Source organism: Neoroseomonas soli (assembly GCF_018129065.1).
GTDB lineage: Bacteria > Pseudomonadota > Alphaproteobacteria > Acetobacterales > Acetobacteraceae > Neoroseomonas > Neoroseomonas soli.
In genome coordinates this window covers 1-55,215 of record NZ_JAAEDM010000009.1, presented here as the reverse complement: position 1 = coordinate 55,215, position 55,215 = coordinate 1, and the positions used below count along the sequence as shown (strand labels likewise).

The following is a 55,215-nucleotide window of genomic DNA, read 5'->3' as shown; positions in this document are numbered from 1 at the left end:
ACCCCACCGCCGCGCTGGCCGAGTTCCGCCGCGTGCTGGTGCCCGGCGGGACGCTGCTGGTGAACCTGCCCGCCTATGAATGGATGCATTCCGCGCACGACGAACGTGTGCACAATGCGCGGCGCTTCACTGCCTCAAGTGCCCGCGCGATGCTCGAATCGGCCGGCTTCGGCACCGTCGAGGCACGCTACTGGAACGCCATGCTGCTTCCGCTGATGATCCTGGAGCGCAAGGTGCTGCGCTCCGACGCGGCGCATGACAGCAGCGACGTCCGCCCCTTCCCCCCCTGGCTCGACGCCACGCTGCACGGCGTGACGGCGGCGGAGCGGGCGCTGGCCCGTCTCGGCCTGCGCTATCCTGCCGGGGGATCGATCCTCCTGGTCGCGACGCGGCCCTGATGCTGGAGAAGCCTTCCATGACCACCGCCTCGACCGGCGACGCCCGTCCGGTCGGCCTGTCCATCGTCGTCCCGGTCTATCGCGGGGCGGCCACCGTCGGCACGCTCGTCGCCGAACTCTCGAAGCTGAAGCCCGAGGGCGGCATCGAGATCGTGCTGGTCAACGACGGCAGCCCCGACAATTCCGGCGATGTCTGCCGGGACCTCGCCCGCACCGCGACCGTGCCGCTGACCTATATCGAGCACGCGCGGAACTTCGGCGAGCACAACGCGGTCATGACCGGCCTGCGCCACGCCCGCGGCGCCTATGTCATCACCATGGACGACGACCTCCAGAACCCGCCGGAGGAGGTGCTGAAGCTCTACGACCATGCCAGGCTCGGCGGCTTCGACGTGGTCTACACCCGGTACGCGGTGAAGGAGCACGAGGGCTGGCGCAACATCGGCTCCCGCTTCGCCAACTGGGTCGCCGACCAGCTCATGGACAAGCCGAAGGGGCTGTATCTCTCATCCTTCCGCTGCATGTCGGCGCTGGCGGTGGCCGAGGTCGTCAAGTACCGCGGCCCCTACCCCTATGTGGACGGCCTGCTGATGCAGGTGACGCAGCGGCTCGACAGCATCGAGGTGAAGCACTTCGCCCGCCTCGAGGGACGGTCCAACTACACCATGCGCCGGCTGATCCGGCTGTGGCTGAACCTCGCGACCAATTTCTCGGTGCTGCCGCTGCGCATGGCGGTCTTCGCCGGGGTGGGGATGGGCTTCCTCGGCCTGATCGCGGCCGCCTACGTCATCCTCGAGGCGGTGTTCGGCGCGACGCCCTCCGGCTGGGCTTCGCTGATGACGGTCACGCTGCTGATCGCGGGCGTGCAGTTCCTCATCCTCGGCGTGCTGGGGGAGTATGTCGGGCGCGCCTTCATGTCGGCCAACGGCAAGCCGCAAGGCGTGGTGCGCCAGGTGATCGCGGCGAAGGATGCGCAGCCGTGACCGCCTACTGGATCGCGCTGGCGGCGGCGATCAGCACCTCGCTCATCGGCCAGGTGCTGCTGAAGTCGGGCGCCGCGGGCGCGGTGGCGGCGGAGGGCGGGTTCATCCACCAGCTCTTCCGCCTGCCGACCATGGTGGGGCTCGTCTGCTACGGCGGTGCCGCACTCTTATATATAGTGGCGCTGCGCAAGATCCCGATGAGCGTCGCCCTGCCCTGCACGGCCGCTTCCTATGTCGTCATCGCCATCATCGGCTGGGCGGTGTTCGGGGAATCCCTCGGCACGGCGAAGATCGCGGCCATTGCGCTGATCTCGGCCGGCGTCGCGCTGCTGGCGACCACCGCGTGAAGGCGGCGGCGATCGCGCCGCTGCTGCTGCTCGCCGCCTGCGCGGCGACGCCCGCGCCCTGCCCCGCCGGCACCGAACCCGCGACCGTCGCCGAGGCTTATTTCGGCCGCAACGCCACGGGGCGCGGGGAGGTCAGCGAGGCCGAATGGCGCGCCTTCCTGGCCGACACCGTCACCCCCGCCTTCCCCGACGGGCTGACCGCGACGGACGGCGCCGGCCAATGGCGTGGGCGCGAAGGGCGCATCATCCAGGAACGCAGCAAGGTGCTGGCGGTGGTGCTGCCCGGCCAGGACGCGGCCCAGGCGCGCTCGCGTCTGCGGCCGGTCGAGGAAGCCTGGAAGGCCCGCTTCCGCCAGCAATCCGTGTTGACGGTCTATCGCGCGGCCTGCGTCGGGTTCTGACGCCGCCTCAGCCGAAGGCGCCGACCTCGTGGCTGATCACCGCCGAGCATTCGCGCACCAGCGCGAAGAACTCCGCCATGGGCGTGAGGATCGCCTCGTGCTCCGCGGCGTAGGAGGCGCCCTCGCGCGGCGGCGCCGGCTCACCGAAATCGAGCCCTGTCGCCGGGTCTGGCGCGGCGGGGAAGATCTCCGCCAGCAGGTCGAGCACCGGCGGCACATCCAGTTGCAGCACCCGCGCGATCAGTGAATCGCGCGTCGCGCCGTGGCGCGGGCTGAACTCGGGCAGCGAGACCGCCAGCAGCCACAGCCGCTGCACCAGGCTCAGCCGCAGCGCATGGGCCAGCACGAGCCGGTCGGGCATCGCCGGCAGGTCCGGCCAGGCGGCGCGCAGCAGCAGGTGGTCCGCCTGCAGCCGGCGGAACATCCGCCGCGTCGCGGGCGAGAGATCGAGCCGTTCCAGCGCCTCGGCCACCGCCGTCAGCGCCTCCCGCCGTCCCGGCCGCTTCGTGAAGCCGGCGCGGTCGAGCCAGGGCGACGGATCGAGCATGTCCACCGCCGCGCGCAGCACGCCGAGGTCGCTGCACGCCTGCGCCCGCACGGCCATGGCGAGCGCGCGTGCGAAGCGCGGCGAACGCGCCGAGAGATCCGCGAAGGCATCCGGGTGCGCCGCCGCCGCCGCACCCAGCCCGTGCAGCGTGTTCGCGAGCCAGCCCATCTGGTGCAGGATCGCGTTGTTCGGAATGGCGCGCAGTTGCGACGGATGGCTGATCCGCAGCGGCCCGCCCAGCCCATCCGTCTGCCGCGCCGCGGGGCGCGAGCCGGTGCGGTCCAGCAGTCCCGGCCCGAAGGCGCCGAGCAGCGCAGCATAGCCCGGATCTTCCACCAGCGCGGCCATCTCCCGGCGGATGGTGGCGAAGAAGTCGGCACCGTAATCGGCGTCGGCATAGATCGGGTCGGAGGGTTCCACCCCCGGCGCCAGCGCATGCTCCGCAATGCGTGCGACCGTCGCCAGCGCCAGCCGCTCCGTGCCGAACAGCAGGTAGCCGTCGCCGCCCTGGAAGGCCGCCTCCTCCCGCAGCGTCAGCCCGGCGGCGGCGAGTGCCCCGCGCGCGGCCGGCGGCGAGAGATAGGCGAAGCGGTCGGCGAGGCTCGACGGGTGCCCGCCACGGCCGATGCTCTCGCCATGCGTGTCGAACAGCACCAGTTCGATGCCATGCAGTCCGTGCCGCCGCATCTGTTCGGCGAGGCGGATCTTCAGCCGCTCGGCCAGATACGACGCCGCCAACTGCCCGACATAGCGCCCGGAATCCGAATAGCCGAATTGCAGGCAGAGCCGCCCGTGCTGGCGCAGGTAGTCGCGGAAATGCGGGCTGCGCAGCGCTTCCTCCAGCACGCGCTCGCCGCGTTCCAGCGCATCGGCGGTCTCGAACAGCGGCGAGATCTCGATCCTGTCCGCGATCCCGAAGCGCCTCGCCAGCCACAGCGCGGCGAGCAGCGTGTAGCCGGTCTCGGTCTCCGCGATCAGGAAGCGCACCGGCTGGCTGCCGTCGATGTGCTTCAGCACCTGCGCCACCGTCATCGCCAGCCGCACGGCGGAAGCCTGCTCGGCGAGGATCGCGCCGGTATCGACCGGAACCGGCCTGACCGCCGCGAGCGCCGCATTGACCTGCGCGAGCAGACCGCGCCGCGCCGCCCGGTCATCCGGCGCCGCCGCGATGCCGAGGCGTTGGCGCAGCGCGTTGTGGATCTGCACCGAGTTGAGCCGGACATGCGTATGCGCCAGCGCCAGCCCATGCGCGGCAAGCCCCGCCCGCTGCACCGCCAGCGCCTGGCGCGCCGCGCCATCCGGCGCCGCCTCCATCGCCGCGGGGAACAGTGCGAGCAGCGGGTCGGGCGAGGTCAGCGCCGCCTCCCGCCCCTCGATCAGGCGCAGGGCGAAGGCGCGCGCGGTCTCGGCCGTCACCGTCGCCGGCGCGGCCGCTTCCTGCGCCGCGACCTCCTCCGCCGCCCGCCGCGCGCGGGCGACGATCGGCGCGGCGCAGGCGCCGAGCGGTTCCAGCCGCTCCGCGAGCCGTGCCAATTGCAGCCACTTCATCCGCAGCCGCAGGCGCAGCGTGTCCTGCCAGCCGATGTCGGTGCGCCCGTCCGTGTCGTAGCCCACCCAGGAGGAGAGGATCACCGGCCGCGGATCGATCGCCAGCGCGCGATCCCCCCAGACCTCCCGCCCCGCCTCGAACAGCGCCGCGGAGAGCACGTCCAGCGCATCCCGCCCGCGCGCGATGGCGGCCGCCGCCTGGGTGAACTCGTCCTCCAGCGTCACCGGCGCGGGGCGGTGCGCCAGGCCCTCGGGCAGCGGCTTGCCGCAAGCGGCCTCGGCCAGCGCGGTGCCGGTCGCAAGCGGCAGGGAGAAGGTGGGATGCGCGGTGAAGACCGCGGCGAAGCGCGTGCGCTCCACCGCCTCGCGATAGGCCGCGAAGGGAACCGGGCTGTCCTCCGGGTCGGGCCGCACCAGCCGCGCGGCGATGCGCGCCAGCGCACCCGCGTCGTCGTCGATGCCCGCATACACGGCCAGCCGCGCCGCGCGCTCCGTCGCCGCGTCGCGCGCCATGCGGGCGATCAGCACCGCCAGCGCCTGCCGGGTGATGCGCCCTTCGTCGATCGCGCGGCTGATGTCGAGCGCGACCAACAGCACCGGATCGCCGAAGGGGTCGGCGGCCGCCGCCTCCCGCGCCGAGCGCAGGCGCTCCAGCAGGTCGGCAAGCAGGTCCGCGGGAGGCATGACGTCCATGCCCGCATGCTGCACCCGCGAAGTCCCGGAAGGCGAGTCGGAAAGCGCGGCCCGCTTCAGCCGCGGACGTAGATCCCGCGCTCCGTCACCGCCCCGTCCACACGGTCGTCGAGAAGCGCCCGGGCGCATTCCTCCGGCGTGTTGATGATCGGCTCCTCATGCGCATTGAAGGAGGTGTTGATCAGCACCGGCACGCCGGTCAGCGCCGCGAACTCGCCGATGATGTCGTAGTAGAGCGGGTTCGCCGCGCGCGAGATCACCTGCGGCCGCGCCGTCCCGTCCACATGGACCGAGGCGGCGATCTTCTCCCGCCATTCCGGCCGCACGTCGCAGGTCACGGTCATGAAGCGCGCGGCATAGGTCTTGGCCTTGCCGAGGTCGAAGATCGTCTCGGCATCCTCCTCTCGCACCACCGGGGCGAAGGGCATGAACTCGGATCGGTCGAGCCGGTCGTTGAGCGACTGGTTGATGCCCACGTCGAAGGGCGCGGCCAGGATCGAGCGCGCGCCGAGCGCCCGCGGGCCGTATTCCATGCCCTTGTTGAAGATGGCGATGGCCTCGCCCGCAAGCAGGCGCTTCGCCGTTGCCGCCGCCGGGGACAGGCCCTCGAGATCCGCCGCGCGCAATCCCTTGGTGCCGCCCAGCACGCGGTCGGCCTCCTCCCGCCAGTCGCGGCCGAGATAGAGGTGATCCAGACGATGGCGCTGCTTCAGCCAGGCCTGCAGCCCGTCGCGCTCCAGCAGGTATTGCAGCACGCCGCCATGCGGCAGGCCCTGGTCGCTCATCGCCGGGTAGATGAACGCCTCGGCGAGGCCGAGACGCTCGATGATCTTCTGGTTCAGCCGGACATTGCCGAAGACGCCGCCCGACAGGCCGACGCGGCGCGTTCCACCGGCACGCCCGACCAGCCGCTCCACCGCCGCGAGCGTCGCATCCTCCAGCACCTTCTGGACCGAGGCGGCGACCACCTCGCGCGGCTTCCCCCTCGCCCAGTCGAAGACGAAGCGCCGCATGGCGGGGTAGTCGGCGAAGTCCGACAGCACCTCGCCCGTATCGGTCACCGAGAAATGCGCCGCCAGCTCATCCGCGATCTCCGGGGCGCCGAAGGCGGCGAGGCCGGTCAGCTTCCCCTCATGCCGGTTGATGCGGAAGCCAAGCGCCTCGGTCGCGTAGCCATAGGCGAGGCCGAGGCTGTCGATCCGCATCGGGCGGGCGAGTTCCTCGTCCTCCCCGTACCAGGTGGTCAGCCGGCCTTCGCGGAAGGCGCGGATCGAGTACTGCGCGTTGTCGCCGCCGCCGTCGGACGTATAGAGCAGCGCGTCGTCCCAGTCGGTGTGGAACAGCGTCGGCAGGGCATGGGCCAGGTGGTGGTTGAAGAAGACCACCGGGATGCCGGCCGGCAGGCCCATGTCGGCCAGGAAGAGGGCCGCGTCGAACATCGCCGCGCTGTCGGTGCGGCGGTAGCGGACGCATTCCCGCTCCATCGACTTGTGCTTCTCCTTGCCCGCCACGGCGCGCGCCACGCGCTCGATCCGCCGGTCGAGCGGCAGGTGCGTGTAGTAGCGCATCGGGAAAGGCCCGCGGCCGAGCACAACCGCGCCGACATCGGCCTTGGACGCGCCGGCGACGCGGAAGCATTCCTCCATCGCCTCGACGGGCAGGCGGCCGCCATCGGCCTTGCGGCGGGTCATCCTTTCCTGCGCCACCGCGGCCACCAGCCGGTAGTCATCGGTCAGGCAGGCCGAGGCGTCGTGGTAACCCGAAAAAAGGCCGAGGATGAGCATGGGGTGATGGCGGCTCCGCAGCGTGGCCCCCGCGCGGCCGGGAGCCGCCCGTGCCTAGCCGCGCGGCGCCGCCGGGGCAAGGCCGAGGCGGCATCTCGACAAGGGCCGGCGTTTGCGGCGAGCCTTCCGCCCGAAGCCTCGGAGGAATTTCCATGTCGCTGCTCGAAAGCCTGAAGGGCCGGCTTCGCCTGCCGCTGATCGGGTCGCCGCTGTTCATCATCTCGGTGCCGGACCTGGTCGTGGCCCAATGCACATCCGGCATGATCGGGTCGATGCCATCGCTGAATGCCCGGCCGGCGGAGCAGCTCGACGAATGGCTGGCGGAGATCAGGGAACGCCTCGCGGCGCATGACGCCGCGCACCCGGACCGGCCGAGCGCACCATTCGCCATCAACCTGATCGTGCATCGTTCCAACGATCGGCTGGAGCACGACCTGGCGCTCTGCGTGAAGCACAAGGTGCCGCTGATCATCACGAGCCTCGGCGCCCGGCCGGAGGTGAACGAGGCCATCCATTCCTATGGCGGCCACGTGATCCATGACGTGATCAACCAGACCTTCGCGCACAAGGCGATCGAGAAAGGCGCGGACGGGTTGGTGCTGGTCGCCGCCGGCGCCGGCGGACATGCGGGCGCGCAATCGCCCTTCGCTATCATGCAGGAGACGCGCGCCTGGTTCGACGGGCCGATCGCGCTGTCCGGCGCCATCGCGCATGGGCGCTCGATCCTTGCCGCCGAGGCGATGGGCGCGGATTTCGCCTACATGGGCACTGCCTTCATCGCGACGCCGGAAGCCCGCGCCGTCGAGGACTACAAGCACATGCTGGTCGAGAGCGGGGCGGAGGACATCGTCTACACGAACCTCATCACCGGCGTGCACGGCAACTACCTGAAGCCGTCGCTGCGCGCCGCAGGCCTCGACCCGGAGGACCTCCGCGGGCAGGAGGCGTCGCAGATGAACTTCGGCACCGAGCGCAAGCGGAAGTGGAAGGACATCTGGGGCGCGGGACAATCGGTCAGCGGCGTGAAGCAGGTGACGCCGACGGCGGTGCTGGTCGACCGGCTGCACGCGGAATACCTCGAGGCGCGGCGGGCGCTCGGCGCGGGGTCGCCGCTGGTGGACCCGGGGTGGGGGCGGCGGACGGCGGCGTAGTCTGCTTTCGGTTCCGGCCTGGGGCAGGATATGGAGTCTTCAATCCCGGCATGACTTGCGGCGGCGGCACCGAGAGGGCTTTGCCCCCTCGAACTCCCCCACCAGGGGACGACGGTCCCCTGGACCCGCGGACACCCGAAGGCATGGTTTCCAAAGGCCTGTCGGTCTTTGGCCGGAGGGGTTCGGGGAGGGCGAAGCCCTCCCTGACCACAGGCCCCCGGGGTTCGGGGAGGACGAAGCCCTCCCTGACCACAGGCCCCCAGGGTTCGGGGAGGACGAGGCCCTCCCCGTTTCGATTCAAAGGCCGCGCAGCGCCGCGCAGATCCGTTCCAACTGCGCGTCCGTCAGTTCGGGATACATCGGCAGGCTGAGCACTTCCTCGGAAGCCTTCGCGGTCTCGGTGCAGCCCGCCGGCCCGAGCGGCGTGCGGTCCCTGTAGGCCGGCTGCAAATGGACCGGCGCGGGGTAGTGGATCCCGGTGCCGATCCCCTGCGCCTTCAGCTTCGCCTGCACGGCCGCACGGTCCTCGGTGCGCAGGACGTACTGGTGGAAGACGTGCTCCGCTTCCGGCCGGCGATACGGCGCGACGACCGGGCCATTGGCCAGTGCCTCGTCATAGGCGGCGGCGATGGTGCGGCGGCGGGCATTGCCGGCATCGAGCGCCGTCAGCTTCACCCGCAGGATCGCCGCCTGCACTTCATCGAGGCGCGAGTTCACGCCGACCGTGGCGCTGATGTAGCGCTCCTTCCAACCATACTGGCGGATGGCGGCGATCCGCTGCGCGAGATCCGCGTCGGCGGTGGCCAGCACCCCGCCATCGCCGAGCGCGCCGAGATTCTTGGTCGGGTAGAGGCTGAACGCCGCCGCGGTGCCGAGCGTGCCGAGCTTCCGCCCGCCCAGCGTCGCGCCGTGGCACTGGGCGCAGTCCTCGATCAGCGGGATGCCGGCCGCCTGCGTGGCCTCCAGCATGGGCCCGAGGTCGCAGGCCTGGCCGTAGATGTGGACCGGGATCACCGCCTTGATCGGCGGCAGCCCCGGCGGCGGGTCCTCAAGCACCGAGACCAGCTCGTCCGCATCCATGGTGTAGGTGTCGGGGTCGATGTCGAGCAGCAGCGGCGTCGCGCCGACCATCTCGACCGCCGCCACGGTGGCGACCGCGGTGTGGGAAACGGTGGCGACCGTCATGCCAGGCCCGATGCCGAGGCCGCGCAGTACCAGCGCGATCGCGTCCGTCCCGTTGGCGCAGCCGACCGCGTGCTGCCCGGCGCCGAGCCAAGCGGCGAATTCGGCTTCGAAGGCCGCGCCTTCCTTGCCGAGGATGTACCAGCCGCTGTCCAGCGCGCGGGCGACGGCGGCGTCGATCTCGGCCTTTTGGGCGCGGTAACCGGCGCCGGGGTCGGCCTGGGGGATCATGGTCACGGTGGGCGCATTCATGGGCGTGGGCCTTCGGGCGGGCGTCAGAGGTAGTCGGACAGGCGCGGACGATACCATGCGAGGGAGCGGCGCAACCCCTCGTCCAGATCGACCTTCGGCGCCCAGCCGGCGGCGGTGCGGAAGGCACGGTCGTCCGCGGCGTAGGATCCGATGTCGATCGGGGCGCGGTCGGCGGGGAATTCCTTGGTCAAGAATTCGCCCTTGCCGTCATTGGCGGCGATCAGCCGCTGGGCGAGGTCGAGCAGCGAGGTCGGCGGGCTGCCACCGAGATTGAAGACTTGTCCCGCAAGTCCTGATTCTGCTGCTTTTTCTGCAGCAACCAGGAAGGCATCGGTAACGTCGTCCACGAAGGTCAGGTCGCGCAACTGGGCGCCGCCCCAGACTTCGAAGGCCTCGCCTTCCAGCACGCGGCGGATCCAGATGCCGAGGAAGGTCTGCCGCGCATCCCGGATGCGCAGCCGCGGCCCGTAGCAGTTGGTCAGGCGCAGGGAGACGACGGGCCGGTGATGCACGCGCTGCTCCAGCAGCCAGTACTGCTCGCCCGCCCATTTCGAGACGCCATTGGCATCGGGCGGGTTCACGGGGTGCAATTCGTCCACCGGCAGGCTGCGCGGGCGGCCGTAGAACTGGCGTGTGGAGGCGTGGACCACGGTGGCCTTGGGCGCCGCCTCCCGCATCACGCCGATCAGCCGCACCTGGGCGACCGCGTTGATGGCGATGTCCGCCACCGGATCCTTCTGCCCGCCCATGTGGCTGGTCTGCGCGGCCATGTTGAACAGCACGTCCACGCCCTCGCAGAGCGAGTGCAGTTCGGTGTCGCGGATGTCCCCGCGCACCAGCAGGACGCCCGCCCCTTCGAGGTTGCGCGCGGAGGCGCCGCCATCCGGCATCATGGCGTCGAGCGCGGTCACGCGCGCGCCAAGATGCGCCAGGGCATGGCACAGGTTGGAGCCGAGGAATCCCGCGCCCCCCGTCACCAGCACACGCCGGCCGCGCCAGAATTCAGGGGTCACCATGTGACACTCATCCTCTCGACCGGGTGTGATGCTGGTGCCGGATTGCGGCGGAAAGCGGCCTAGTCCCCGGCGGCACCGGGGCGGCGCGGCAGCGCCTCCCCGGCCAGCACGCGCCGCGTGCGCATGATCTCGGCGAAGCCGAAGAGCAGCAGCACCTGGCCCGCCACCACCTGAAAGGAGGCAAGCAGCCGGATGCCGTCGTCGTTCGGCGTCACGTCGCCGTAGCCCACGGTCGCCTGGGTGACCAGACTGAAATAGAGCGCATCCGGGAAGGGCATCGGCACCGGCCCCTGCGGCCCGTGGAAGAGCGCATGCATCGAAAGTCCCTGCGCGATCCGGTAGAGGCAGGCGAAGACGATCACCATCATCACGTACATCGCGAGGAAGGCGACCACCGGCACCAGCAGGCGGGCGACGCGGCCCGAAAGTTCCTCGGTGATCAGCGCCATGTCGGTCAGCAGCAGCACGACGCCCCGCACCGAGGCCGCGACGATGACCGAGATCACCGCCATCGCCCCGAGCAGCGCGGTGCCCTGGTCGAGGACCGGCAGGCGGTTGATCGGCAGCGCCAGCGAAAAGACGCCCACCGCCCAGACCGGGATCAGCCATCGCGCCATGCGCGGCAGGTGGCCGAGGTCGAAGGGGCGTTCGGCCTCCGCCACCAGGCGCAGCGTCCTGCGCCGCCACCAAATCGCCGCCAGGAAGGCGACCACGGGCATCAGGTAGGCCGGCGCGCGCGACCAGTCCGGCGCGTTCGGGAAGGCCGCACGCCCCATCACCGTGAAGAGGCAGGTATAGACCCCAAGCCCCGCGCTGGTGCCGAAGGCGAAGTGCGGGCCGTGCGGGAACAGGAGATAGAGCGTGCCCAGGCCCAGCGCGGCGACGCCGATCACCAGGTAGGGAAAGTAGGTCTCCTGGTCCGCGACCCCGCCCGCCACCAGCAGGCCGAGGCCGAGGGTCATCATCATCGACCTCAGCCAGCCTTCCGGCAGTTGGGCGAGGGCGCGCCGCATCGCCGCTGGCTCTCAGCCCCGCGCGGGGGCCAGCGCCACGCCGGTGATCTCCACCTTCCAGGCGGGATCGACCAGCGGCGCCTGGATGGTCATGCGCGCCGGCTTGTGCGCGGGGTCGAGCCAGGCGTCCCAGGCGCGGTTCATCGCCGCCGCGTCGCCGATATCGGTGAGCACGACCGTCACGCTCACCAGGGAACGCTTGTCGGTGCCGGCCTCGGCCAGCAGGGCGTCGATCTGGCGCAGGATGTCGGCGGTCTGTCCTTCGGTGCCGAGCGTGGCGTCGTCGGCCACCTGCCCCGCCAGCCAGACCATGCCGCCGGCCACCACCGCGCCGGACAGGCGCTGTTCCTCCGCAAGGCGCCGGATCGTCATCGCATCGTTCCTTCGTTTGACGGGCTTCGCAAACAAGCGCGGATGGAGGTTCATCCCATGCGCTCGATTCCCGCCAACCTCATTCTCGCCCGCCGGTGGATCGCGGCGGTCGTCCCGGCCGGGCTGACGGGGCGCAGACCGACCGGATCGCCGCCAAGGGACCCGCTATGAAGGAGCGACCCGGCTTGCACGAGGTCTTTATGCTGCGAACCCGATACGATGCCGTTGCCGGCATCGACGACAACACAATTCATGATTCGGGACTCACTTGAATCCGTTACCGCCCCGACCTCACACAACACTTTAAGAAAACGCCGGATCAAGTGCAGATGATTCGTGTTTCCTCCCCGTAATTTTTAACTTTTTCAACCAACTTGTCCCCCTTTGCGCTTGCCTTGGGCGATCTGCATGCTGTTAATTCGCGCATAAGTTGAACTTTGGGGTAATAAATTCCTGTGATGAGCGAGATTCGGCGTCTGGAGCGTCGCCCCGCGCGGCTCGACAACATCGTCCGTGCCCGGCTCAAGAACTGGCCCCAGCGCCCGCCGGGCGCGGCCACCCTCGGGAGCGCGGGCGCCTGGCTGCGCGGCCGGCCCTGCGACGGCGAGCCTGTCGCCCAGCCCTACCTCAAGATCCCGGGCTCGGACCGGATGAGGACCATCCCCGACGGGCTCTGGCTGAATTTCGGCGGCTCGGCGGAGGACCCCTTCGCGGACATCCTCTGCATCGAGGCCTGCTCGACCTTCCAGAACCTGCTCGACAAGCGGTCGCGCTTCGCGCCGTCCACCGTCGCGCTGCTGGCGCATTGCCCGCTGCCCTGGCTGCTGGCGCCGCTCCAGGCGAACGACCCGACGCCGCGCTGGCTCATCATCCCCTTCCTGGCGAAGGAACCGACCGCGCCGCTGACCGTGCCGGTCCGCGACCTGCGCGTGCTCTATGGCCTGCAACGGGATCACTATGCCGGCTTCGCCCGCCACCAGGTGCCGCATCCGCACGAATACTTCTGCCCCATGGAAGCGCTGACCGCGCATGAGGGGCACGAGAATCCGGCCATGCGGTCGCTGCTCGCCCGTGCCTCGGCCGCCTCGGCCTTCATGGACCCGCCCTGACGGCTCCGGCCGGTTTCGGGCGATGTTCCGCCCGCTGCGTCTTGCGCCATTGCCGCGTGATGACGCAGAGAGGGGGCCATCGCCGTCACCGGCCTTCAGGGAGACCTTCCATGCTGCATGGCTTCACGCGGCGCGCAGCGCTACTGGCCGCCGGGGGAACGCTGGCCGCCCCCGGCCTTGCGAATGCGCAGGCGCCGCGCGTCCGCATGATGCTCGACTGGGCCTTCCAGTCGCCCAACGCCTTCGCCCTGGTGGCGCGCGAGAAGGGCTATTTCCGCGAGGCCGGCGTGGACATCACCGTGGACCGCGGCAACGGCTCCGGCGCCGTGCCGGTGGCCCTCGCCAGCGGCTCCTACGACATCGGCTATGCCGACCTCAGCCCCGCCATCCGCTTCATGGCCGAGAACCCGGACCGCGGCGTCGTCTGCATCGCGGTGCTGCAGGACCGCAGCCCGCTCTGCGCCATCGTGCGCGCCGACGGGCCGATCCGCGTGCCGAAGGACCTGGAAGGCAAGCGCCTCGCCGCGCCGGACTTCGACGCCGGGCGCCAGCTCTTCCCCGCCTTCGCCAAGGCGGCGGGGATCGACGCCTCCAAGGTGACTTTCCTCTCGGTCACCCCGGCGCTTCGCGAGCCGATGGTGCTGCGGCGCGAAGCGGACGGGCTGACCGGCTTCGTCACCACCTCGGCGCTGGCGCTCAAGGGCATCGGCCTCGGGCACGACCAGCAGCGGGTGATGATGTACTACGACCACGGGCTGAACCTGTACGGCGCCGGCCTGCTGACCACCCGCGCCTTCATCGAGCGCAACCCGAATGCCGTCCGCGCCGCGACCGCCGCGCTGATGAAGGCCTTCCGGGAGGGCATCGCCAACCAGCGCGAGGCGCTCGACATCCTCAAGCGCGCCGAGCCGCTCACCGACGTCGCGCTGGAAGCCGAGCGCCAGCAGATGAACCTCGAGCGCGTCGTCGTCTCGGACCATGTGCGCGCGAACGGCATCTCCTCGGTGGACATGGGCCGGATGCAGACCGGCATCCGCGCGATCGAGGAGGCCTACGGCATGCAGCCGCGCCTGCAGGCGGCGCAGTTCTACACCCCGGACTTCCTGCCCCCCGTGGCGGACCGGCGGATCTGAGCCCCGTGGCGACGCCGTTCGTCCGGATTGACGGCGTCGCCATGCGCTATGGCGGCGTCGAGGGCACCCTCGCGCTGCGCGGCACCAGCCTCGACGTGGCCGAGGGCGAGTTCATCGCCGTCGTCGGCCCCTCGGGCTGCGGCAAGTCCACGCTGATGCGCCTGGTCACCGGCCTCTGGCCATCGACCGAGGGCACGGTGATCGTGGACGGGCGCGAGGTCTCGGGCCCGCTGTCCATCGCCGGCATGGCCTTCCAGAACCCGACCCTGCTGCCCTGGCGGACCATCCTCGCCAACGTGATGCTGCCGCTGGAGGTGGTGCAGCCCCACCGCGGCCGGCTCCGCGGCGAGCGCGCGGCCTATGAGGCCAAGGCGCGGGACCTGCTGAAACTCGTGGGCCTGGCCGGCTTCGAGGGGAAGTATCCCTGGCAGCTCTCGGGCGGGATGCAGCAGCGCGCCTCCCTCTGCCGTGCCCTGGTGCACGACCCGCGGCTGCTGATGCTCGACGAGCCCTTCGGCGCGCTCGACGTCTTCACGCGCGAGGATCTCTGGGACGTGCTCCAGGAAGTCTGGCTGGCCAGGAAGCCGACGGTCATCCTCGTTACTCACGACCTCAAGGAAGCGGTGTACCTGGCCGACCGGGTGCTGATCATGTCGGCGCGGCCCGGGCGGATCATCGCCGAGCGCGCCGTCCCCTACCCTCGCCCGCGCCGGCTCGACCTGACCTATGAGGCGGAGTTCCAGGCCATCGTCCACGAACTCCGCGACCGCATCAGCGACGCCCGCCGCGCGGAGGCCTCGGATGCCCGCTGACCGGCCCCGTTCCGCCGAGGCTCTCGCCGAGGCCGCCCGCCGGCGCCGCCGGCTGGAGCACGCCCTGCCCTGGCTCGTGATCGCCGGCATGTTCCTCGTCTGGGAAGTCGCCTGCCGCGCCTTCGCCATCCAGCCCTTCATCCTGCCGGCACCGAGCCTGATCGCCGAGAGCATGGTCAAGTGGTGGCAGCCCTTGCTCTCCAACGCCTGGGCGACGCTGCTGACGACGGGGATCGGCTTCCTGATGGCCATCGTCTTCGGCCTGGCGCTGGGCGTCGCCATCGGGTCGTCGGTGCTGGTGTACCGCGGCCTCTATCCGCTGCTGATCGCCTTCAACTCGGTGCCCAAGGTGGCCGTCGTTCCGATCCTGGTGATCTGGTTCGGCGCCGGCTTCTGGCCGGCGGTGCTGACCGCCTTCCTGATCTCCTTCTTCCCCATCGTGGTGAACGTCGCGACCGGCATCGCCACGGTGGAACCCGAGTTGCGCGACGTGTTGCGGGCCTTGGGCGCGAGGCCCTCGGACATCATCGCCAAGGTCGGGCTGCCGCGGGCGATGCCCTATTTCTTCGCCTCGCTGAAGGTTGCGATCACCGTCGCCTTCGTGGGCTCCATCATCAGCGAGACGGTGGCGGCCAACGAGGGCATCGGGCACCTGATGCTCGTCGCCTCCTCCCGCTTCGACGTGCCGCTGGTCTTCGCCGGGCTGATCGTGACCGGCGTGATGGGCGTGCTGATGTACTGGGTGGCCGTGACCATCGAGGAACGCACGACCGGCTGGGCCACGCGCGGGCAGAACGACCCGCGCCTCGCGACGGGGGGTTGATGCCGGCCGCCATCCGCCTGGGGATGCTCACGCCGTCTTCCAACACGGTGCTGGAACCCGCGACCTATGGGCTGCTCGCCGGCATCCCGCATGTCACCGCGCATTTCCAGCGGCTGCGGGTGCTCTCCATCACGCTGGAGGGCGGCTCCACGGGGCAGTTCGACACCGCACCGATGATCGCGGCGGCGGAAATGCTGGCCGACGCCAAGGTGCACGCCATCTGCTGGAACGGGACCTCCGGTTCCTGGCTCGGTGCCGAGGCGGACCGCGCCATCTGCGCCGCCATCACCGGACGCACCGGCCTGCCCTGCACCACCGCCACGCTGGCGCTGTACGACGCGCTGCGGGCGCTGGGCGCGCGGCGCGTCGGTCTGGTCACGCCCTATCTCGGCAGCGTGCAGGCGGAGATCCTGGCGAACCTCCGCACCGAGGGCTTCGAGCCCGCGGCGGAGCGCCATCTGGAAGACCCCGGCAACTATTCCTTCGCGGAGCACGCGCCGGACCTGGTCACCCGACTGGTGCGGGCGGTCGCGGCGGAAGCCTGCGACGCCATCGCCATCCACTGCACCAATTTCCGCGGCCTCGATGCCGCGGCGGCGGTGACGGAGGTGCCAGTGCTGGATTCGGTTGCCGTCGCGCTTTGGGGGGCGTTGCGGGCCGCGGGGGCGGATCCGGCGCAGGTGCCGGCGCTCGGGGCATTGGCGCGGCTGGCATGAGCCGGGGGGAAGGGAACTTCCCCCCGAGCCCCCCGACCTTCCTTGTCTCCTGGGCACTGACCTCCGAGGTCGGTTCCCAAGAGACAATGTGGGGGAGGTTCGCTCCCCCGGCCTTCCTCGTCACTGCCGATCCGCTGTCCGGATCGCCGCCGGCCCGCCGTTGACGGCGATGCGCTGCCCGGTATCGCGCAGCCGCCCATTGTCGAAGCGGAAGACGGCGAGGTTCCGGTCCGCCATGTTCTGCGCCACCACCGTCTTCCCGTCGCGTGAGAAGGCGATGCCCTGCGCCCAGTCACCCACCGGCGCACGCGCCACTTCCCGCAGCGGCCCGTCAGGCGTGAACTGCACATGCACGGGGGATGAGGTCGCGTTGCCGATCGTCACCGTGGACAGCGGCGTCAGGCTGCCGTTCGCAAAGCGGAAGACGCTGACCGTCGCGGCATTGCGGTTCGCCACCAGCACCAGGTTGCCCGCCCGGTTGATCGAGACGCCGGAGGGCCCGGCCCCGGCCTCAACCGTCCTATCGTCATTACCCGACGCGACGATGTTCCCGCCGCGACTCCCCGCATGCAACCATTGGTTATGCCCACTCGATCCGGTAACATCACAAAACCTTGAGAAGGGCGAGTGATGATCGGCATCGATTGGGGCACTTCCAGCCTTCGAGCCTACCGGCTCGCCTCCGACGGGACGGTATTGGCGCGGCGGGAAGTGCGACGCGGCATCCTGACCATCGAGCCGGGCGGCTTCCCCGACGCGCTGCAGGAGGTCGCCGGCACCTGGATCGCGGAGGGGGAGCGCCGCGTGCTGCTCTGCGGCATGGTCGGCAGCCGGCAGGGCTGGGTCGAGGCCCCCTACCTCCCCTGCCCCGCCGGCATCGACGAGATCGCCGCCGCCACCATCCCCGTGCCCTTCCAGGGTGCGGAGGTCCGTCTGGTGCCGGGCCTGACCTGCCGCGACCGCCACGCCGTCCCCGAGGTGATGCGCGGCGAGGAGACGCAGATGATCGGTGCCGCCGCCGGGCTGGACGGGACCGAGGTGACGATCTGCCTCCCCGGCAGCCATTCCAAATGGGCACGGATGGAGCGCGGCCGCGTCACGGGCTTCACCACCCACCTGACGGGGGAGGCCTTCGCCGCGCTCGCCGGCCACACCATCCTCGCGCGCATGCTGAACCCGTCCGCGCCGCACCATGCCCGCGGCTTCGCCCGCGGAGTCGCCCGCGCGAAGCAGCCGGGCGGGCTGCTGCATCACCTCTTCGGCCTGCGTGCCCTCTCCCTCTTCGACGAGGTGTCGGAGGAGGAGGCAGCCTCCTTCCTCTCGGGCCTGCTGATCGGGCATGAAGTCGCCGCCGCGCTGGAGGAGGGAGTGGCGCCGCCGGTCATCCTGGTCGGTGCGCCGGCGCTCACCTCCCGCTATGCAGCGGCGCTCGACGGCTTCGGCATTCCGCACCGCGCGGCGGAGCCGGATGTCGCCGCCGCCGGGCTGCACATGATCGGAGAACGCCTGCCATGAGCCTCGCCCCCTGGCTCGATGCCTGCCCCATCGTCGCCATCCTGCGCGGCGTGAAGCCGGAGGAAGTCGAGGCGATCGGCGCCGCGCTGATCGGCGAAGGGCTGAACATCATCGAAGTGCCGCTCAACTCGCCGAAGCCGCTCGAGAGCATCCGCCGCCTGCACGCCGCCTTCGGCGACCGCGCGCTGATCGGCGCCGGCACCGTCACGACCGAGGACGAGGTCTCCGCCATCGTCCGCGCCGGGGCGCGGCTGATGGTCACGCCGCATTGCGACCCGCAACTGGTCCTCGCCGCGCGCGCCCGTGGGCTGATCGCCTGCCCCGGCTTCCTCACGCCCGCCGAGGCCTTCGCGCTGCTCGCCGTCGGAGCGGATGCGCTGAAGCTGTTCCCGGCCGAGGCGGTCTCGCCCGCGGTCGTGAAGTCGCTGCTCGCCGTGCTGCCGAAGGGCACGGCGATCCTCCCGGTGGGCGGCATGTCGGCGGAGACCATCCCGGCCTGGAAGTCGGCCGGCGCGGCAGGCTTCGGCGTCGGCTCCTCGCTCTATCGCCCGGGGGACGGGGCGGAAGCGGTAGCGGCCCGGGCGCGGGCCTTGCGTCAGGCGGCCGGAATGGCGTGACACTGTCGGCGGACCGGGGCACGAATCCCGGTACGGCTTCACACGGGGACACGTACCGATGCTCAACCGCCGCCTGCTGTTGACCGGCGCCGCGCTCGCCGCGCCCGCGCTGATCACACCCCGCCGCGCCGCGGCGCAGGAGGTGACGCTGCGCCTGCACCACTTCCTGCCCGCCGTCTCCAACGTGCACCGCCACTTCCTGGTGCCCTGGACGCGCAAGGTGCAGGAGGAATCGAACGGCCGCCTGCGCATCCAGGTCTTCCCCTCGATGCAGCTCGGCGGCGCGCCGCCGCAGCTCTACGACCAGGCGAAGGACGGCGTCGCGGACATCATCTGGACCCTGCCCGGCTACACGCCCGCCCGCTTCCCGCGCATCGAGGTGATCGAACTCCCCTTCGTCGCCCACAAGCGCGCCAGCGTGAATGCGCGCGTGACCTGGGAACTCTTCGACAAGCACATGCGCGGCGAGTTCAGCGAGACGCATGTCCTCGCCGCCTGGGCGCATGACGGCGGGCTGATCCATTCCCGCCGCGAGGTGAAGACCATGGAGGACCTGCGCGGCCTGAAGCTGCGCTTCCCCTCCCGCCAGGCGGGCGAGGCGCTGCGCGCGCTCGGCGCCGCGCCGGTCGGCCTGCCCGTGCCCCAGGTGCCCGAGGCGCTTTCCCAGGGCGTCATCGACGGCGCGGTGGTGCCGTGGGAAGTGGTGCCGTCCATCCGCATCCACGAGATGGTGCGCTACCACATCGGCATCCCCGGCAGCCCGACCTTCTATTCGGCCTCCATGCTGCTCGCGATGAACAAGGCGCGGTACGAGGGGCTGCCGGCCGACCTCAAGCGCGTGCTCGACGCCAATTCGGGCGCGGTGGCCGCCGAGATGGCCGCGAAGGTCTGGGACGAACAGGGCCCGGTGGTTGAGGAAATGGTCCGCCGCCGCGGCAACTCGATCACCGAGATCACCGAGGCGGAGAAGGCCCGCTGGGTCACCGCGACCGCCCCCGTCATCCAGGCCTGGATCGCCGCCATGCGGGAGAGGAACATCGACGGCGGCGCACTGGTCGAGGAGACGCGCGCCCTCGTCGCGCGCCTCGGCGAGGGCGTGTCCTGACGAGGTTCCGCGTGGCGGCATGACGCATCCCGGACCGCCGCGCGGGCCGATTGCGCGCCTCGCCGCCGGCTTCGCCCTGGCGGGTGGGGCGGTGCTGCTCGGCGTGGCGATGCTGACGACCGTTTCGGTGCTGCTGCGCTGGCTGACCAGCCAGCCGGTGAAGGGCGACGTGGAACTGGTGCAGCTCGGCGGCGGGCTCGCGGTGCTGGGCTTCCTCGCCTATGGCACGCTGATGCGCGCGAACATCTTCGTCGACAGTTTCACCGGCTGGCTGCCGCGGCGGGTGAACGACGCGGTGGACGGGTTCTGGAACCTCGTCTGGGGCACGGCGGCGCTGGTGCTGGCCGAGCGCATGGTGGTCGGCGCGATCGAGGCGCGCGGCAGCGGCACCACCACCTTCGGGCTGCTCGGAGTGCCGATCTGGTGGGCGATCGGGCTCGGCGCGTTGGGCTTCGCCGCGACGGGGCTGGCTGCGCTCTACTGGACCGGGCGGCTGCTCCGGGGCCGCGACTGATGGCGGAGGAATTCGTTCTCGCCGGCGCGGGCTTCGCGGCACTGCTGCTGCTGCTCGTGCTGCGCTGCCCGATCGGGCTGGCGATGCTGCTGGTGGGCGCGGGGGGCTATGCCACCATCGTCGATGCGACGCGGCTGCTCGCCTATCTCAAGACCACGCCGTTCTACCTGTTCGCCAACTACACGCTGACGGTCATTCCGCTCTTCATCCTGATGGGCGCGCTGGCCGAGCGCGGCGGGCTGGCGCGGGACCTCTTCACGGCGGCGAATGCGCTGGTCGGGCACCGGCGGGGCGGCTTGGCCATGGCGGTGATCGGTGCCTGCGCGGGGTTCGGGGCGGTGTGCGGGTCCTCGGTGGCGACCACGGCGACCTTCGGGCGCGCCGCATTGCCGGAACTGCGGCGCTTCGGCGCACTGCCGGGCTTCGCGACCGGCACCATCGCGGTGGGCGGGGTGCTCGGCATCCTGATCCCGCCCTCGGTGGTGCTCGTGGTCTATGCGATCAGCACGGAGCAGAACATCGCCAAGCTGTTCATGGCGGCGCTGATCCCGGGGCTGATGGCGACCGCCTTCTACATCGCGACCATCTGGGTGGTGGTGCGCCGCCGGCCCGAACTCTGCCCGGCCGGGCCGCGCGTGCCGGCGGCCGAGCGACGGGAGGCGCTGCTCAACGTCATTCCCGTGCTGCTGATCGCCGTGGTGGTCGTGGGGGGCATCTATGGCGGCATCTTCACGCCGACCGAGAGCGCCGGCGTGGGCTGCATCGCGACGCTGCTGGTGGGTCTGGCGCGCGGCACGCTGCGCACGCGGCAGATCCGCGAGAGCCTGCAGGCCACTGCCGAGACCACGGCGATGATCTTCGCCATCCTGCTCGGCGCCGAGGTCTTCAACGCCTTCCTCGCGCTGTCCCAGGCGCCGGACCTGCTGGCGGTCTGGGTCAGCGAGCAGGGCTTCCCGCCCTATGGCGTGCTCTGCGCCTTCCTGTTCGTCTACATCGTGCTCGGCGCGGTGATGGACGAGCTGGCGATGATGCTGCTGACCCTGCCGGTCTTCTTTCCCGTCATCACCGCGCTCGACTTCGGCCTGACGGCGGAGGAGACGGCGATCTGGTTCGGCATCCTGGTGCTGATCGTGGTCGGCATCGGGCTGACGGCGCCGCCCATCGGGCTGAACGTCTTCGTCGTCAGCGGGCTGGCGCGGGACGTGCCGATCGGGGCGACCTATCGCGGCGTGCTGCCCTATCTGGCGACGGATTTCATGCGCCTGGCGCTCTGCGTGGCGTTTCCGTGGCTGTCGCTGGCGGTGGTGCGGCTGCTGACCTGAACGGTTGCCTCGGGGGCGGCGCGCGGACCATATGGGCGCTCGCCACCAACCGGAGTCTCCGCCCCATGAAGACCCGCGCCGCCGTCGCCTGGGCCGCCGGCAAGCCGCTCACCATCGAGACCATCGAGATCGGAGGCCCCAAGGCCGGCGAGGTGCTGGTGGAGGTGAAGGCCACCGGTGTCTGCCACACCGATGCCTACACCCTGTCGGGCGCCGATCCGGAAGGGATCTTCCCCGCCATTCTCGGCCATGAGGGCGCGGGCATCGTGCGCGAGGTCGGCGCGGGCGTGACCTCGCTGAAGCCGGGCGATCACGTCATTCCGCTCTACACGCCGGAATGCCGGCAGTGCAAAACCTGCCTGAGCCGGAGGTCGAACCTCTGCACCTCGATCCGCGCGACCCAGGGCAAGGGCGTGATGCCGGATGGGACCTCGCGCTTCTCCTGCGACCAGGGAACCGTCTTCCACTACATGGGCTGTTCCACCTTCGCGAACTACACGGTGCTGCCCGAGATCGCGCTCGCGAAGGTTCGCGAGGACGCGCCCTTCGACAAGATCTGCTACATCGGCTGCGGCGTGACGACGGGCATCGGCGCCGTCATCAACACGGCGAAGGTCTGGCCCGGGGCGAATGTCGCGGTGTTCGGCCTCGGCGGCATCGGGCTGAACGTGTTGCAGGCCGCGCGCATGGTGGGTGCCGACAAGATCATCGGCGTGGACCTGAACCCGGCGCGCGAGGAGATGGCCCGCCGCTTCGGCATGACCCACTTCATCAATCCGGACGTGGTCGGCCGTGACAAGGTGGTGCAGGCCATCCAGGACATCACCGATGGCGGTGCCGACTTCTCCTTCGAATGCATCGGCAACACGCAGGTGATGCGCCAGGCGCTGGAATGCACCCATCGCGGCTGGGGCGAGAGCATCATCATCGGCGTCGCCGCCGCGGGCCAGGAGATCAGCACCCGCCCCTTCCAGCTCGTCACCGGGCGCAATTGGCGCGGCACCGCCTTCGGCGGAGCGCGCGGGCGCACCGACGTGCCGAAGATCGTGGACTGGTACATGGAGGGGAAGATCGAGATCGACAGCCTGATCACCCGCACCATGCCGCTCGACCAGATCAACCACGCCTTCGACCTGATGCACGAGGGCAAGTCGATCCGCTCGGTGATCGTCTACTGATACCAATGGCGCGAGGGTTTCACCTTCGCGCCCCTCAGCCGCTGGGCGCCGCGCGGCCTGGCTTCGCGGAACCTGCCGCCAGCCGCGTTCCTGTCCTCGGCCATTCGGGCCGCAGGTGGCAACCTCGGGCAATGGGCGTGAGGCCGGCGCATTGACGCGGGGCGCGGGCGCGCCTTTCCTCGGCGCTGAAACGCGAGAGGAAACGCCATGCCCGTGAACCCCGCCGACGGCGCCGTGCTCGGCGCACTCTACGGCACCGATGCGATGCGCGCGGCGATGGGGGAGGACGCCTTCCTCCAGCGCATGCTGGACGTGGAGGCGGCGCTGGCCCGCGCCCAGGCGCGCCTGTCCATCATTCCGGCCGATGCGGCCGCGACCATCACCAAGGCCGCCGACGCCACGCGCCTCGACCGCGCCGCGATGGCCGCGGCGACGCGCAACACCGGCTATCCGGTGGTCGCGCTGGTGAAGCAGCTTACGGCCCTGGCGGGGCCGGAGGCCGGCCGCTGGACGCATTGGGGCGCCACCACCCAGGACATCATGGACACCGGCCTGGTGCTCCAGGTCCGCGACGGCCTGGCGCTGATCGAGGCCGACCTGCGCGCCACCTGCGCCGCCCTCGCCGCGCGCGCTGCCGAGCACCGCGACACGGTGATGGCCGGGCGCACCCACCTCCAGCACGCCCTGCCCGTCACCTTCGGCTACAAGGTCGCGGTGTGGCTTTCGCCGTTGCTGGCGTCGCTCGATGGCCTGCCGCGCGTGCGCGAACGCGCGCTGCGCCTGTCCTTCGGCGGCGCAGCGGGAACGCTGGCGTCGCTCGGGGACCAGGGCCTCGCGGTCACGCGGGAACTGGCACGCGAACTGGATCTGGCGGAAGCCGACATCCCCTGGCATGTCGCCCGCGACGGGCTGAACGAGGCCGCCTGCTGGCTCGGCATCCTCTGCGGCAACCTCTCGAAGCTCGCCACCGATTTCATGCTGATGATGCAGACGGAACTCGCCGAGGTCGGCGAGCCGCATGTGCGCGGCCGCGGCGGGTCCAGCACCATGCCGCAGAAGCGCAACCCGATCGCCTGCGAGTATGTCCTCTCCCAGGCGCGCGGCGTGCATGCGCTGGTGCCGCAGATGCTGGCGGCGATGGCGCAGGACCTCGAGCGCGGCACCGGCCCCTGGCAGACGGAACTGCTCGCCCTGCCCCAGGCCTTCCTGCTGGCGCATGGCGCGCTTTCGCAGGCGCGCTTCATCGCGGAAGGGATGGTCGTGGATGCCGCGCGGATGCGCCGGAACCTCGACGCCACGCACGGACTGATCGTGTCCGAAGCGGTGATGATGGGCCTCGCCCCGGTCTTCGGCCGCGGTGAATCACATCACATCGTCAACGACGCCTGCGACCTGGCCCTCGCCGAGGGCATCGGCCTGACCGAGGCGCTGCTGCGCGATCCCCGCGTGGCGGCGAAGCTCGATGCCGCCGCCATCGCGAGGATGACCGATCCGGCCGCCTATCTCGGCAGCGCGGGGGCCTTCGTGGACCGCGTGCTTGCGCGCGCGCGATCCATGGGCGTCAGTTAGCCGCCTCGGCGAGTTCCAGCAGGGCCTGGCCGTCGCGGCGGAACTGGGCCATCTGCGCCTCGGTGCCGCGGCAGCGCTCGACGAAGAGTTCGCTGTCGGGGGCCACGACGTCGATCTTGCTGCGCACGCGGCAGACCAGTTGCCGCTGCATGCCGGGCGTGCCGCCATGCCAGCGCACCACCGCCATGCCCCAGTCGCCGTAGGTCTCGTAGTGCTGGCGGAGGTAGCCCGCCGCCCATTCCGTCGCCTTCCAGGGATCGAGCGGCCAGACCTGGCCGCCACGGGCATGGACGCGCGCATTCACCTGCACGCAGCCGGCCATGACATAGCCCGCACCGGTGGACCGCAGGAGGCGCGCGGCTTCCGCGCGGCTCTCCGGATAATAGGCGCGGCCGGCGATGTTCAGGGCGTGGGCATGCAGCCCGCTCTCGTTCAGCGCAATGCCGACGAGCAGGCCTTCCGGCAGTTCGAACTTGCGCTCCGCCTCGCGCGCGGCCTCGAGGCACGCGGCGCGGGGTGACAGGTCGGCGTCACGCAGGGAAGTCGGCGCGGCGAGGGTGGTGATCTCGGGCGGCTCCGGCTGCGCGCAGGCCGTGCCGGAGAGCGCCATCATGCCCACCATGGCCGCCGCCCAGACGGGTGAGAGAAGGCGCCGAGGGCGCCTTGCCGCCATACCCCAGATCCCACGGAGCCGAACCCGGGAGAGACGGGCGCCCCGCCGCAAAGCGCGCGGGGGCGCCGCAACATGTCGCCGGCAGGGGGGTGCCGACGATCCATACGCGGTCGTCATGGCGGCCTAAAAACACAGGCCGCCCCAAAGATCAAACCCACATCCGGACGGATTTCTCTCCTTGGCGCTGTTGAAGGGAATAGGGCAGGATTTTGTCGAAGTACTTATGAAGTTGTTCAACTTCCACTCTGGCCCTGACTCCCAGCCGTTAGAATAAAATTTACTTGCGAATTCACTAGAAAATCCGAGCCTCTCGTCAGGCGCATTTTTCCGTGCGCACGGCGCGGCCCGGGTGATTTTCGCGTCTCTGGCGGCCCGGGACGGGCCGGGGTCGTATCGATCAGGGCGTCGCGTCAGGACATCCGGATGGAGGGTGCCGGCTGCCCCTCGATCATGACGTTCACGCAGGCCGCCCGGCCGCTGGCGAAGGCGCGCTCGAGCGCGGGCGCCAGCTCCTCCGCCCGCGTGACGAATTCCGCGTGCGCGCCGAGCGCCGCCGCCGCCAGGTCGTAGCGGGTGACGGGCGCGAGCTCACAGCCATGGGCGCGATCGGCGCCGTAGTCGCGCAGCTGGATCTGGTGCTCGGCGTTCCAGCGCGCGTCATTGCCGACAACGGCGACGAAAGGCAGGCCGTGACGGTGGGCGGTATCGAACTCGGCCATGTGGAAGCCGAAGGTGCCGTCCCCCATCACCGCGAGGATGCGCGCCCCGGGCCTCGCGCAGCGCGCCGCGATGGCGAAGGGAATGGCCGGGCCGATCGCGCCGGCGACACCGTTGATGACGCGGGCGGGCGCGGAAAGCATCGCCTGCGCCCATTGGCCGATCTCTCCGCCGTCGCTGACGAACACGGTATCGGGTTGCGCCGCGAGGAACGGGCGCAGCGCGTGACAAAGCGTCGCCGGATGGATCGGACCGTCCGGGGCACCGGCGAGCGCGTCCCACGCGGCCGGGCGATGGGCGATGGCCTGCGCCAGCCGCTGCCCCCATGCGCCATTGCGGTGCGGCACGAGGGGCGATGCCTCCGCCGTCAGCGCGGCGACCGCCTCGGCCGCGCCCGCCACGGCGGAAACCGCGAGACGCGCCCCGAGGCCCCGCACCGCGCGCGCCAACACCGCGGGATCGGGCTCCACCACGACGAAGCGCGCCGTCGCGGCGATCGCCGGGGCACGGCCGAAGCGCAGGGTGAAATCGAGCGGCTTGCCGAGCAGCACCAGCAGATCCGCCTCCGCGAGCACCTGCGCGAAGGCGCCGAGCGAAGGGTCGCCCAGGCCGCGCGGGCTTTCCATGGCCACCACCGGCAGCCCGACGCGCGCCGACAGCGCCGCAAGCGCCACGCGGCCAGTGGGCGAACACAGCGCCGGCGGTGCGATCAGCACCGGGCGTTCCGCCGCGGCGACGGCAGCGGCGATGGCGGCCGCGCTCTCCGCCGCGAGCGGCATCGGCGCCGGTGCGAAGGCGGCTGCATCCGGCGAGGCGGGCGCCTCGATCCGCGCCTCGAGCACATCGGTCGGCAGGGAGAGATGCACCGGCCCGGGGCGCCCCGACCGCGCCATGCGGATCGCCGCCGCGACCTCACCCGCGAGCGCCGGCGCGGAGGACGCCGTCGCCGCGTGCTTGCACACGGCCTCGGCCATGCGCGCCTGCGCGAGTTCCTGGAACGCGCCGAGGCCGAGTTCGGCGAGCGGCGCATGTCCCGAGAGCAGCAGCACCGGCACCTCGCCGGCGATCGCCGTGGGCAGCGCCGCGACGGCATTGGTGTGCCCCTGCCCGCCCGTGACCAGGGCGACGCCGACCTCGCCCGTCAGCCTGGCCCAGGCATCGGCCATATGCACGGCGGCGGCCTCGTGGCGCGTGTGGACGATCTCGATGCCCGAGCCGAGCAGCGCGTCATAGACCGGCATGATGTGGTTGCCGGAAAGGCTGAAGATGCACCGCACCCCGGCGGCCTTCAGCGTCCGCACAAGGATGTCCGCGCCGCGGATCGTCTCGCCCATCGTGTCCTCCCCCGTTCCGCCGGCAGCACGCCACGGGCTGGACAGCCTGTCCAGCGCCGGTAGTCTCGCAGCAACGGAGGGAAACGCGCATGGCCGAACCGGCCTGCCTGAAGGTCAGCGTGTGGCGCGGCGGCGCGGACGGGCACTTCGCGCGCTACGAGGTGCCGGCGCGCGAAAACCAGACGGTGCTCGACGTCGTCACGCACATCCAGCGGGAACTCGATCCCTCCCTCGCCTATCGCTTCGCCTGCCGGGTCGGCATGTGCGGGTCCTGCGCGATGACGGTGAACGGCCGCGCGCGCTGGACCTGCCGGACGCATGTGCGCAAGGTCGTGGGCGCGGGCGGGGAACTGGAACTGCGGCCGCTCGCCAACCTCCCGGTGATCCGCGACCTCGCCGCCGACCTCTCGCCCTTCTTCGACAAGTGGCAGCGCGCGAAAGGGCATTTCGAGCCGAAGGACGCGCCGGACGGCGCGGTGCCCGAGGATTTCGCCGTGGTCCCGCCGGGCTCGAAGGCAAGGCAGGAGGCGGATGCGGGCATCGAATGCATCGGCTGCGGCGTCTGCTACGCGAGTTGCGACGTCGTGGCGTGGAACGGGGATTATCTTGGCCCGGCGGCGCTCAACCGCGCCTGGACACTGGTGAACGACGTGCGCGACGGCGCGTGCGCCCAAAGGCTTGACGCCGTCGCCGGCGATGCCGGCTGCCATTCCTGCCATTCGACGCAATCCTGCACCGAACGCTGCCCGAAGAACCTCGATCCATCCGCCGCGATCGCAGGGCTGAAGCGGAGGCTGTTCTGGGACACCCTGCTGGGCCGGCGATGAGCGCATCCGATCGCCGGGACACGCCGGAGAATCCACAGCGCCGCGCGAGGGCCCAGACGCATCTCTGGGTGGCGCAGCGCCTCACGGCGATGGTGCTCGGCCTCGCCGTGCTGGTGCATCTCGCGACGATCCTCGTTGCGGTGCGCGGCGGCCTGTCGGCTGCCGAGATCCTCGAGCGCACGCGGGGGAACGGGGCCTGGCTGGCCTTCTATGCCGTCTTCGCGCTGGCGGCCGGACTGCACGGCGCGATCGGGCTGCGCAACATCGCCGCGGAGACCATCGGCCTGCGCGGCCGCGGCGCGGACCTGGCCTGGCTGGCGATCGGGCTGCTCACCGCCGCCTTCGGCATCCGCGCCGCCTTGGGGCTCTATGCATGATGGACCTGCGCCCGCGTTCGCACCCGACCTACCTGGCCTTCATCGTGCACCGCGTCTCGGGTCTGCTGCTCGCGCTGTTCCTGCCGCTGCATTTCTGGGCGCTGGGCAGCGCCATTTCGGGCGAGGCGCGGCTCGATGGCTTCCTGCGCTGGACGGAGAACCCGCTCGCCAAGGCAGCCGAGACCGCGCTGGTCGTGCTGCTGGCGGCGCATCTCGCCGGCGGGGTCAGGGTGCTGGCGCTGGAATTCCTCGGTTGGCGGAGGCGGCAGAAGGACGTGGTGGCCGTTTCCGCCGGCTTCGCGCTGCTCGCCGGTCTGCTGTTCCTGCTCAATGTGGTTTGAGGCAACGGTCGTCGCGGCGAGCTGCTTCGTCGCCGCCTTCTGCGCCGGCATGGCGGGCTTCGCCTTCGTGCTGGTCGCGGCCGGCATCCTGCTGCATGTCGTGCCGCCCTCGGTGACGGCGCCGGTGCTGGTGCTGGGTAGTCTTCTCGCGCAGTCGATGAGCCTGCCCACGCTCTGGAAGCATATCGAATGGCCGCGCATGCGCTTCTTCCTCGGCATGGCGGTGCTCGGGCTGCCGGCCGGGATGCTGGCGCTGGCCAAGGGGCCGGCCGGGGTGATCGTCGCCGGGGTCGGCGGGCTGCTGGTGGTTTATTCCGGCTACATGCTGGCCCGGATCGCACTGCGCCTGGCGCCGCCCGAGGTCACTGGCGGCCGTGTCGCGGACGGCGCGGTGGGCTTCGCCAGCGGCATTCTCGGCGGCATCGGCGGCTTCGTCGGCGCGCTGCCGGCCATGTGGGCGGACATCCAGGGCTGGCCCAAGGACCGCGCCCGCGCCTTCATGCAGCCCTTCATCGTCTTCATGCAGGCGATCACGACCGTCGGCCTCGCGCTGTCCGGCTTCTTCACGCAGGAGGCGCTGGTGCTGACGGCAGCCGCCGTGCCGGCACTGGTGATCGGCACGCTGCTGGGGCTGCGGGCCTATCTCCGGCTGCCGGCCCAGGGATTCCGCGTTATCCTGCTGTTGCTGCTGCTGGTATCGGGCATCTCGCTGCTGGTCTGAGGGGAGGTCTCGCGATGACGCTGATGACGAAGCCGGGGGTCCTGCCGCAAGGCGCGCGGGACGCAATGCCGCCCTTGCGGGTGGAGCCGGAGGCAATCGAGGAGGCCGCGAAGCTCCTCTACATCCGCGCCTGCAAGATCCTGCCGGACGACATCAAGGAAGGCTTCGCGCGGCTCGACGCCGCCGAGACGGACACGACCGCGAGGACCATCCTCGCCACCATGATCGAGAACATCGGCGTCGCGGAGCGGATGGACAACCTGCTCTGCCAGGACACCGGCATCCCGATCTTCAACGTCTCGATCGGCCGCAACGTCCAGGTCGATGGCTGGGCGCTGAAGGAAGCCATCGGGAAGGGCACCGCGCGGGCGACGCGGGAACATCCGCTGCGGTCCTCGGTCGTGCACCCCATCACGCGCAGGAACGAGCACACCTCCTGCGGCGAGCGCGTGCCCGTCATCAACATCGACTTCACCGATGCCGATCGCGAGTTGCGGATCGAGATGATCCCGAAGGGCAGCGGTTCCGAGAACGGCTCCTTCCTGCAGATGCTGATCCCGGCCGATGGCGTCGCCGCGGTGAAGCGGTTCGTGGTGGACCGGGTGATCCAGGCGGGCGGCAAGGTCTGCCCGCCGACCATCGTGGGCGTGGGTGTCGGCGGGACTTCGGACCTCTGCATGCACCTCGCCAAGATCGCGGCGACGCGCCCGCTCGGCACGCGCTGCGCCGATGCGGAAGGGGCGAAGCTGGAGGCGGAGCTGAGCGAGGCGGTGAACAGCCTCGGCATCGGCCCGCAGGGGCTGGGCGGGGATTCGACCGCCTTCGCCGTGCATGTGGAAACCGCCGCGACCCACATCACGATGAATCCGGTGGCGGTGAACATCCAGTGCCATTCGGCGCGGCGTGCCTCCGCCACCTTCACGCCTGCCGGCATCGCGATCGGGTTCTGACGTCATGGCCCACCACGTCCTGCACATGCCCATCACCGAGGACCAGGTCCGCGCGCTGCGCGCCGGCGACACCGTGACGCTGGAAGAGATCCTCTTCGGCATCCGTGATGCGACGCAGATCCACATGTTCGACCACGGCCGGCGGACGAAGTTCGACCTGCGCGGCCATGCCGTGATCCACACCGCGCCGAACCTGCGCAAGGTGGAACGCTCCGGCACCAACCATTCGGGCTACGAGGCGGTCTGCGTCGGCACCACCACCTCCGACCGCATGGAACGCTTCACGCGACCGCTGATGGAACGCGAGGGCGTGCGGATCATCATCGGCAAGGGCGGGCTGCGGGAGGGTTCGCTGCAGGCGTTCCAGGATCTCGGCGGAGCCTACCTCGCCGTGGTCGGCGGCGCGGCGGCGCTGGAAACCACCTGGATCGAGGCGGTGGAGGATGTGGACCTCGACGACCTCAACCCCGAAAGCCTCTACAAGTTCCGCATCAGGGGCTTCGGGCCGCTGCTGGTGGCGATGGACGCGCATGGCGGCAGCCTCTACGCCACGGTGAACGCCGAGGCCACGAAGCGCCGCCAGGCTGTGCTCGAGAAGCTGGGGGCCGCGTGATGCGCGCGCTGTTGCTCCTGATGCTGCTGACCGCCCTGCCCGCGGCCGCGCAGCAGGCTCCGACCCCGCCGCAGGCCCCGCCTTCCTCCGAGGATTGCGGCTGCGGCGTGCCGTCCAGCCCGCGCGGCCCGCGATGATCGAACGCCGCCGCACCGACATCCTGGTCCTCGGCGCCGGCGGCGCGGGGCTACTCGCCGCGCTGCACGCCAAGGACGCCGCGCCGCAACTCGACGTCACCATCGCGGTGAAGGGCCTGCTCGGGAAATGCGGCTGCACCCGCATGGTGCAGGGCGGCTACAACGTCGCCATCGCCGCGGGGGATTCCGCCGAGCGCCACTTCATGGACACGCTCGACGGCGGGAAATGGCTGAACGACCAGGATCTTGCCTGGACACTGGTGGTCGGCGCGCAGCAGCGCATCCGCGAACTGGAGAATCGCTGGGGCTGCTTCTTCGACCGCAACCCGGACGGCACCATCCACCAGAAGGCCTTTGCCGGCCAGACCTTCGACCGCACCGTGCACAAGGGCGACCTGACGGGCATCGAGATCGTCAACCGCCTCGCAGAACAGGTCTGGGCGCGCGGCATCGACCGGCTGGAGGAACACCGAGCCGTCGCGCTGATCCGTTCGAAGGACGGCGCGCAGCTGTCCGGCGTGCTGCTGATCGACATGCGCACGGGCGCGCTGGTCTTCGTGCAGGCGCGCGCCGTGCTGCTCGGCACCGGCGGCGGGCCGACGATGTACAAGTACCATACCCCTTCCGGCGACAAGGCCTGCGACGGCATGGCGATGGCGCTGCGCGCGGGTCTGCCGCTGCGCGACATGGAAATGGTGCAGTTCCACCCGACCGGCGTGCTGGCCGGCCCCGGCACGCGCATGACCGGCACCATCATCGAGGAAGGGCTGCGCGGCGCCGGCGGCTACCTGCTCGGCGGCGACGGGCAGCGCTTCATGCAGAAATACGATCCGCGCAACGAGCGCGCGACGCGCGACATCGTCAGCCGGTCCATGCAGCGGGAAATCCTCGCCGGCAACGTGAACGACCAGGGCGGCCTGTGGATCGAGATGGGCCACCTTGGCCCCGACCGCGTGCGGCGCGAGTTCAAGGGCATGGTCGAACGCTGCGCCGACATGGGCTTCGACCTCGCCGCCGGGCGCGTGCCGGTGGTGCCGACGGCGCATTACATGATGGGCGGCGTGGTGTTCCGCGCCGATGGCTCGACCGGCCTGCCCGGCCTTTTCGCGGCGGGAGAGGACACCGGCGGCGTGCACGGCGCGAACCGCCTGGGCGGCAATGGCGTGGCGAATTCCACCGTCTTCGGCGGCATCGCCGGCGACACCATGGGCGCCTGGGTGCCGCGCGAAGGCAGTTTCGAGGAACCGGACGCCGCCGCGCTGGAGCAGGCCGCCGCCTTCGTCCATGCCCCCTTCGCGCGGGCGCCGCGCAACCTCTCCCCCATCCGCGACGCGCTGCTGGACCTCATGTGGGACAAGGCCGGCATCCTGCGGGATGGCGCCGGGCTGGCCGAATGCGCCACCGGCCTCGACGCACTGGAAGCCGAGACCGACGCCGCCGGCGTGGACGGGCGCGACCGCGCCTTCAACCTCACCTGGCATGACTGGCTGAACCTGAAGTCCCAGTTGCTCGTCAGCCGCGCCATCGTCGCCGCCGCCCAAGCCCGCGAGGAATCCCGCGGCGCCCATTGGCGGGAGGACTTCCCACAAACCGACAAGGACGCCGCGGGCCTCGCCGCGACCCGCGTGACGCTGCGCGACGGCGCCATCGCGCCCGACTGGCAGCCCGTCGCCTTCACGCGCCTGCGACCGGGCGAGAGCCTGCTGGCGACCGCCGCAACGTAACACGGCCGCGCTTGACACGGGGCGGCCCGCTACCCACCCTTTGCGCCAAGGGGATGTCCGCGATCACCCCGTGAGGCTCCGGCCGAAGCATCGCGTCCCAAACTCCCAGTGGAGAGGACGCCATTATGCCGGCTCCGACGATTGTCACCGTACAGCAACTCGCCCGGCGCATCGGCCTGCCCGACGCGCCCGTGCTTATCGATGTCCGCACCGAGCAGGACGCGGCCGCGGATCCTCGCTTCCTGCCCGGCGCCATCCGCCGCGGCCATGGCGATGTCCCCGCCTGGGCCGGCGCCTTCGCCGGGCGCGACGTGGCCGTGGTCTGCCAGAGGGGGCTGAAGCTCAGCCAGGGTGTCGCCGCCTGGCTGCGCCATGCCGGTGCGAACGCGGAATCCGTCGAGGGCGGCTTCGAGGCCTGGCGCGACGCCGGCCTGCCGCTCGTCTCGCCTACCCACGTCCCGCCGCGCGACGCGCAGGGGCGCACCCTCTGGGTCACGCGGGCGCGGCCCAAGGTGGACCGCATCGCCTGCCCCTGGCTGATCCGCCGCTTCGTCGATCCCTCGGCGGTCTTCCTCTACGTCGCGCCCTCCGAAGTACCCGCCGTGGCGGAACGCTTCGGTGCCACCCCCTTCGACGTCGAGGGCGTCTTCTGGTCCCATCGCGGCGAGTCCTGCACCTTCGACGTGATGCTCGATGAATTCGCCCTGCATACCGCGGCGCTGGATCGTCTTGCCCTGGTCGTCCGCGGCGCCGACACCGCCCGGCCGGACCTGGCACCGGAGGCGGCGGGGCTGCTTGCCGCCTCGCTCGGCCTGTCGCGGATGCACCGCGACGACCTGGCGCAGCTCGACGCGGGCATGACGCTCTACGACGCCTTCTACCGCTGGGCGCGCGACGCGACCGACGAAACCCACAACTGGCCGAACCCGGGAAAGCCCGCATGAAGCCGCAGCCGCAATTCCCGACCTTCGTCGAGGCGCTGCGCGTCTGGCTGCGCGTCGGCCTGCTCTCCTTCGGCGGGCCGGCGGCGCAGATCGCGGTCATGCACCGGGAGGTGGTGGACGACCGCCACTGGGTCTCCGACGCGCGGTTCCTGCATGCGCTCAACTTCTGCATGCTGCTGCCGGGGCCGGAGGCGACGCAGCTCGCCACCTATCTCGGCTGGCTGATGCATGGGGTGAAGGGCGGCGTCGCGGCGGGGGTGCTGTTTGTCCTGCCCGGCGCCGTCGTGATGCTGGCGCTGTCCATCATCTATGCGACGCTTGGCGAGGTTCCCGTCGTCGCCGCCCTGTTCTTCGGCCTGAAATGCGCCGTGCTGGTGCTGGTGGTCGAGGCGCTGCTGCGCGTCGCGAGGCGGGCCCTGCACGGCGGCGCGGCCTGGGCGCTTGCGGCGGCGGCCTTCATCGCGCTGGCGGCCTTCGACGTGCCCTTCCCGGCAGTGGTGCTGGCCGCGCTCGCCATCGGCTATGCGCTGCCCGCGGCCTTCGTCGCCGGCAGCCACGGCAAGGCGAAGGAGGGACCGCCGGCGCTGCTCGACGCCGTCCTCGCCGCCGAGCCGGACCGCATCGCGCGCATGACGCCCGCGGCGCGGCGGGCGGGGTTGCTGACGCTGGCGCTCTGGCTCTGGCCGGTCGCGCTGCTCTACGGCAGCGGCGTCTGGGGTGACGTCGCCTGGTTCTTCTCGAAGATGGCTGTCGTCACCTTCGGCGGCGCCTATGCGGTGCTCGCCTATGTCGCGCAGGAGGCGGTCGAGAACTACGGCTGGCTGACGGCGCCGGAAATGCTGGCCGGGCTCGGCCTCGCCGAGACGACGCCCGGCCCGTTGATTCTCGTGCTGCAGTTCGTCGGCTTCCTGGCCGGGTACCGAGACAGCGGCGTGATCGGCGGCGTCGGCGGAAGCCTGCTGACTCTCTGGGTCACCTTCGCACCGTGCTTCGCCTTCATCTTCCTCGGCGCACCCTTCGTCGAGCGGATGCACAACGAACCGCGGCTGAAGGGCGCGCTGGCGGGGGTGACGGCGGCGGTGGTCGGGGTGATCGGCAACCTCGCGCTGTGGTTCGGCCTGCGGGTGATCTTCGCGGAGGTGAACCGCGTTCCGCTCGGCCCGGCCGCCATCGACATCCCGGTGGTCACGACGGTCCAGCCGAGCGCGGTCGCGCTCGCGCTGCTCGCCGCCGCGCTGCTGTTCGGGCTGAAGCTCGGGCTGGCGCGGGTGCTCGCGGTCTGCGCGGCGGCGGGGCTGGCGCTGTCCTTCCTGCCGTCCTGACGGCGCCCTACCGCGCCGCCTTGCGGACGTTCCAGGCGATGATGATGCCGGGCATCGCCAGCACTCCGGAGATGCGCGGGCTGATCGCCGAGGGCAGGTACCACTGCCCGTGCGGGACATAGGGCACGAGGCGGTAGGCGCTTTCCTGGAGCGCATCGAGGATGCGCCTCCGCTCGGCCTCATTCGCGGCATAGGGGAAAGCGTCGATCAGCGCCTGGTGGTCGGCGTCGCAGGGCCAGCCCGGCCAGGCGCGCTCGCAGGATGCCTGCATCGGCACGTTGCCGACAGGGTCCGACGCGCCGAGCCCGTTCCAGAAGGTCAGCCCGATATGCCAGCCGCCCTCGGCCGGCGGCCGGCGATTGGCGCGGCGCTGGGCCATGGAGGCGAAATCCGTCGCCTGCACGTCGGTGCGGAAGCCGACCTGCTGCATCTGCTGCGCCAGCACCAGCGTCGCGGCATGGACGAAGGGATTGTCCGTCGGGTCCATGATGACGATTGGCGCGCCGTCGTAGCCGCTCTCGCGCAGCAATTGCCGCGCGCGCTCCCGCGCCGCGGGGGAGCCGAGCCCCTCGGGCACGCCCGCATTCGTCTCCTGCGGGGAACCGCAGACGAAGAAGGCGTGGCAGACCTGGTAAAGCGACGGGTCGGGGAACATCGCCTGCAGGATCTCCTCCTGGTTCACCAGGAGCATCAGCGCCTGCCGCGCGCGCGCGTCGTTGAAGGGCGGGTGGATGTGGTTCATCCGGATCATGCCCGGCGCGCCGAGCGTATTGGTGCGGATGATCCGCATGCCGCGCCGCTGCAGCATGGGCAGGAAATCGACGCCCGGGCTCTCGACGTAGTCGAGCTCGCCCTGGATCAGCGCAAGCACCGCGGTCTGGGCATTGGCGATGTTCAGCCATTCCACGCGGTCGACATGTGCGACCTTGCCGCCGGCGGTGCCGGAGGCCGGCTCGGCGCGCGGCACATAGGCCGGGTTGCGGCGATAGACGACGCGGCTGCCGGGCACCCATTCCTCGCGCACGAAGACGAAGGGGCCGGAGCCGACGGTCTCGGTGATGGCAGTGAAGGGATCGGTCGCGGCAACGCGCGCCGGCATGATCGCCGGCATGTTCCCGGCGGGCTTCGAGAGGGCATCGAGCATCAGCCCGTAGGGCCGGCGCAGGCGCCAGGTGAAGGACTTCCCATCGGGTTCGGGCGCCAGCGCCTCGGTGATGGCCATGATCTGCCGGCCATGCGGGTCCCGCGCGCCCCAGCGGCGCAGCGAGGCCACCACGTCCTCCGCCGTCACCGGCGCGCCGTCATGGAAGGCGAGGCCGTCGCGCAGCGTGAAGCGCCAGGCCAGGGCATCGGCGCTGACCGAGAAGTCGCCGACCATCTGCGGCTGCGGGCGCTGGTTCTCGTCCCGGCCGAAGAGCTGGTCGTAGATCATGTGCGCGTGGGACTGCACGACGCCCGCCGTCGTGTTGATCGGGTCGAGCGTCTGCAGGTCCGCGTTCGGCACCATGCGCAGCACGCGCTCCGGCGGCACGGGCTGCGCGCCGGCCGGTGCGGCGAACAGTGCGACGGCCGCGAGCAGGGCAGCCGAGGCGAGGCGGGTCATCATGCGCGGCGTCTCCCGGAAAGGTAAGCATGATGGACCGGCTGCGCCCATCCGCGAAAGCGCCCGGTGGTACCGTCTCGCTTGGCCGCCGGCGGGGCCTGCGGGAAACGGATCATGGGATAGGTCCTTCGCGGCCACGCGAAAGCTGCCATGCTGCCCACCGGGATTTGCCGCCGGAGGACCCATGCGCCGCTCGAGCCTCGCCCTGCTGCTTGCCGCCGCCGTCTCGACCCCCGCGCTGGGGCAGACGCTGACCATGGGGGCGGGCGCGCCCTCGACCTCGCTCGACCCGCATTTCTTCAACGCGGCGCCGAATTCATCCGTCGCCGCGCACATCTTCTCCCGCCTGGTGGAGCGCGACGCGCGGGTCCGCACCTTCCCGGGCCTTGCGGAATCCTGGCGCGCAATCTCCCCCACCGTGTGGGAGTTCAAGCTGCGTGCGGGCGTGAAGTGGCACGACGGGCGGGACTTCACTGCCGACGACGTGGTCTTCACCTTCGGGCGCGCGCCCAACGTGCCGAACAGCCCCGGCGGCTTCGGCGGCTTCCTGCGCATGGTCGAGCGGGTGGAGGTGGTGGACCCGCTGACGCTGCGCATCCACACCCGCGCGCCGCATCCGCTGCTGCCGGTCGATCTCTCCTATATCTTCATCGTCTCCCGCCATGCCGGCGAGGGTGCGACGACGGATGACTACAACAGCGGCCGCGCCGCCATCGGCACCGGCCCGTACCGCCTGCGCTCCCATGCTCCCGGCGAGCGCGTGGAGTTCGAGCGCAACGACGCCTATTGGGGCCAGCGGGAACCCTGGTCGCGCGCGGTCTGGCGCGTCATCGCCAATGATTCCGCGCGCACCGCGGCGCTGCTCGCCGGCGACATCGACCTGATCGACCAGGTGCCGTCCTCCGACATCGAGCGCCTGCGACGGGAGAGCCGCGTCGCGCTGCACCAGATCCAGGGCCTGCGGATGATCTACATCCAGGCCGACTTCTCCCGCGACGGCAACCTGCCGATGGTCGCCGACAATGCCGGCCAGCCGATCGCCGCGAACCCGTTCAAGGATGTGCGGGTGCGGCGCGCGCTCTCCACGGCGATCAACCGGCAGGCACTGGCGGACCGGGTGATGGAAGGCACCGCCGCGCCCTCCGGCCAGTGGCTGCCGCCGGGCGTCTATTCCTTCAACCCGGCGGTGCCGGTGCCGGCCTTCGACCCCGACGGCGCGCGCCGCCTGCTGGCCGAGGCCGGCTATCCGCAGGGCTTCCGCCTGACCCTGGTGACGCCCAACGACCGCTACCCGAACGATGCCCGCACCGCGCAGGCGGTGGCGCAGATGTGGACGCGCATCGGCATCCGCACCGAGGTCCAGGCGTTGCCCTGGTCGTCCTTCTCCGCCCGCGCCGCGCGGCAGGAATTCCCGATCCGGCTGGCGGGCTGGGGCTCCTCGACCGGGGAGGCCTCCTACGCCGCCATCAACATCATGGGCACCTACAACCGCGAGCAGCGCCGCGGCGCCTCCAATGCGGGGCGCTATTCCAACCCGCAACTGGACGCGCTCGTGGACCGCGCCACCACCATCCTGGACGACGAGGAGCGGGAACGCGTGCTGCATGACGTGGTGAAGCTGGCGATGGACGACGAGGCGCTGATCCCGATCTTCCATCTCATCAACACCTGGGCCACGCGGCGCGGCATCACCTACGAGGCGCGCATGGACGAAGGCACCCGCGCCATGGCGGCCCGCCCGGCGCCATAGGGCAGCGTCCGCTCCGGCTCGCGGTGGGGGCGGCGCCTGTCACGTCGCGCACGGACACGTTCCCCCGACCGGATGCTCCCACCTGATCGGGATCGGTCCCGCCACGGGCGGCCGATCCGGCGCGGCGCGCACAGCCCCGAAGGAATGCTGGCGGCCGAAGCGCCAGCCGCCAGGGTTTACGCCGCGTGGCTGAAGCGTGCCCGCTTCGCATCCCTGGTCAGCGCGCGGAACGCGTCGCCGGAGACATGCACGAGCGTCCTGTGGTCGCCGGCCTCGAAATAGAGGTCGGTTGCCTTGTCGAGGCTCTCGTCGAGATAGACCGGCACGCCATAGGCCGCGCCGATCGGCGGCACGGCGCCGACCGCGCAATCGTCGAAGAGCTTCGAGATCTCCTGCTCGGTCGCGAGGCCGAGGCGCCGCTGCATGACGTCCTGCAGCGTGCTGAGTTCCACGCGGTGCGTGCTGGGAACGACGGCGAGCGCGTAGCCCACCTCATGGTGGATGACCACGGGCTTGGCCACCTGCCGCCCCGGCACGTGCGCGGCATGGGCCGCGCCGGCGCTGGTCATCGCCTCCCCGTGCGCCACCTCGCCGTAGGTGACGCCTGTGCCGTCCATGAATTCACGAAGCCGGTTCGCGATCGTCATCTGTCGCCTCCCTGAGGTTGCTACCCGAGTGGCAAACGATCCCGTGGATTCTCGCCCGCGGCAGCCCGCTGTCAATCAAGACCCGCACGAGGTCGCATCCGGGCGCTTCCGCCCGGCCTGCCTCAGCCCCCGCCGCGGCCCACCAGGGCACCGGCCATGCGCCTGAGCCCCACCGCCTGCTGGCGCAGCCAGCCGCCGGTCGCCAGTGCCTCCGGCGCTTCCGGGTCGCCGGTGCGCGGGAAGACGTCGCGCCGGAAGTCGGCGGTGCCGAAGATCCAGTCCCAGACGGGAAACAGCACCGCGTAGTTCTTCCCGTGATCCGCGACCGAGAGCACCCCGTGGTGCAACCGGTGGAAGCGCGGGGAGACCACCAGCCTCTCCCCGACCCGCCCGAAGGACAGGCGGACATTGGCGTGGGAAAGGCTTTCGGCCAGCCGCATGATCAGCACGAGCAGCGGGAACTGCCCCGGCGGCACGCCGATCAGCAGCGCGATGATGCCGAACCAGAGCGCCGCCAGCACCTCGTCCAGGATGTGGTTGCGGTCGTCGGTCCAGAAGGTCATCTGGCGCTGCGCGTGGTGGATGGAATGCAGCGCCCACCACCAGCCGAAGCGGTGCTGGAAGCGGTGCCGCCAGTATTCCCCGAAGTCGAGGATCACGACGTAGAGGAAGAAGGCGAGGATCGGCGCCTCGCGCAATCCGGGGATCACGTTCTCGAGCGTCGGCGGCACGAAGCCGCTGTCCGCGACCGTCCCCGCCCACCAGGCCTGCAGCGAGTTCAGCACCACGAAGGCCACCAGCGGCAACACGCCCAGGCGCGTCAACAGCGTGTAGACGATGTCGGTGCGGATGGCGCCGCGGTCGGTCACCTCCTCCACCGGCCGCCAGGCCTCGAGCGGGCGGCAGACGACATAGACCACCACGATGGAAAAAAGCCCGAAAAGGCCGAACTGGATCCAGTCGATGGCATCGTCGGCCCAGTCCATCAGGCCGATCTCGTACATCGCCGGCTGCACCAGCGTAGCGAAGATCCAGCCCGTCAGGTCGTCGAGCGCGCGGTTGAACGATTCGATCATGGCGAATGAATTCTAGCGCCTTCCGGAGGGCGGCAGGGTGGCGAAGCAGAAGCCGCGGGACTGGAGGCTGGCGATCACCTCCTCCAGCACATTGGCATAGGGGTCGCGGCGGCTGCGGATGCCCCAGTGCATGACCAGCACCTCCCCGTCCCGGACGTTGCGTATGGCGCGGTCGGCCAGCGCGCGGTTGGGATGCGCCTCGCTGGACAGTTCGTCGCCGAGGAAGCCGTTGGCCGTCCAGCCCTGGTGGCGTAGGCCGCAGGCCTCGGCCATGCGGATCGCGCCCGGGGTGGTGATGCCGCCCGGCGCGCGCCATAGCGGCAGCACCGTCGCATCCGGCGCGGCCTCGCGCAGGCGCTCGATCGGGCGGGCCAGTTCGCGGCACATGGCGGCCTGGTCCAGCACCTCCTCGCCTTCCCTGGTGCGGGAGACGTAGCGCGTGCGCCCTGCCCCGGCATCGCCGCGGAAATACCAGTGGCGGTCGGTGTGGGTGGCGAAGACGTGGCCCTCGGCCGCACGGGCGCGCCAGAAGGCGGCCCAGCCGGGGCCGAGGCTGCGCTCGCCCGTATGAGTCGGCTCGTTCGCCACGAAGAGCGTCGCGCGCACGTCGCGGCGCTTGAGGATGGCGGCGATGCGTTCCGCCTCCCTCCCCCATCCCGTGTCGATGGTCAGGTAGAGCGTGCCCGATGGGCAGGCCGGCGACACCTGCGCGACCGCCGGCGCGCCGCCCAGCAGCGCGAGCAGCGGCGCGAGCAGCGGCGCGAGCAGGCGCAGGCGGCTAATTCCCGACACTCTCCGCCCGGCGCGGCTGGAAGAAGATCCCGTGCGGGCTGCGGCCGACGCGGATCGTCTCGTATTCCCCGGTGCGCGCATCGACGCGCGCGATGCGCCCGACCCAGCGCAACGTCACCCAGAGGTTCCCCTCCGGGTCGAAGGTGACGCAGTCCGGCCCGCCCCGGATGTCGATGACGCGCCGGACCTCCAGCGTGCTGGGGTCGATCTCGGCGAGGCGGCTCTCCACCCGGCTCGTGGCCCAGAGCGCCTTGCCGTCCGGCGAGGCGAAGATGGTATGCGCGCCGCGGCCGATCGGGATCTGGCGCTCGACCTCCCGCGTCTCGGGGTTCATCACCGCGAAGTAGTCGGCGCCCATGACGCCCACGATCAGCCGGCCGCGGTGCCAGATGATGCCGGCGGGCTCGCGGCCGACCGGCGCCTCCCACAGCACTTCCCGCGTCTCCAGGCTGATGGCGATGACGGTGCCGCTGCCCTGCAGCGTGACATAGACGACCTTCCCGTCCGGCCGGAACGCCATGTGGGAGGGCTTGTCCGGCGTGCGCAGCCGGGTCAGCAGCGTCAGGTTCTCGGCGTCGTAGATGTCCACCTGGTTCCGCCGCAGGCTGGCGATGACCAGGTGCTTCCCGTCGGGCGAGAAATCGAGGTGGTAGGGGTTCGAGATCCTCTCGCGCCGCCGGACGTCGCCGGTGGTGGGATCGACGAACAGCATCTCGTTGCCGCCGGAATCCGCGATCAGCAGGTCGCGGCCGCCCGGGGCGAGGACCAGGTGATGGACCTCGCGCAGCGCCGGGATCCGGCGCAGCTCGGTGCGCGTCGCGACATCCAGGATCGAGATGCTCGAATCCCCGGAATTGAGGACATAGACGATGTCCGCTGTGGCCGGGCGCGCCAGCATCAGGAAGGGAAGGATCAGGAAAGCGGCTAGGCGGCGCATGGGTCGGGCAGGCTCGGATGTGGCAGCAGGGGGCGCAGTCGCGGCGGAACCTGCGCCGGCACTGCCCCGGAAGCAAGCGCGGAGTCGGCATGAATGCAGGCGGAGGTGCGGGCCATGACGCGGATCAAGCGCCTGCAACCCGGGGTTGCCGACCCGCGCGCACCGGCAACGCCCGGGCGCGACGGCTCACGCCTCTTCCGGGGCGAACCCCATCGCCACGCCGTTCATGCAGAAGCGCAGCCCGGTCGGTTGCGGCCCATCGGGGAAGACATGGCCAAGATGGCCGCCGCACTGCGCGCAATGCACCTCGATCCGCCGCATCATGTGCGAGGTGTCGAGCTGGGTCGCCACCGCCCCCTCGAGCGGCGCGAAGAAGGAGGGCCAGCCGCAGCCGCTCTCGAACTTCGTCGCCGCGTCGAAGAGCGGCGTGCCGCAGCCGGCGCAGGTGAAGGTGCCGGCACGCTTCTCGGCATTGAGGGGCGACGTGCCGGGCCGTTCGGTGCCGTGCTGGCGCAGCACGCGGAAGGCCTCGGGGGTAAGGGCGGCGCGCCAGTCCTCCTCGGTCTTCGTCACCGGGAAGGTCTCGGCTTCCGTCTCGTCGTGCTTCGATCGCATCTGCCTGTCCTTCTTGCCGGTCGCCGTCATGCCGCCGGCCGCTTCAGCCGATCCGCGAAGACCTTGCGGAACTTCAGCACCTTCGGTGCCACCACCGCGCGGCAATAGCCCGCCCAGGGGTTGCGGGCGAAGTAGTCGTGGTGCTCGGGCTCGGCCGGCCAGAAGGGGGCCTCGGGCACAAGTTCGGTCACCAGCGGTCCGTCCCAGATGCCGGCCTTCGCGACCTCCTCCATGACCTCCCGCGCCGTCGCCGCCTGGGCTTCGGAATGGGCGAGGATGATGGAACGATATTGCGGCCCGACATCCGCCCCCTGGCGGTCCTTCGTGGTCGGGTCGTGGATGGTGAAGAAGACACGCAGCAGGTCGGCATAGGAGAGTTCCGCCGGGTCGAAGACCACGCGGACCACTTCGGCATGGCCGGTACTCTTGCCGCAGACCTGCTCGTAGGAGGGGTTCGCGACATGGCCGCCGGCATAGCCGGACGCAACCGACACCACGCCCCGCAATTCCTTGAACACCGCCTCCAGGCACCAGAAGCACCCGCCACCGAGGGTTGCCGCCTCGTGTCCCGCCTGTCCGCTCATGCCTGCCTCCGTCATCGCGACACCAACTTCGCCATGTGGGGAGGAAAGGTCACGCGAGGAAGACGAAATCGCCCGCGGTCAACGCATCCTTCTGCACCCCGGCGAGCAGCACCGAATCCCCCGGCGCGAAGTCGATGATGGCGCCGCTCGTGCCCTGCCGTGTCGCCGCCATCACCTGCGTGAAGGTCTTGAGGGCGAGGCCCTGCAGCAGGATGCGGTCCTCGCCGGGGGTGAAGTCGCGGATGGCATCGACCCCGGAGCCCGCGCCGAAGAGGAACGAGTCGCGCCCGGCTTCCCCGTAGAGATTGTCGTTGCCGCCGCCGCCGATGAGGGTGTCGTTGCCGGCGCGGCCGAACAGGTTCTCGGCGCGGCTCGAACCGAGGATGCGGTTGGAGAGCACGTTGCCGATGCCCGCGGAAGGCCCGTCGAGCCAGAGTTCCTCGACATTGTCGGACAGGGTGAAAGGCTGGCTTCCGTAGGCGATCACCCGGTCCCAGCCCTGGCCCACCCCCTCGACGATGAGCTCGATCTGCTGGGAGGCGATGTACACGTCGTTTCCCGGCCCGCCATACATGAGGTCGTAACCCGGCCCGCCGTCGAGCCAGTCATCGCCGAAGCCGCCGTAGAGCACGTCGGTGATCGCATCGGGGCCGCCGTAGATCGTGTCGTTGCCGCCCTCCCCCAGCAGGTAGTCGCGCCCGAGACCGCCATCGATGATGTCGGCGTCATCGCCGCCCCAGGCGGAATCTGCGCCGTCGTCCCCGAACAGCCAGTCGGCCCCTTCCTTCCCTTGCAGGCGGTCGTTGCCGTTGCCGCCGCGGATGGTGTCGTCGCCCGCCATGCCGATCAGGAGGTTGGCGAACTCGTTCCCGATCAGGGTGTTCGCCAGCGGATTGCCGACGCCGAACAACGGCCCGGTGCCCGGCGCGAGCACCAGCCAATCGACATTGGCATGCAGGTAATGGTTGGCGGAGGAGATCACCGTGTCGATGCCGGCCCCCACCCCTTCGAAGACCAGATCGCCGATCCGGTCCACGTAATAGAGGTCGTTGCCGGAGTTCCCGTAGAGGCGGTCCACGCCGTCCCCGCCGTCCAGCACGTCATCGCCCTCGCCGCCCTCGAGCGTGTCGATGTGATCCCCGCCGAAGAGCCAGTCATCCCCCGGCCCGCCGCGCAGGAGATCGAGGCCCGCACCCCCGACCAGCGTGTCGCGGCCGATGAAGCCGATTAGCGTGTCGGCGCCGGCCATGCCCTCCAGCCAGTCGTCGAAGTTGGACCCCTGCAGCATGTCGGCATGGGCGGAACCGCGCAGCCCCTCGATGCCGTTGAACCGGTCCCCCGCCGCGCCGCCCGAGGCGCTGCCATTGTAGAGCGCCACCGTCACCGCCGTGCTCGACATCTCGTAGGAAGCGATGTCGAAGCCCGTGCCGCCATTGATGACGTCCGCCCCGGCGCCGCCCTGCAGCACGTCGTCGCCGGCGCCGCCTTCCAGCGTGTCGTCGCCGCCACCCCCTTCCAGCGTGTCGTTGCCGTCACGCCCCTCGATCCGGTCGGCGAAGGCGCCGCCGAGCAGCCGGTTGCGCCCCGAGGAGCCGTAGAGCGCGACGGCCCCGGCCACGCCGGTCGCGTCCACGCCCTCGAAGCCGATGGCGATTCCGCCGCCGGATACCTGGTCGATCAGGCTGTCCAGCGTCACCGTCGCCGGGGCGAGGAGGACGAGCATGTCGAAATCATCGCCCCCGTCCACGAACGGGTCGGCCGGGTCGTATTCCACCGTGTCGTCGCCGGCGCCCGCATCTATGGAATCGGCGCCCATGCCACCGGAGATGAAGTCCGCCCCGTCCCCACCCAGCAGCGTGTCGTTGCCGTCCCCGCCACGCAGCGTGTCGAGGCCGATGCCGCCATAGAGCCAGTCGTGCCCGGCGCCGCCATCGAGCGATTCCCGCCCGTCCGCGCCCCAGAGGCTGTCCGCCCCGTCGCCACCGACGAGCGTGTTGCGCGCGAAGATGCTGTCCACCTCCGCGACGCCGGGCCCTTCGGCGAAGAGCTCGTCATTGCCCGCACCGCCGTCGAGCGAATCATTCCCGGACCCGCCCCAGAGCTGGTCGTTGCCGGCCGCGCCGACCAGCGTGTCGTCTCCGTCGCCGCCGACGAGGCGGTCATTGCCGCCGCGCCCGGTGAGCCGGTCCGCCCCGGCCAGGCCGAAGATCTCCTGCCCCGAGGCGGCCGCGGTCAGGCTGTCCGACCCGCTGCCGCCGACCAGCACGCGGAACGTGCCCTCCACGAAGGCGTCCGGCGTCAGCGCCGCCGTCGAGCCGGTGGTGCCGATGCGGATCACCGCGTCGTCGGCATCGAGGATCAGGTCCTGGTCGAGGTCGATGACGAACCAGCCGCCCGCCGCCGCCCCGCCCGTAAGCGCCGGCAGCCACCACGCCTGGTAGTAGCCCGGCCCGATGCCGTCCCCCGGCAGGGCGAGGCCGAAGGGGATGCCGGGAGCGGCGTCCCGCGGCGCCAGGGTGCCCCGCCAGGCGAGCGGGCCCGGCCCGAAGTTGCCGGCCACCAGCCCGTTGACGAGGCCGAGCGAGATGCGGTCGCCCGCCGCAGCGCTGAAATCCACCAGCCAGTCCGGCGCGGCGCCCGAGGTCTCGTTCAGCCCCTGGGCCGAGAGGTCCACGATGAAGAGGTCGGCGCCACCGCCACCGATGAAGGTATCCGCGCCGCGGCCGCCGAGCAGCGTGTCGTCGCCCTCCCCGCCGTCGAGCCGGTCATTGCCCTCGCGCGCGTGGATCAGGTCGTTGCCGTCGCCGCCCTCCAGCCAGTCGTCGCCGCCGTCGCCCCAGAGCAGGTCGTCGTCCGCCCCCCCGAGCAGCGTGTCGAGGCCGATGCCGCCGAAGAGCATGTCCGGCCCGGCGCCGCCGAGCAGCATGTTGCGGTCCTCGGGGCTCTCGGATTCGGGGAGGTAGGGATCGGCGGCGAAGAGCGTGTCCCAGCCGTCGCCGCCCTCCAGCCAGTCGCTACCCGGCCCGCCGTGCAGTTCGTCGGCGAGATCGCCGCCGAGCAGCGTGTCGTCCCCGAGCCCGCCATCCAGCCAGTCCACCCCGTCGCCGCCGGAGAGGAGGTCGTTGCCACCCTCCCCCCACATCGCGTCGTCGGTGGCCCCGGCGCCGGCCAGCGTATCGGCGCCCGGTCCGCCGACGAAGCCGCCGAATTCGGCGAGGAAGTCGCCCGCCGAGAGGGTCGTGGCGGCATCCCCCGCGGGCACGGCGATGCGCAGGAACAGGTCGCCGGCACCGAAGCGGCCGTCATCGTCGAGGTCGGCCCAGACCTCGAAACGCCAGGCCGCACCTTCCACTGCCCGCCACAGCACGTCGGCGAAGCCGTCGCCGATGCGGCTCGCCGGCAGTTGCACGCCGGAACCGTCGTAGCCCTCGAAGGCGAAGTCGGCAGCCGGGACGTGGAAGGCGATGGCCCGGCCGAGGAGCAGCGTCGGCGGCAGGACGATGCGGTCGCCCCCGTCGCGGCCCGCGCCCTCGAAGTTCAGGATCAGGTCGGGCGTGGCGGGCGGGCTTTGCGCGCCCGGTGCGTCGAAAAGGAAGAGATCGTCTCCGGCGCCGCCATCCAGCAGGTCGGCGCCGGCGCCACCCTCGATGGTGTCGTCGCCCTGGCCGCCGAGGATGGTGTCATCCCCCGTGCCGCCCGCGAGGCTGTCGGCGCCGGATCCGCCAATCAGGGAATCGTCGCCCGCCCCGCCGAGGATGGCCATGCCGGCCCCCGCCACGGCGCTGCCGTCGAGCACCAGCCGGGAGCCGATGCCCTGCGCCCTGGCATCCACGGTGAAGAACGTGCCGGCCCCGGGCGTCGCGGTGGCGACGGTGGAGGGGTCGAGCGTCAGCGCGGCCTCGCCCGTGCCGACCTCGATGCGCTCGATGCCGGTGAGCGTGGTCGGCGCAAGAACCACCGAGAAATTGCCCGAGACCGCCAGCGTGTCGCCCGTGCCGGCGCCGCCATCGAGGACATCCCCGGCGGTGAGCGCGGCACCGGCCTCGATGCGGTCGTCCCCGCCGCCGGCCGAGACGGTGTCGAGGCCGCCGCGATCGACGGCGATCCAGTCCGCCCCCTCCCCGCCCGTGCGGCTGTTGTTGCCGGCGCCGTCGAGGATCAGGACGCTGCCGTCGGCGAAGACCAGGTTCGCCGCGCTGAGCCCCGATGCGCCCCCGAGGCCAATGCCGACCAGCCTGGCCGTTTCCCCCTGCGAGGTGATCAGCAGGTCGGCGCCGGAGAAGGCGAATCGCACCGAAGCCGCCGGCCAGCCGAGCGGGAAGTGGAGCAGGTCCGACGCCGGCGCGAAGACCAGGCTGCCGCCGGCTATGTCGGGGAAGGTGTATGTCGTCATCGCATCCTGCGATCCTGTCTCCAACAGGAACTCGCGCCTGGGTTGATGAACGGTGAACCCGTGCGCGAATCCTGCCGGCCGGGGCGCGCGCGGGACGTGGTGCGGGTGGCGGCGGGCAAGCGCCCGGCCCGCCGCTGGACGCGGCCGCGGCCCCGGGCGAAGGTCCGGCCATGAGCATCGCCGCCGCCATCCTGCCGGTCACACCCTTCCAGCAGAACTGCACCCTCATCTGGGACGACGAGACGAAGGAGGGCGTGGTCGTCGACCCCGGCGGCGACGCGGACCGCATTCAGGAAGCGATCCAGCAGGCTGGCATCAAGGTGCAGCGCATCCTGCTGACCCATGGCCACCTGGACCATGCCGGCGCCGCCACGATACTGGCCGAGACGCTGGGCGTGCCCATCGAGGGCCCACACCGCGCCGACGCGTTCCTGCTGGACACCTTGCCCGAGCAGGGCGCGCGCTATGGCCTGGAGATGCGCGCGGTGACGCCCGACCGCTGGCTCGAAGAAGGCGAGACGGTGGAGATCGCCGGGCAGGAATTCGCCGTGCTGCACTGCCCGGGGCACACGCCGGGGCACCTGGTATTCGTGAACACCGCGCTCGGCTTCGCGCTGGTGGGGGACGTGCTGTTCCAGGGCTCGGTCGGGCGCACGGATTTCCCGTATGGCGACCACGAGGCGCTGATCTCCTCGATCCGGGAGAAGCTGTTTCCGCTCGGCGACGACATCCAGTTCATCTGTGGGCACGGGCCCGGCTCGACCTTCGGCACCGAGCGCCGCACCAACCCCTATGCCGGAGAAGGCGCGCACTGATGGCTGTCATCCAGACCGACACCCCGCCCCTTCCCCCCGCGCGGCCCGAGGCGGTGGGCATGTCCTCCGCGCGGCTCGCGCGCATTCGGCCGGCGCTCGAACGCGAGGTGGAGGAGGGCCGCTTCCCCGGCGGCGTGGTGGCGATCGCGCGCGAGGGGCGGCTCGTGCACCTCGAAGCCGTCGGCTGGCTGGATGCGGCGGCGCGTGTGCCGATGCGCCCGGATGCGATCTTCGCCATCGCGTCGATGACCAAGCCGGTCTGCGGCGTCACGGCGCTGACGCTGGTCGAGGAAGGGCGGCTGCTGCTCTCCGACCCGGTCGGCGCCTATGTCCCGCCGCTGATGGACATGCAGGTGGCGAAGCCGACGCCGGGGATGCTCTCGGGCGAGGGGCCGCTCGAACTGGAACCGCAGCGCCGGCCGATGACGGTGCAGGATGCGGCGCGCCACACCACCGGCTTCGTCTATGGCGGTTTCGGCGGCACCGCGGTGCATTCGGCGCATCCGGGTTCCTCGCTGAACGTGGCGCATGAGCATGATGCGGAAAGCCTGGCGCGGGTGCTCGCCGCCACGCCGCTGCGCCACCATCCTGGCGAGGCCTGGGAATACGGCTTCTCCACCGACGTGCTCGGCCTGTTGGCGCAGGCGGCGGGCGGGGCCTCGCTCGGCACGCTGATGCGGGAACGCATCTTCGGCCCGCTCGGCATGGAGGAAACGGGTTACGTCCTGCCGGCGGGCAAGGCCGCACGCTTCGCCCAGGCGCTGCCGAATTGCCCGCTGACCGGGGCGCCGCAATCCGTCCGCGCGCCGCTTTCGGCGCCGAGGCTGGAAGTGGGCGGCGCGGGGCTGGTCTCCACCGCTTCCGACTACCTGCGCTTCGCGGAGATGCTGCGCGCAGGCGGTTCGCTGCGCGGGGAGCGCGTGCTCTCGCCCGCGGCGGTGCGCTGGATGGGCTCGGACCACCTGCAGGGCATCGAGGGCGGGCCGGACCGGATGGACCCGGGCCTCACCGGCTACGGCTTCGGCCTGACGGTGGCGGTGCGCAGGAACGCCGGCGGGTCGGCCTTCATGGGCGCGCCGGGGGCCTTCGGCTGGTCGGGGGTGTTCGGGACGTATTTCTGGGTGGATCCGGCGGAACGGCTCGCGGTGGTGCTGATGGCGCACGCGCCGGGGGCGATGCGGCTGCGCTATCGGCGGCTGATCAACATGCTGGCGTATCAGGCGCTGGAGAACTGAAGCGGGGAGAAGGTCGGGGGGAAGGAATTCCCCCCGAGCCCCCCTTCTTCTTTGGTGACCTTTCGGGCGTGCCCGGCACAAAGGTCACGCGGCGTCGTGGAAGATGACGCCCAGCGTATGGCGACGGCCGCTGCGCAGGCGACTGACGCCGTGGCGCATGTTCACCCGGTAGGTGCCGCGCGTGCCGGAGACGGGGCGGTGATGCACGGCGAAGATGACGCCCTCACCCTGCGCCAGCGGCACCACCTCGGCCCGCGACTGCATGCGCGGACGCTGCTCGGTCAGCACGAACTCGCCGCCCGTGAAGTCCCGCCCGGGTTCCGAGAGCAGCACCGCGACCTGCAACGGAAAAACGTGCTCGCCATAGAGGTCCTGGTGCAGGCAGTTGTAGTCGCCCGCCTCGTAGCGCAGCAGCAGCGGCGTCGGACGCGTCTGGCCCGCGGCATGGCAGCGCGCGAGGAACTCGGCGTGCCGTCCGGGAAAGCGCGGCGCCAGGCTCATCGCCTCGTTCCAGCGGTTCGCCACCGGCGCGAGATATGGCCAGAAGCCCTCTCGCAGGGCCGCGACCGGCGTGGGCAACGGGGCGGCGAAGTACTTGTACTCGCCCCGCCCGAAGCCGTGCCGCGCCATGACGATGCGGCTGCGGAAGCCCTCCTCCCGGTCGTAGAGGCCCGCGATCCCGGCGCATTCCTCCGCGCCCAGCAGCGGCCCCGTGATGGCGCACCCGAAGGCGTCGAGTTCCGCCTCGATCCGCGCCCAATCAAGACCGGCGATGCGCGCGGCGATCACCGCGCACCCTCCTTCGCAAGCAGCACCCGCTTGCGCGCCGCGCCCCACCGCCAGCCACCGGTCCCGCCCGAGGCCGGCACGACACGGTGGCAGGGCACCGCGAGCGCGACCGGATTCGCCGCGCAGGCCCGCGCCACCGCGCGTGCGGCGCCGGGGCGGCCGATGCGTGCGGCGACCTCGGCATAGGTCATCGTGCAGCCCGGCGGGATCTCCCGCAGCGCGGCCCAAACGGCGCGCTGGAAGTCGGTGCCGCGGAGGTCGAGGGCAAGATCGGCGATGGTCATGGTGCGTGTCTCCTGTGCGCCCTTCATGCCCGCCCCGCCGTCGCCGCGCCTTCCGCGCGTTGCGCCGGCGCGTTCCGCGCTAGGATGCCCCTGCGCATCCAAGGGAGGACACGCGCCATGGTGATCGTCCAGGTGAACTACACCCGCCCCGACATGCCCAAGGCCGAATGGGAGGCGCGCTACACCGACGACCGCGCGAAGCAGTTCCTCGCCGTGCCGGGGCTGCAGTGGAAGATCTGGCTCGACGGGGAGGAGGAACGCCGCGCCGGCGGCATCTATCTCTTCGACAGCCGCGCCAGCGCCGAGGCCTATGTCAACGGCCCCATCGTCGCACGGATGAAGGCCAACCCGGACATCACCGACCTCCAGATCCGGATGTTCGACGTGCGCGACCGCATGACCGCCATCACCCGCGGGCCAGTGCCGGGCCTGGCGATGGCGGCGGAATAGTCACGCCAGGTCGCCGCGCCGCCGCAGCGCGGCGATCGCCTTGGCCACGATCGCGGGCGGCTCGGGATCGACATCGAGGTCGATGACATCCGCCTCGGTTTCGGGCGGCTCCAGGGCCGCGAACTGGCTCGCGATCAGGCTGGCCGGCATGTAGTGCCCCTGGCGCGCTGCCTGGCGCGCCATGATGAGGAACGGCTCGCCGGTCAGGTGCAGGAAGCGGATGTCGGCATGCCCGTCGCGCAGCATGTCGCGATAGGCCCGCTTCAGCGCCGAGCACGCCACCACCACGCCCTTCCCTTCCGCCCGCGCGCGGCCGATGCGCACGGCAATGGCGCCGAGCCACGGCCAGCGGTCCTCGTCGGTCAGCGGCGTGCCGGTGCTCATCTTCGCGACGTTCGCGGGCGGGTGGAAGGAATCGCCGTCCTCGAAGGGCCAGCCGAGGCGTTCGGCGAGCAGCGCGCCCACGGTGGACTTGCCGCAGCCGGAGACACCCATCACCACGATGGCGGGAATGCTCATCCCTTCTTCGGCTCCAGGTGGCCGCCGAAGCCGTGGCGCATGGCCGAGAGCGCCTTGCCGGCGAAATGCCCCTCGTCGCGAGAGGCGAAGCGGGAGAACAGCGCGGCGGTCAGCACGGGTGCGGAGACCGCGGTCTCCACCGCCTGCTGCACCGTCCAGCGGCCTTCCCCGGAATCCCCGACGCGGCCGGAATACTTCGCGAGGTCGGGGTCCTCGGCGAGCGCGGCCGCCGTCAGGTCGAGCAGCCAGGAGGTGACGACCGAACCACGCCGCCAGACCTCGGCGACATCGGCGATGTCCACCTCGATGCGGTGCTCCTCGGGCAGTTCGGGGCTGTCGGCGTGGCGGAGGAGGTCGAGGCCCTCGGCCAGCGCCTGCATCATCCCGTACTCGATCCCGTTGTGGACCATCTTCACGAGATGCCCGGCGCCGTGGCCGCCGCAATGCAGCCAGCCTTCCTCGACGTTGCGCGCGCGGCCTTCGCGGCGCGGCGTTTCCGGGATGTCGCCCCGCCCGGGCGCGAGGGCGGCGAAGATCGGCGCCAGGCGCGCGACCGGCCCGGCTTCGCCGCCGATCATCAGGCAATAGCCGCGCTCCAGCCCCCAGACTCCGCCCGAGGTGCCGATGTCGAGGTAATGCACCCCCTTCGCGCGCAGTTCCGCCGCGCGGCGGATGTCGTCCTTCCAATGGGTGTTGCCGCCGTCGATGGCGATGTCGCCGGGGGAGAGCAACTCGCCGAGCCGCCGGATGGCGGCCTCGGTCGCATCGCCATGCGGCAGCATAACCCAGACGGCGCGGGTCGGCGCCAGGGCGGCAACCAGGCCATCAAGGTCGTCCACGCCGCGCGCGCCGTCGGCCACCACCGGGGCGATGGCCGCCGGATCGCGGTCCCACACCACGCAGGACTGCCCTGCGCGCAGCAGTCGCCGCGCGATGTTGGCGCCCATCCGCCCGAGCCCGACGATGCCGATGTCCGTCATGCGCGTCCCCCCGCCCTTCGGCGATGCATGCCCGAGCGGGTGACGCCGTGCAACGGCAGCACGGCATCGCGCGGCGCGCCGGGCCGGGGCGCCCGGCGCGCGGCGGTTCACGTGGTCAGCGCCGCCCGTACGCGGCCGATGAAGCCGTCCATCGCCGCCGGGTCCGTCCAGCGCAGCACCGCGACGATGCCGGTGGACGGATCGACCCAGGTCAGGTTGCCGCCCGCGCCCGAGGCGAAGAAGGCGTCCCGCGCCGCGGAGGGATACTTCTTCCCGTCCGCGTTCAGCCACCAGAGGAACCCGTAATGCGGGTTCAACGGACAGGCCTCGGTGGACAGGCCGAACCAGGCGGCGGGCAGCAGGAATTCGCTGCCCCAGCGGCCGCGGGCCAGCGCCAGCAGGCCGATGCGCGCCTGGTCCTCGGCATGGATGGCGATGCCGCCGCCCCAATGCGTGCCGCCCGGCACCGACTGCACGCGGCCGCCGTCCTTCAGCGTCACCCAGGAGGTGCGATACCCGTCCCAGCGCCAGTCGGAGGAGCCGCCGATGGGCCCGAGGATGCGCTCGCGGAAGACCTCCGGCAGCGGCCGCTGGAACACGCGCAGCAGCGCGAGCGACAGCCGGTTCACCCGCACGTCGTTGTATTCCCAGTGCGTCCCGGCGGGCTCGAGGGCGCGCTCACCCTTCTTCCCCTGTCCCTCGACGCCGAGGTTGCGGCCGCGGTCGATCGAATCCGCCTTGCCGAACAGCTCGCCCTCCCACTCGGAGGTGTTGGTCAGCAGGTGCCGCCAGGTGATCGGCGCGTTCTGCGGGCTGTCGAACCCGCCATCGTCCACCGTCTCGCGCACCGGGCGGTCGATGTCCTGGATCAGCCCGTCCGCCACGGCGACGCCCGCGAGCAGGGAGAGATACGACTTCGCGATGCTGAAGGTCTGGCTGACCTCCCGCGTGTCTCCCCAGCGCGCTGCGAGGACGCCATGACGGGTGATCAGGCCGCAGGAGGAGCCGCGCGGCCAGAGCGGGCCGAGCACCTCGTTGAAGGGCGGCGGCTCGAAGGCGCCGCGGCCGAGATGGCCGGCGAGGTCGTAGGGCCAGGCCGTCTCGTGCGCCGCGGCATGAGCGACGGCGTCGGCGAGCTTCGCCGGGTCCAGGCCAAGCGTCGCGGGCGCGGCCTCGGGCCAGGGTGCGGGATGGGCGGAAGGAAAGGTCATGTCGGTCATCACGGCGCAGACTGCTTTGCCGCGGCGGACAGGCATAGCCCCCCGCCCATCCGCCGAAGGCAGACGAGGATCGCGGTATGGACAGGGCCGCGCGCCATGACCATCCGCAGCGCTTGCCGGCGCCGCTGCACGCACCCATCCTTTCCTGCACATCCCAGCCCAGGAACCAGCCATGTCCGCCACCCCCGTGACCGCCGGCCGGCTCGAGATCGTCTCCGACGTCATTTGCCCATGGTGTTGGATCGGCAAGACGCATCTCGACGGCGCGCTGGCGCTCCTCGCCGAGGAAGGCCTGACCTTCGAGGTCGGCTGGTTGCCCTACCAGCTGAACCCCGACATGCCGGAAGGCGGGGTGGATCGCCGTACCTACCGCGCGGAGAAGTTCGGTTCCCTGGAACGCTCGCAGGAACTCGACTCCCAGGTGGCCGAGGCCGGGCGCGTCGCGGGCATCGGCTTCCGCCACGACCTGATGGCGCGAACGCCGAACACGGTGCAGGCGCACCGGCTGATCCGCCTGGCCGGCGCGGCCGGCGTGCAGCACGCCGTGGTGGAGCGCCTGTTCCGCGCCTACTTCCAGGAAGGCAAGGACATCGGCGACCAAGCGGTGCTCGCGGCCGAGGGCGCGACGGCAGGCATGCCGCAGGAGGCGCTGGACGCCTTCACCGGCAGCGACGCGGCGCGCGCCGAGGTGATTGCCGAATCGCAGGCCCTGGCGCAGGCGGGCGTCACGGGCGTGCCGTCCTTCGTGCTGGACCGGCACCTTCTCTTCTCCGGCGCGATGCCGGCGGAGCGGATGGCCGACGCCTTCCGCCGGGCGGTCGAGATCCTGCGCAGCCGGGCCGCCTGACCGCGCCGCCTGCGGCTGGCTCGTCGCTGCGATGCCGGGGCATGCCGCGTTTCAAGCGCCCCGTCGCAACCCGGCACGCAGCAGGGTGCGTCGAGGGGTGGCCCGGACGGCTGCATTTTGAGTCCGGTGAGCGCGGCCGCCGCCCCGCCGGCTCCGCGCGCGATGCGTCCCGCACGGAAGCCGAACCCCGTGCGGCGTGTTTCAGGCCCCGCCGGCCCAGAGCGCGATTTCGGCCGCCGCCCAGGCCAGCGCAAGGAAGCCGGTGAAGTCGCGCATGACGCGCCGCGCGAGGCGCGCGGGCCGTCGCGCCGGGACGAAGCGCACCACGATGGGGAGGGGCGGGATGACCAGGGATGGGTCGATGGCGGGGCGCGTGCTCATGGGTTAACTAGAACAAAACGAGAACAATAATGCAAGCCCCATGGAATGTGTCACGCACGGAGAGCGTCGGACTTGTCTCGGCATCGGTCCGACGCCGAGAATAGCCGCCTCGACCCCAGTGGAGCGCCGGCCCCCATGACCGATTCCCCCGACTACCGCCTCGCCCGGCGACTGTTGGTGGTGCGCCTGGCGACCGCCGGCGGCACGGCGGCGCTGCCTGGCGCGGCCCTCGCGCAAGGCGTGAAGGGCGAAGGCGGCGGCACGCCCGCCCCGGCGCCGGCGCCCTCCCCGGCTCCCGTGCCGCCGCGGAACGCGCCGTCCGGCGTCTCCGACACCGATCCGGGTGACCCGGCAGGCCAGGGTCGCGGCGGCGGCCGGCCCCCGGTCAAGGGTGGCCAGCAACGGCAGCAGCAGAGCGGCCTGACGGATGCCGACCCGGGCGACCCACCGAACAACGGGCGCGGCCCGCAGGGCGGCGGCCGGCCGATGGGGCCGACGGATGCCGACCCCGGCGATCC

General features: G+C 71.2%; 54 protein-coding genes and 1 pseudogene (1 of these 55 only partly in view). 32 read left to right on the top strand and 23 right to left on the bottom strand.

The window, feature by feature from the left end:
• The 4 genes in view from GXW76_RS05650 to GXW76_RS05635 are tightly spaced (at most 17 nt apart) and all read left to right on the top strand, a layout consistent with a single transcriptional unit that may run on beyond the window.
• Window positions 1-398 carry the 3' portion of a class I SAM-dependent methyltransferase gene (locus GXW76_RS05650; RefSeq protein WP_211861012.1) on the top strand. Its footprint begins 334 nt before the window's first position, so only the last 398 of its 732 coding nucleotides appear in the window; its start codon lies off the left edge, out of view; it ends in the stop codon at window positions 396-398.
• Window positions 399-415: 17 nt separating this feature from the next.
• Window positions 416-1,381 (top strand): glycosyltransferase family 2 protein, encoded by a 966-nt coding sequence (locus GXW76_RS05645; RefSeq protein ID WP_246513947.1) that lies wholly within the window; start codon window positions 416-418, stop codon window positions 1,379-1,381.
• Complete coding sequence (locus tag GXW76_RS05640) at window positions 1,378-1,728, top strand: DMT family transporter (protein WP_211861010.1); 351 nt, start codon at window positions 1,378-1,380, stop codon at window positions 1,726-1,728. The genes GXW76_RS05645 and GXW76_RS05640 overlap by 4 nt, the downstream gene beginning before the upstream one ends.
• Complete coding sequence (locus GXW76_RS05635) at window positions 1,725-2,129, top strand: DUF3574 domain-containing protein (protein WP_211861009.1); 405 nt, start codon at window positions 1,725-1,727, stop codon at window positions 2,127-2,129. Before GXW76_RS05640 ends, GXW76_RS05635 begins: the two co-directional genes overlap by 4 nt.
• 7 nt (window positions 2,130-2,136) lie before the next feature.
• On the opposite strand, the gene GXW76_RS05630 is transcribed toward GXW76_RS05635, so the two are convergent.
• Both GXW76_RS05630 and GXW76_RS05625 read right to left on the bottom strand, forming a co-directional pair.
• Entirely contained in the window at window positions 2,137-4,917 is a 2,781-nt protein-coding gene (locus GXW76_RS05630) for a phosphoenolpyruvate carboxylase (protein WP_211861008.1), read from the bottom strand.
• 56 nt (window positions 4,918-4,973) lie between these two features.
• Complete coding sequence (locus GXW76_RS05625; protein ID WP_211861007.1) at window positions 4,974-6,701, bottom strand: carbamoyltransferase C-terminal domain-containing protein; 1,728 nt, start codon at window positions 6,699-6,701, stop codon at window positions 4,974-4,976.
• 152 nt (window positions 6,702-6,853) lie between these two features.
• Between GXW76_RS05625 and GXW76_RS05620 the strand changes: the two genes are divergently transcribed.
• Window positions 6,854-7,852, top strand: coding sequence for an NAD(P)H-dependent flavin oxidoreductase (locus GXW76_RS05620; protein WP_211861006.1), 999 nt, complete (start codon window positions 6,854-6,856; stop codon window positions 7,850-7,852).
• A gap of 297 nt (window positions 7,853-8,149) precedes the next feature.
• On the opposite strand, the gene GXW76_RS05615 is transcribed toward GXW76_RS05620, so the two are convergent.
• The 4 genes from GXW76_RS05615 to GXW76_RS05600 are packed head-to-tail and all read right to left on the bottom strand — an operon-like array spanning window position 8,150 to window position 11,687.
• Entirely contained in the window at window positions 8,150-9,286 is a 1,137-nt protein-coding gene (locus GXW76_RS05615; RefSeq protein ID WP_211861005.1) for a DegT/DnrJ/EryC1/StrS family aminotransferase, read from the bottom strand.
• A gap of 23 nt (window positions 9,287-9,309) precedes the next feature.
• Complete coding sequence (locus GXW76_RS05610; RefSeq protein WP_211861004.1) at window positions 9,310-10,302, bottom strand: NAD-dependent epimerase/dehydratase family protein; 993 nt, start codon at window positions 10,300-10,302, stop codon at window positions 9,310-9,312.
• A 59-nt stretch (window positions 10,303-10,361) separates the two neighbouring features.
• Window positions 10,362-11,315 (bottom strand): potassium channel family protein, encoded by a 954-nt coding sequence (locus GXW76_RS05605; protein ID WP_211861003.1) that lies wholly within the window; start codon window positions 11,313-11,315, stop codon window positions 10,362-10,364.
• 12 nt (window positions 11,316-11,327) lie between these two features.
• Entirely contained in the window at window positions 11,328-11,687 is a 360-nt protein-coding gene (locus tag GXW76_RS05600) for a RidA family protein (protein ID WP_211861002.1), read from the bottom strand.
• 458 nt (window positions 11,688-12,145) lie between these two features.
• Here GXW76_RS05600 and GXW76_RS05595 point away from each other — a divergent pair, with 458 nt between their 5' ends.
• The 5 genes from GXW76_RS05595 (at window position 12,146) to GXW76_RS05575 (ending at window position 16,280) form a co-directional block, all read left to right on the top strand.
• Entirely contained in the window at window positions 12,146-12,796 is a 651-nt protein-coding gene (locus tag GXW76_RS05595; RefSeq protein WP_211861001.1) for a hypothetical protein, read from the top strand.
• Window positions 12,797-12,906: 110 nt separating this feature from the next.
• Window positions 12,907-13,929, top strand: coding sequence for an ABC transporter substrate-binding protein (locus tag GXW76_RS05590; protein ID WP_211861000.1), 1,023 nt, complete (start codon window positions 12,907-12,909; stop codon window positions 13,927-13,929).
• Between the two features lie 5 nt (window positions 13,930-13,934).
• The gene (locus GXW76_RS05585; protein ID WP_338150893.1) at window positions 13,935-14,741 is read left to right on the top strand and encodes an ABC transporter ATP-binding protein; all 807 of its coding nucleotides are present in this window, start codon (window positions 13,935-13,937) and stop codon (window positions 14,739-14,741) included.
• Complete coding sequence (locus GXW76_RS05580) at window positions 14,731-15,564, top strand: ABC transporter permease (protein ID WP_211860999.1); 834 nt, start codon at window positions 14,731-14,733, stop codon at window positions 15,562-15,564. The genes GXW76_RS05585 and GXW76_RS05580 overlap by 11 nt, the downstream gene beginning before the upstream one ends.
• Window positions 15,564-16,280: a maleate cis-trans isomerase family protein gene (locus GXW76_RS05575; protein WP_211860998.1), complete on the top strand. Its 717-nt coding sequence runs from the start codon at window positions 15,564-15,566 to the stop codon at window positions 16,278-16,280. Before GXW76_RS05580 ends, GXW76_RS05575 begins: the two co-directional genes overlap by 1 nt.
• A gap of 120 nt (window positions 16,281-16,400) precedes the next feature.
• Here GXW76_RS05575 and GXW76_RS05570 read toward each other — a convergent pair whose 3' ends face one another.
• A complete protein-coding gene (locus GXW76_RS05570; protein WP_211860997.1) occupies window positions 16,401-16,853 on the bottom strand; it encodes a lactonase family protein in 453 nt (150 codons plus the stop codon).
• A gap of 57 nt (window positions 16,854-16,910) precedes the next feature.
• Here GXW76_RS05570 and GXW76_RS05565 point away from each other — a divergent pair, with 57 nt between their 5' ends.
• From GXW76_RS05565 to GXW76_RS05535, 7 genes are all read left to right on the top strand, one after another.
• The gene (locus GXW76_RS05565) at window positions 16,911-17,795 is read left to right on the top strand and encodes a 2-dehydro-3-deoxygalactonokinase (RefSeq protein WP_211860996.1); all 885 of its coding nucleotides are present in this window, start codon (window positions 16,911-16,913) and stop codon (window positions 17,793-17,795) included.
• Window positions 17,792-18,412 carry a 2-dehydro-3-deoxy-6-phosphogalactonate aldolase gene (locus GXW76_RS05560; RefSeq protein WP_211860995.1) on the top strand — a complete coding sequence of 207 codons (621 nt, stop codon included), beginning with the start codon at window positions 17,792-17,794 and terminating at the stop codon, window positions 18,410-18,412. The genes GXW76_RS05565 and GXW76_RS05560 overlap by 4 nt, the downstream gene beginning before the upstream one ends.
• Window positions 18,413-18,470: 58 nt before the next feature.
• Window positions 18,471-19,517, top strand: coding sequence for a TRAP transporter substrate-binding protein (locus GXW76_RS05555; protein WP_211860994.1), 1,047 nt, complete (start codon window positions 18,471-18,473; stop codon window positions 19,515-19,517).
• A gap of 19 nt (window positions 19,518-19,536) precedes the next feature.
• Window positions 19,537-20,031: a TRAP transporter small permease gene (locus GXW76_RS05550; protein WP_211860993.1), complete on the top strand. Its 495-nt coding sequence runs from the start codon at window positions 19,537-19,539 to the stop codon at window positions 20,029-20,031.
• The gene (locus tag GXW76_RS05545) at window positions 20,031-21,353 is read left to right on the top strand and encodes a TRAP transporter large permease (protein ID WP_211860992.1); all 1,323 of its coding nucleotides are present in this window, start codon (window positions 20,031-20,033) and stop codon (window positions 21,351-21,353) included. Before GXW76_RS05550 ends, GXW76_RS05545 begins: the two co-directional genes overlap by 1 nt.
• A 65-nt stretch (window positions 21,354-21,418) precedes the next feature.
• Window positions 21,419-22,531 carry an S-(hydroxymethyl)glutathione dehydrogenase/class III alcohol dehydrogenase gene (locus GXW76_RS05540; protein WP_211860991.1) on the top strand — a complete coding sequence of 371 codons (1,113 nt, stop codon included), beginning with the start codon at window positions 21,419-21,421 and terminating at the stop codon, window positions 22,529-22,531.
• A 207-nt stretch (window positions 22,532-22,738) separates the two neighbouring features.
• Window positions 22,739-24,100 carry a class-II fumarase/aspartase family protein gene (locus GXW76_RS05535; RefSeq protein ID WP_211860990.1) on the top strand — a complete coding sequence of 454 codons (1,362 nt, stop codon included), beginning with the start codon at window positions 22,739-22,741 and terminating at the stop codon, window positions 24,098-24,100.
• Here GXW76_RS05535 and GXW76_RS05530 read toward each other — a convergent pair.
• Window positions 24,093-24,722: a transglycosylase SLT domain-containing protein gene (locus tag GXW76_RS05530; RefSeq protein WP_246513946.1), complete on the bottom strand. Its 630-nt coding sequence runs from the start codon at window positions 24,720-24,722 to the stop codon at window positions 24,093-24,095. The two genes, GXW76_RS05535 and GXW76_RS05530, sit on opposite strands and share 8 nt — an antisense overlap.
• 461 nt (window positions 24,723-25,183) lie before the next feature.
• On the bottom strand, window positions 25,184-26,824 hold the full coding sequence (locus tag GXW76_RS05525; protein WP_211860989.1) for a thiamine pyrophosphate-binding protein: 1,641 nt from the start codon (window positions 26,822-26,824) through the stop codon (window positions 25,184-25,186).
• An 89-nt stretch (window positions 26,825-26,913) separates the two neighbouring features.
• Between GXW76_RS05525 and GXW76_RS05520 the strand changes: the two genes are divergently transcribed.
• From GXW76_RS05520 to chrA, 9 genes are all read left to right on the top strand, one after another.
• On the top strand, window positions 26,914-27,651 hold the full coding sequence (locus tag GXW76_RS05520) for a succinate dehydrogenase/fumarate reductase iron-sulfur subunit (RefSeq protein ID WP_211860988.1): 738 nt from the start codon (window positions 26,914-26,916) through the stop codon (window positions 27,649-27,651).
• Entirely contained in the window at window positions 27,648-28,028 is a 381-nt protein-coding gene (locus GXW76_RS05515; RefSeq protein ID WP_211860987.1) for a succinate dehydrogenase, read from the top strand. Before GXW76_RS05520 ends, GXW76_RS05515 begins: the two co-directional genes overlap by 4 nt.
• Complete coding sequence (gene sdhC / locus GXW76_RS05510; RefSeq protein WP_246513945.1) at window positions 28,025-28,369, top strand: succinate dehydrogenase, cytochrome b556 subunit; 345 nt, start codon at window positions 28,025-28,027, stop codon at window positions 28,367-28,369. The genes GXW76_RS05515 and sdhC overlap by 4 nt, the downstream gene beginning before the upstream one ends.
• Complete coding sequence (locus GXW76_RS05505; RefSeq protein WP_211860986.1) at window positions 28,359-29,090, top strand: sulfite exporter TauE/SafE family protein; 732 nt, start codon at window positions 28,359-28,361, stop codon at window positions 29,088-29,090. Before sdhC ends, GXW76_RS05505 begins: the two co-directional genes overlap by 11 nt.
• Window positions 29,091-29,104: 14 nt before the next feature.
• Window positions 29,105-30,040 carry a fumarate hydratase gene (locus tag GXW76_RS05500; RefSeq protein WP_246513944.1) on the top strand — a complete coding sequence of 312 codons (936 nt, stop codon included), beginning with the start codon at window positions 29,105-29,107 and terminating at the stop codon, window positions 30,038-30,040.
• A 4-nt stretch (window positions 30,041-30,044) separates the two neighbouring features.
• A complete protein-coding gene (locus tag GXW76_RS05495) occupies window positions 30,045-30,653 on the top strand; it encodes a fumarate hydratase C-terminal domain-containing protein (RefSeq protein ID WP_211860985.1) in 609 nt (202 codons plus the stop codon).
• 133 nt (window positions 30,654-30,786) lie between these two features.
• A complete protein-coding gene (locus GXW76_RS05490; RefSeq protein ID WP_211860984.1) occupies window positions 30,787-32,514 on the top strand; it encodes an L-aspartate oxidase in 1,728 nt (575 codons plus the stop codon).
• 125 nt (window positions 32,515-32,639) lie between these two features.
• Window positions 32,640-33,458: a chromate resistance protein ChrB domain-containing protein gene (locus GXW76_RS05485; RefSeq protein ID WP_211860983.1), complete on the top strand. Its 819-nt coding sequence runs from the start codon at window positions 32,640-32,642 to the stop codon at window positions 33,456-33,458.
• Window positions 33,455-34,780 carry a chromate efflux transporter gene (chrA, locus tag GXW76_RS05480; RefSeq protein ID WP_211860982.1) on the top strand — a complete coding sequence of 442 codons (1,326 nt, stop codon included), beginning with the start codon at window positions 33,455-33,457 and terminating at the stop codon, window positions 34,778-34,780. Before GXW76_RS05485 ends, chrA begins: the two co-directional genes overlap by 4 nt.
• Window positions 34,781-34,787: 7 nt before the next feature.
• Here chrA and GXW76_RS05475 read toward each other — a convergent pair whose 3' ends face one another.
• Entirely contained in the window at window positions 34,788-36,386 is a 1,599-nt protein-coding gene (locus GXW76_RS05475) for an ABC transporter substrate-binding protein (protein WP_211860981.1), read from the bottom strand.
• A gap of 181 nt (window positions 36,387-36,567) precedes the next feature.
• Here GXW76_RS05475 and GXW76_RS05470 point away from each other — a divergent pair, with 181 nt between their 5' ends.
• Window positions 36,568-38,133: an ABC transporter substrate-binding protein gene (locus GXW76_RS05470; protein ID WP_211860980.1), complete on the top strand. Its 1,566-nt coding sequence runs from the start codon at window positions 36,568-36,570 to the stop codon at window positions 38,131-38,133.
• A 176-nt stretch (window positions 38,134-38,309) separates the two neighbouring features.
• Here GXW76_RS05470 and GXW76_RS05465 read toward each other — a convergent pair whose 3' ends face one another.
• The 7 genes from GXW76_RS05465 to GXW76_RS05435 all read right to left on the bottom strand — a co-directional run bounded on the left by GXW76_RS05465 (window position 38,310) and on the right by GXW76_RS05435 (window position 47,177).
• Window positions 38,310-38,780 (bottom strand): aminoacyl-tRNA deacylase, encoded by a 471-nt coding sequence (locus tag GXW76_RS05465; RefSeq protein WP_211860979.1) that lies wholly within the window; start codon window positions 38,778-38,780, stop codon window positions 38,310-38,312.
• A gap of 122 nt (window positions 38,781-38,902) precedes the next feature.
• The gene (locus tag GXW76_RS05460; protein WP_211860978.1) at window positions 38,903-39,856 is read right to left on the bottom strand and encodes a sterol desaturase family protein; all 954 of its coding nucleotides are present in this window, start codon (window positions 39,854-39,856) and stop codon (window positions 38,903-38,905) included.
• A gap of 12 nt (window positions 39,857-39,868) precedes the next feature.
• The gene (locus tag GXW76_RS05455; RefSeq protein WP_338150892.1) at window positions 39,869-40,648 is read right to left on the bottom strand and encodes a polysaccharide deacetylase family protein; all 780 of its coding nucleotides are present in this window, start codon (window positions 40,646-40,648) and stop codon (window positions 39,869-39,871) included.
• Window positions 40,635-41,585: a YVTN family beta-propeller repeat protein gene (locus GXW76_RS05450; protein WP_246513943.1), complete on the bottom strand. Its 951-nt coding sequence runs from the start codon at window positions 41,583-41,585 to the stop codon at window positions 40,635-40,637. Before GXW76_RS05450 ends, GXW76_RS05455 begins: the two co-directional genes overlap by 14 nt.
• Window positions 41,586-41,771: 186 nt before the next feature.
• Complete coding sequence (gene msrB, locus GXW76_RS05445) at window positions 41,772-42,200, bottom strand: peptide-methionine (R)-S-oxide reductase MsrB (protein WP_211860976.1); 429 nt, start codon at window positions 42,198-42,200, stop codon at window positions 41,772-41,774.
• A 26-nt stretch (window positions 42,201-42,226) separates the two neighbouring features.
• On the bottom strand, window positions 42,227-42,784 hold the full coding sequence (gene msrA / locus GXW76_RS05440) for a peptide-methionine (S)-S-oxide reductase MsrA (protein ID WP_211860975.1): 558 nt from the start codon (window positions 42,782-42,784) through the stop codon (window positions 42,227-42,229).
• Between the two features lie 49 nt (window positions 42,785-42,833).
• Entirely contained in the window at window positions 42,834-47,177 is a 4,344-nt protein-coding gene (locus GXW76_RS05435; RefSeq protein WP_211860974.1) for a calcium-binding protein, read from the bottom strand.
• 170 nt (window positions 47,178-47,347) lie between these two features.
• Between GXW76_RS05435 and GXW76_RS05430 the strand changes: the two genes are divergently transcribed.
• A complete protein-coding gene (locus tag GXW76_RS05430) occupies window positions 47,348-47,992 on the top strand; it encodes an MBL fold metallo-hydrolase (protein ID WP_246513942.1) in 645 nt (214 codons plus the stop codon).
• On the top strand, window positions 47,992-49,227 hold the full coding sequence (locus tag GXW76_RS05425; RefSeq protein ID WP_211860973.1) for a serine hydrolase domain-containing protein: 1,236 nt from the start codon (window positions 47,992-47,994) through the stop codon (window positions 49,225-49,227). Before GXW76_RS05430 ends, GXW76_RS05425 begins: the two co-directional genes overlap by 1 nt.
• 84 nt (window positions 49,228-49,311) lie before the next feature.
• Here the strand turns inward: GXW76_RS05425 and GXW76_RS05420 are convergent, their stop codons facing one another.
• Entirely contained in the window at window positions 49,312-50,016 is a 705-nt protein-coding gene (locus GXW76_RS05420; protein ID WP_211860972.1) for a 2OG-Fe(II) oxygenase, read from the bottom strand.
• Window positions 50,013-50,300, bottom strand: a complete 288-nt coding sequence (locus GXW76_RS05415) for a methylated-DNA--[protein]-cysteine S-methyltransferase (protein WP_246513941.1) — start codon at window positions 50,298-50,300, stop codon at window positions 50,013-50,015. Before GXW76_RS05415 ends, GXW76_RS05420 begins: the two co-directional genes overlap by 4 nt.
• A 117-nt stretch (window positions 50,301-50,417) precedes the next feature.
• On the opposite strand from GXW76_RS05415, the gene GXW76_RS05410 reads away from it, so the two are divergent.
• Entirely contained in the window at window positions 50,418-50,750 is a 333-nt protein-coding gene (locus GXW76_RS05410; RefSeq protein ID WP_211860970.1) for a YdhR family protein, read from the top strand.
• On the opposite strand, the gene GXW76_RS05405 is transcribed toward GXW76_RS05410, so the two are convergent.
• From GXW76_RS05405 to GXW76_RS05395, 3 genes are read right to left on the bottom strand one after another with little or no spacing between them, the layout of a single operon-like run.
• Window positions 50,751-51,269 (bottom strand): gluconokinase, encoded by a 519-nt coding sequence (locus GXW76_RS05405; protein WP_211860969.1) that lies wholly within the window; start codon window positions 51,267-51,269, stop codon window positions 50,751-50,753.
• A complete protein-coding gene (gene gnd, locus GXW76_RS05400; protein ID WP_338150891.1) occupies window positions 51,266-52,360 on the bottom strand; it encodes a phosphogluconate dehydrogenase (NAD(+)-dependent, decarboxylating) in 1,095 nt (364 codons plus the stop codon). Before gnd ends, GXW76_RS05405 begins: the two co-directional genes overlap by 4 nt.
• The gene (locus GXW76_RS05395) at window positions 52,357-53,469 is read right to left on the bottom strand and encodes a serine hydrolase domain-containing protein (RefSeq protein WP_246513940.1); all 1,113 of its coding nucleotides are present in this window, start codon (window positions 53,467-53,469) and stop codon (window positions 52,357-52,359) included. Before GXW76_RS05395 ends, gnd begins: the two co-directional genes overlap by 4 nt.
• 172 nt (window positions 53,470-53,641) lie before the next feature.
• On the opposite strand from GXW76_RS05395, the gene GXW76_RS05390 reads away from it, so the two are divergent.
• Window positions 53,642-54,316, top strand: coding sequence for a DsbA family oxidoreductase (locus GXW76_RS05390; RefSeq protein WP_211860967.1), 675 nt, complete (start codon window positions 53,642-53,644; stop codon window positions 54,314-54,316).
• Window positions 54,317-54,517: 201 nt separating this feature from the next.
• Here GXW76_RS05390 and GXW76_RS05385 read toward each other — a convergent pair whose 3' ends face one another.
• Entirely contained in the window at window positions 54,518-54,697 is a 180-nt protein-coding gene (locus GXW76_RS05385) for a hypothetical protein (protein ID WP_211860966.1), read from the bottom strand.
• A gap of 135 nt (window positions 54,698-54,832) precedes the next feature.
• Between GXW76_RS05385 and GXW76_RS05380 the strand changes: the two are divergent.
• Window positions 54,833-55,215, top strand: a pseudogene (locus GXW76_RS05380) (hypothetical protein); the annotation flags it as partial.

Bases quoted from the DNA above. Each gene is read 5' to 3' on its own strand.
- GXW76_RS05470 (WP_211860980.1), top strand. From the start codon at position 36,568: ATGCGCCGCTCGAGCCTCGCCCTGCTGCTTGCCGCCGCCGTCTCGACC.
- GXW76_RS05540 (WP_211860991.1), top strand. From the start codon at position 21,419: ATGAAGACCCGCGCCGCCGTCGCCTGGGCCGCCGGCAAGCCGCTCACC.
- GXW76_RS05505 (WP_211860986.1), top strand. From the start codon at position 28,359: ATGTGGTTTGAGGCAACGGTCGTCGCGGCGAGCTGCTTCGTCGCCGCC.
- GXW76_RS05625 (WP_211861007.1), bottom strand. From the start codon at position 6,701: ATGCTCATCCTCGGCCTTTTTTCGGGTTACCACGACGCCTCGGCCTGC.
- GXW76_RS05475 (WP_211860981.1), bottom strand. From the start codon at position 36,386: ATGATGACCCGCCTCGCCTCGGCTGCCCTGCTCGCGGCCGTCGCACTG.
- GXW76_RS05605 (WP_211861003.1), bottom strand. From the start codon at position 11,315: ATGCGGCGCGCCCTCGCCCAACTGCCGGAAGGCTGGCTGAGGTCGATG.
- GXW76_RS05525 (WP_211860989.1), bottom strand. From the start codon at position 26,824: ATGGGCGAGACGATCCGCGGCGCGGACATCCTTGTGCGGACGCTGAAG.
- GXW76_RS05565 (WP_211860996.1), top strand. From the start codon at position 16,911: ATGATCGGCATCGATTGGGGCACTTCCAGCCTTCGAGCCTACCGGCTC.
- GXW76_RS05600 (WP_211861002.1), bottom strand. From the start codon at position 11,687: ATGACGATCCGGCGCCTTGCGGAGGAACAGCGCCTGTCCGGCGCGGTG.
- GXW76_RS05535 (WP_211860990.1), top strand. From the start codon at position 22,739: ATGCCCGTGAACCCCGCCGACGGCGCCGTGCTCGGCGCACTCTACGGC.
- GXW76_RS05615 (WP_211861005.1), bottom strand. From the start codon at position 9,286: ATGAATGCGCCCACCGTGACCATGATCCCCCAGGCCGACCCCGGCGCC.
- GXW76_RS05630 (WP_211861008.1), bottom strand. From the start codon at position 4,917: ATGGACGTCATGCCTCCCGCGGACCTGCTTGCCGACCTGCTGGAGCGC.
- GXW76_RS05610 (WP_211861004.1), bottom strand. From the start codon at position 10,302: ATGGTGACCCCTGAATTCTGGCGCGGCCGGCGTGTGCTGGTGACGGGG.
- GXW76_RS05590 (WP_211861000.1), top strand. From the start codon at position 12,907: ATGCTGCATGGCTTCACGCGGCGCGCAGCGCTACTGGCCGCCGGGGGA.
- GXW76_RS05520 (WP_211860988.1), top strand. From the start codon at position 26,914: ATGGCCGAACCGGCCTGCCTGAAGGTCAGCGTGTGGCGCGGCGGCGCG.
- GXW76_RS05485 (WP_211860983.1), top strand. From the start codon at position 32,640: ATGCCGGCTCCGACGATTGTCACCGTACAGCAACTCGCCCGGCGCATC.
- GXW76_RS05410 (WP_211860970.1), top strand. From the start codon at position 50,418: ATGGTGATCGTCCAGGTGAACTACACCCGCCCCGACATGCCCAAGGCC.
- GXW76_RS05530 (WP_246513946.1), bottom strand. From the start codon at position 24,722: ATGGTGGGCATGATGGCGCTCTCCGGCACGGCCTGCGCGCAGCCGGAG.
- GXW76_RS05425 (WP_211860973.1), top strand. From the start codon at position 47,992: ATGGCTGTCATCCAGACCGACACCCCGCCCCTTCCCCCCGCGCGGCCC.
- GXW76_RS05555 (WP_211860994.1), top strand. From the start codon at position 18,471: ATGCTCAACCGCCGCCTGCTGTTGACCGGCGCCGCGCTCGCCGCGCCC.
- msrA (WP_211860975.1), bottom strand. From the start codon at position 42,784: ATGAGCGGACAGGCGGGACACGAGGCGGCAACCCTCGGTGGCGGGTGC.
- GXW76_RS05595 (WP_211861001.1), top strand. From the start codon at position 12,146: ATGAGCGAGATTCGGCGTCTGGAGCGTCGCCCCGCGCGGCTCGACAAC.
- GXW76_RS05580 (WP_211860999.1), top strand. From the start codon at position 14,731: ATGCCCGCTGACCGGCCCCGTTCCGCCGAGGCTCTCGCCGAGGCCGCC.
- GXW76_RS05460 (WP_211860978.1), bottom strand. From the start codon at position 39,856: ATGATCGAATCGTTCAACCGCGCGCTCGACGACCTGACGGGCTGGATC.
- GXW76_RS05515 (WP_211860987.1), top strand. From the start codon at position 27,648: ATGAGCGCATCCGATCGCCGGGACACGCCGGAGAATCCACAGCGCCGC.
- GXW76_RS05645 (WP_246513947.1), top strand. From the start codon at position 416: ATGACCACCGCCTCGACCGGCGACGCCCGTCCGGTCGGCCTGTCCATC.
- sdhC (WP_246513945.1), top strand. From the start codon at position 28,025: ATGATGGACCTGCGCCCGCGTTCGCACCCGACCTACCTGGCCTTCATC.
- GXW76_RS05500 (WP_246513944.1), top strand. From the start codon at position 29,105: ATGACGCTGATGACGAAGCCGGGGGTCCTGCCGCAAGGCGCGCGGGAC.
- GXW76_RS05430 (WP_246513942.1), top strand. From the start codon at position 47,348: ATGAGCATCGCCGCCGCCATCCTGCCGGTCACACCCTTCCAGCAGAAC.
- msrB (WP_211860976.1), bottom strand. From the start codon at position 42,200: ATGCGATCGAAGCACGACGAGACGGAAGCCGAGACCTTCCCGGTGACG.
- chrA (WP_211860982.1), top strand. From the start codon at position 33,455: ATGAAGCCGCAGCCGCAATTCCCGACCTTCGTCGAGGCGCTGCGCGTC.
- GXW76_RS05495 (WP_211860985.1), top strand. From the start codon at position 30,045: ATGGCCCACCACGTCCTGCACATGCCCATCACCGAGGACCAGGTCCGC.
- GXW76_RS05435 (WP_211860974.1), bottom strand. From the start codon at position 47,177: ATGACGACATACACCTTCCCCGACATAGCCGGCGGCAGCCTGGTCTTC.
- GXW76_RS05415 (WP_246513941.1), bottom strand. From the start codon at position 50,300: ATGACCATCGCCGATCTTGCCCTCGACCTCCGCGGCACCGACTTCCAG.
- GXW76_RS05390 (WP_211860967.1), top strand. From the start codon at position 53,642: ATGTCCGCCACCCCCGTGACCGCCGGCCGGCTCGAGATCGTCTCCGAC.
- GXW76_RS05545 (WP_211860992.1), top strand. From the start codon at position 20,031: ATGGCGGAGGAATTCGTTCTCGCCGGCGCGGGCTTCGCGGCACTGCTG.
- GXW76_RS05620 (WP_211861006.1), top strand. From the start codon at position 6,854: ATGTCGCTGCTCGAAAGCCTGAAGGGCCGGCTTCGCCTGCCGCTGATC.
- GXW76_RS05450 (WP_246513943.1), bottom strand. From the start codon at position 41,585: ATGCGCCGCCTAGCCGCTTTCCTGATCCTTCCCTTCCTGATGCTGGCG.
- GXW76_RS05575 (WP_211860998.1), top strand. From the start codon at position 15,564: ATGCCGGCCGCCATCCGCCTGGGGATGCTCACGCCGTCTTCCAACACG.
- GXW76_RS05550 (WP_211860993.1), top strand. From the start codon at position 19,537: ATGACGCATCCCGGACCGCCGCGCGGGCCGATTGCGCGCCTCGCCGCC.
- GXW76_RS05490 (WP_211860984.1), top strand. From the start codon at position 30,787: ATGATCGAACGCCGCCGCACCGACATCCTGGTCCTCGGCGCCGGCGGC.
- GXW76_RS05560 (WP_211860995.1), top strand. From the start codon at position 17,792: ATGAGCCTCGCCCCCTGGCTCGATGCCTGCCCCATCGTCGCCATCCTG.
- GXW76_RS05385 (WP_211860966.1), bottom strand. From the start codon at position 54,697: ATGAGCACGCGCCCCGCCATCGACCCATCCCTGGTCATCCCGCCCCTC.
- GXW76_RS05405 (WP_211860969.1), bottom strand. From the start codon at position 51,269: ATGAGCATTCCCGCCATCGTGGTGATGGGTGTCTCCGGCTGCGGCAAG.
- GXW76_RS05465 (WP_211860979.1), bottom strand. From the start codon at position 38,780: ATGACGATCGCGAACCGGCTTCGTGAATTCATGGACGGCACAGGCGTC.
- GXW76_RS05395 (WP_246513940.1), bottom strand. From the start codon at position 53,469: ATGACCGACATGACCTTTCCTTCCGCCCATCCCGCACCCTGGCCCGAG.